Genomic DNA, 56790 nt, shown 5'->3' with positions numbered 1-56790 from the left:
TGCGCAGCGGCGAGGCGGTCCGGACCGGAGCATGTTGCGGTGCGGCGAGAACGTCAGCCATGGTCGATCCGTTGGCCCCCGGCGTCAGCGATGGAAAGGAGGGCGCGTTGCCGGCAAACCGCCGATGCTCCCGAAATCAGGGGCGCGCGCGACACAACGCCACACTATCGGAATGCGGTTCATTGTCCATGAACGCCCGCGCATGGCACCTGCGCGCCGCGGCCGGCGTTTGCGGGCTGGGGTAGAGGAAACACGGCAGGGTGCCGGCTTTGCATGCATCCGCGCTGAGGGAGCCACTCCGCATCGTCAACCTCGGTGTCATCCCCGCACACGGGGATCCATAACCACCGGCGGATGTTTGTTGCGATGCAGGTTCAACGTGCAGCCTGCCTCAAGACAGATCACGCGGTATCGGTCCCGGGTCGGCGTCCACCGACGCTTCGCGTCCGCGGGCTTGCCCGGGACGACAGCGGAGTGTGAGGGCGCCGCCAAGGGCTGCCGAAAGGTGGGAGAGCGTGACCTCCTACGGCACCACCGGCCCGCCGGCCTTTTTCCACGCGTCCAACCCGCCTTCAATATGCGCCGTATTCGCCAGCCCCGCCGCCTGTGCCGTCTGCACCGCCATCGCCGAGCGCTCGCCATAGGCGCAGAAGAACACAATGCGGCGGCCGGTGGCGGCGGCGACCTCGCGCAGCATGCCGCCCGGCTTGAGATTGTCCTCGATCGCAGGATAGGGCGCGTGCAGTGCGCCGGACAGCGTGCCGTGCTTGGCGCGCTCCGCGGCTTCGCGCAAATCGACCAGCAGCACGTCGGGGCGTCCCAGGCACTCGATCGCCTCGCGTGCCGACAGCGACAGGCCCCGCTTCGCCAACTCCTCCTGATGCAGCCCGACGCGCATGTTGGCGGGCACCGCGACATCCATCATCTTCGGGTTCGGCAACTTCAGATTCGCCATCAGCGCGACGTAGTCGTCGACCGACTTGACCTGCAGGCGCGGATTGTAGCGGCGCTCCTCGCCGATCGTGGAGACGGTGTCGCCCTTGTAGTCGTGTGCGGGATAGACCAGCGTGTCGTCGGGCAGCCGCAGCAGCTTGTTGAAGATGGAGTCGTACTGCTGCCGCGCATCGCCGTTCTGGAAATCGGTGCGGCCGGTCCCTCGGATCAGCAGCGTGTCGCCGGTGAAGACGCGGTCGCCCAGCGAGAAACTATAGGAATCGTCGGTGTGCCCGGGCGTGTACATTACTTCCAGGCTGATGCCCTCGATGGCGATCCGGTCGCCCTCGCTGACACGCATCGCCACCACGTCGGCCTTGGTCTGCTCGCCCATGATGGTGACGCAATGGGTTCGGTCGCGCAAAGCGCCGAGGCCGGTGACGTGATCCGCATGCAGGTGGGTGTCGACGGCCTTCACCAGGCGCAAATCGAGCTCGCGCAAAAGCTGGCAGTAGCGCTCGACCTTCTCCAGCACGGGATCGATGATGACGGCCTCGCCGCCGCTGCGGCTGGCGAGGATGTAGCTGTAGGTGCCGGAGACGCTGTCGAACAATTGGCGGAAGATCATCAGCGCCTCCTTCCGATCTGGATCATCGTGGCATTAGCACGACCGGCCCGATGTCACCAATGCGGCGAACGCTCGGTAGGTCGGATTGCATCGCGCAATCCGCTGTCACGACTGCGATGCAAATCCGGGATTGCCGTCGACACCCGAGAGCGTGACCTTGTTCGTTCCGACCAGCACCAGTTGGCCGTTGCGCAGGTGGTTGGCCACCACGTCCCACACCGGCTTGCCGTCCTGCGCGTTCATCGAGGCCCAGCCGGCGACCTTGTAGCTCTTGCGGGCGTCCAGCGGCCGGCCATCGTCGAGCGTGAGATCGGAGATGCGGCGGCCGATCGGCTCGGCGGGCGCGCAGCGGTAGGATAGCCCTCCGGTTCGCACCATGTCGCCGCCCTGCTGCAGATAGGGGTCGGCGTTGAACAGGTTGTCGCAGACGTCCTCGAGCACGTCCTTGATCTCTGCGCCGGACATCCGCTGCACATAGGTCTCGGGATAGGTGATGGCGGTCTGCGCCAGCACGTCCTCGAGCAGGATGGATTGGTTCGCAAGCAAGGTCGGACCCCAGCGGAATCCGGGAGACAGCGCAATCTCGGCATCGAGCTCGCGGCGCAGCGCCGCGCAGATCAGGTCGTCGGTCGCGCCTTCGAAATTGCCGCGCCGGTAAAGCAGCCGGTCGGACGTCGCGAGCTTCTCGCTCCAGGCCGCGACCTGCGGCTGCTGCGTCTGATCGATCAGCGCCTGCATCGCCGGGTCCGGTTTCAGCAGCTCCGAGTAGACGGGCAGCAGCCGGTAGCGCGCATCGGCGACGCGGCCCTTGCCGACGTCGAGATCGAGCACGGCGAGGAATTTGCCGTTGGAGCCGGCATTGGTGACGAGCGTTGCGCCCTTGGAATTGCTGACCGCGACCGGCTGCGGAACCGCGTCATGGGTATGGCCGCCGAGGATGACGTCGATGCCGGTGACGCGGCTCGCCAGCTTGAGGTCGACATCCATGCCGTTGTGCGACAGCAGGATCACGGCATCGACCTTGTCGGCGCCGCGCAGGCCATCGACCAGCTTCTGCAGTTCCTCCTCGCGGATGCCGAACGTCCAGTCCGGCGTGAAGCGGCGCGGATGCGCGATCGGCACGTAGGGAAAGGCCTGGCCGATCACGGCAATACGGGCGCCGCCGATCTCCTTGATGGTGGCCGGCTTGAACACGCGGCCCGATCCGGGATCGTACGCCTTGGCGTCGTTGAACGCCGCCTCCTCCGTCAGGAACACGTTCTGCGCCAGGAATTCGCCCTTGAAGCGGGCGAGGTTGGTGCGCAGCGCCTCCTCGCCATAGGTGAATTCCCAATGCCCGGTCATGGCGTCGATGCCGAGCAGGTTGGCGGCGCTCACCATGTCGGCGCCGCGCATCGCATTGGCGAGCCCGGTGCCCTGCCAGAGGTCGCCGCCATCGAGCAGCACCGAGCGATGGTCGCCGGCATCGGCGCGCAGCTTGTCGACCAGGGTCTTCAGATGCGCGAATCCACCCATCCGGCCGAAGCGGACGGCGTACTTCTCGAACTCGAACGAGGTGAATGCATAGGCCTCGGCGCTGTCGGGCCGGATGCCGTAGCGGTCGAGGAAGGCGCGCTCGACCAGATGCGGCGGCCGTCCCCACATCTCGCCGATGCCGAGATTGACGCTGGGCTCGCGGAACAACAGCGGGCGAAGTTGCGCATGCGTGTCCGTGATGTGCAGGATGCGCGCGTTGCCGAACTTCTCGATGTCGTAGAGGCTGACGGTGTCGGCGGCGCAGGCGCTGCGCAGCAACGCCGGCGCGGCGAGCGTGGCGACAACTGATGCCTTCAGAAAGTCCCGGCGCCGAATCATGGCTCGCGTCCTAGATCATGATGCGATTCCACGGAATCGCATCATGATCCATCCCTTTGTTTGAGCATGATCTCCACAAACGCCTTCGGCGTTCGTCGCGAGGGAAAACCGGTTGCCACTTCTCCGGATCATGCTCTAGCGGATCTCCATGTCCTTCCAGCGCTGCTTCTCGCTGGTGGCCTGGACGACCGAGGCCTTGGCGAGCGCCTCGGCCTCCTGCGCCGACTTCAGCGCAGAATCGAAATTGCCGGAATCCGCTGCCTTCTTCGCAGCGGTGAGTGCGGCCTGGGTCACGGTCCATTGGTTGCGCAGACGTCCGGCTTCCTTGTTGGCGCTCTCGGCCGCCGCGACAGCCGCGAGATAGTCGGCCTCCGACGCGGCCCGCGCGGAGCCGGCGCCGACCGCTGATACCATCATGGCGAACACGATCTTTTTCATGACGCTTGCTGTCGTGACGTTTTTCATGGCCGCGCTCCAGGTCCTGAAACCGGCAGGCCGTTCGACACGTAGGACAGGTAATATTCGAGGTTGCGGTATTCGTCCGATTGCGGCTCCAGCGGCACGGCGCGTGTCTGGCTGTTGCAGGTGACGAAGCGCCGGCTGATCGTGCCCATGCCGCTCCATTCCGAGCGGTAGATCGGCATCGCGTTGAGGATGCCGAGCGCCGGCGCCAGGATCTCGGCGCGGATCCGCTCCCCCGGGCTCTGCACGTGGCAGCTCGCGCAGGAGAAGTTCAACTGGCCGCGGCGGGTGTAGAAATACTCCTTGCCCTTTTCGAAGGCCTCGAGCGCACGCGGGTCGTCGGGGATCTTGATGTCGAAGCGCTTGCCGCGCGACGTGTACGCCATGTAGGCGGTCAGCGATGCCATCTCGTCCTTGACGTAGGAGTAGGGCTGCTCGCCATTGGCCTCGCGGCAGCGGTTCAGCGCCAGCTCGAGGGTGATGACCTTGCCTTCCTTGTCGTCGAAATAGGGATAGGTCTGGCGGATGCCGATGCCGCCGTTCGGGAAGCAGTCGGCATAGGTCTTGCCGTTCTTGAACGGCTTGGCGAACATCTCCTTGCCGGCATCGAGCGCGAACTCGTAGGGCGGAAACTGCTCCTTCTCCTCCCATTGCTTGCGCATGTCGGCGTTCATCGAATACGGCCCGTTGACGAAATCGTCGAACGCCACCTTCGGAAACTTCTTGACGAAGTAATCCTGGAACGCCTTGGCGTCGGCGGCCGGGTTCGGCTTGTCCGCGGCCGCGACGCCGGAGGCGCCGAGAGCGAGCGCGGCCGCCACGGTCAGCGCGAGGCGCGGCGCCCTCATTGGATCGTCGCCGTCAGGCTGTCGGTCGCGCCCTTGCTGTCGACCCAGCTCACCTTGAGCTCGTCGCCCTTGGCCGCGCCCTTGAAGGCGAACTTGACATAGGGGTCCTTCGACACCGCGGTGCCCCAATCGGCCAGGAACACCGTCTTGTCCTTGTGCACGAAGGTGACCTGCTGGATGTAGTGCGCCGGGATCACTTCGCCCTTGGCGTCCTTGACCAGGCCCGTATCCATCGGGTGCTGGATCAGTGTCTGGACCTCGGCGATGTCGCCATTCAGGACGGCGCGGACGCGGATGCTCGATGCCATGATGATCTCCTGACCTTAGCCGCCGCAGCCGCCGACGGTGACCTTGACCTCCTTGGTCGCGCTATAGAGCTTGCCGCCGGATTCGACGAGCGCGATCACGTTGGAGGTCTTGGCCATCTTGAGCCGGTTCGCCACCGCGGGCACGGTGCCCTCGGGGATGTGGTACGACGCCGCCAGCGCGAATGGATTCTCGCTGACGATGAAGGCGATCGAGGTGACGTTCGGCAGCGACGTCGTCACCGCGATCGGCACCACGCCGCCGTTCTCGGCGATCTCCGGCGCGTCCAGCTTGATCTTGTCGGACGCTTCGTGGTCGCGGCCGTACAGCGCCTTGACCGCGTCGCCGGCATTCTTCTGCTTGAAGGCGTCTTCCGGATATTTGTTGTCATTGGTCGCGGCAAACACGGGGGTCGCGTGCAGCACGGCGTTGCCGAGGCCGATCAGCGCGACGAGGCCGGCGCCCTTCAGGAACAGGCGGCGGTGGGCCAACGGGCCGAACGAGGCAGTCATGGCGGTCTCCAAACGGAATCAGAGGGTCTGCAGGAAGTCGACGATGGCGCTGATTTCCTGCTCGGTCAGGATGCGGTTGCGGCCGAACGGCGGCATCACCGTCAGCGGATTGCGCCTGGTCTCGTCGTTGAGAATCGCGATCAGCTCGGCGCGGTCGTATCTCGCCTTGAGGTTCTCCAGCTTCGGGCCGATCGAGCCCGGCAGGTCGCCGCCCTTGATCTCGTGGCAGGTCAGGCAGTTGCCCTTGCCGCGGTCGAAGGCGAGCTTCTGGCCGTCGACGGCACCGGACTGGGCGTGAGCGGCCATGGACATGGCGAGCGAGAGCCCCATCGCCAGGGCGGTACGCAGGACAGGTGTGATCAAGGTGGAGTTCCGACGTCTCGGTGATCTCGGCAATATAAGAGCTGCAAAGCATAAAGACCATCGGCTGACAATGCAGCTATGGTGGCCGCCGCAACGCGGTTAACGAGGGCCGTCCATGGGGCGGCCGGGAGAATGGTCATGGCGGAATATGTCGTGGAGTTCGGCCGGGACGGCCGGCCGGTGGAACCGGACGGACGGCTGGACGCGGCCGCGTTCCACCGCAACCACCAGCCGATCTGGGCGGTGCTGGAACGGCTGCTGGCGGGCAAGACCGGCGACGTGCTGGAGGCCGGCAGCGGCACCGGCCAGCACGTCGTGCATTTCGCCTCGCAGCGCCCGGACCTGACGTGGTGGCCGAGCGATCTCAACGCCAACCACCTCGCCAGCATTGCGGCTTGGCGCAGCCATGCCGGGTTGTCCAACATCCGTGATGCCCAGCGCATCGACCTGTCAGATCCCGGCTGGCCGGCGGCGTTCCGCGCCGCGGGCGGGCCGTCGCAGCTCGCCGCGATCTTCTGCGCCAACGTGATTCACATCGCGCCGTGGTCGGTGGCGGAGGGATTGTTCGCCGGCGCCGGGCAGGCGCTGTCGGCGGACGGCGCACTGGTGCTCTACGGCCCGTTCAAGCGCGACGGCAAGCACACGGCGGTCAGCAACGCCGTGTTCGACACGTCGCTGCGCGAGCGCGATCCGGACTGGGGCGTGCGCGACATCGCCGACCTCGAGGCGCTCGCCGCGCGCCACGGGCTCGCCTTGCGCGAGACGATGGAAATGCCCGCCAACAACATGATCCTGGTGTTCGGTCGGACTTCGTAGGTTTGCGACGGCGCCTCGCCGATCTCCGTCATTGCGAGCGAAGCGAAGCAATCCAGGGTCGCGTTGGGACTCTGGATTGCTTCGTCGCTTCGCTCCTCGCAATGACGGAAGATGGGCCGCTCACTTCGCCTCCAGCCCGACATGCCGCGCCAGAAACCGCGTGCCCAGCGTGATGAAGCTGGCGCGCTCACGGTTGTCGGTGCCGTAGCCATGGCCGCCGGCGGCGGGTTCGTAGAACCAGGCGTCGTAGCCCATGGCCTGCAGCTTGGCGGTCATCTTGCGCGCGTGGCCGGGATGGACGCGATCGTCGCGCCGCGTGGTCGCGATCAGGATCGGCGGATAGGGCTGGCCGGGCGTTGCGGTGTGATAGGCCGAGTAGGTCGACATCCAGCTCCAATCCTGGTCGCTGTCGGGATCGCCATATTCGGCGATCCAGCTCGCGCCGGCGAGCAGCTTGGTGTAGCGGCGCATGTCGATCAGCGGGATGGTGCAGAACAAGGCGCCGAAGCGCTCGGGGTAGCGCACCAGCATGTTGGTGATCAGGATGCCGCCATTGGAGCCGCCTTGCGCCGCGATGCGCTTCGGCACCGTGACGCCGCGGCGGACGAGGTCGGCGGCGACCGCGGCGAAATCATCATGCGCGAGCCGCTTGCCCGCATAGCGGCCGGCATCGTGCCAGGCGGTGCCGAACTCGCCGCCGCCGCGGATGTTGGCCTCCACGAGCGTGCCGCCACGCTCGAGCCACAGCTTGCCCAGCGCCGCATTGTAGGCCGGACGGAGCGTGTGACCGAAGCCGCCATAGGCGCTCATGTGCACCGGCGCGTCGCCTGTCAGCTCGGCCGGCCCGGTCTGGGTGTAGGGAATACGCTCGCCATCCACCGAGATCGCCTCGTGTCGCGTGACGACGTGCCCCTCGGCGCTGAAGGTGCGAGGCGCCTGCTTCAGCACGATCGGCGCGGCCAAGCCCTCGATCAGTAGCAGCGACGGCGGCGTCAGCGGATCCTGGATGTTGGCGAGCAGGTCGCCGTTGCTTTCGGCCTCGTCGGTGTCGAGACGCCAGACGTCCACCGTCGCGATCTCCGGCAGGCCGGGAAGCCGCTCGCAGCTCCACTCCCCCGGTGACGGCGTCCACACCTCGAACCTTGCCCTGAGCTCGTCGAGGATCGACAGCACCAGCCGGTCGCCGGCCCAGGACAGGCCCTGCAGCGCGCGTCGCGGCGCGGGCTCGAACACGCGGGTGAAATCGCGGCGCCCGGCAAGGAATGCTGAGAGCTGGAGACCGAGCACCACATCTGCGGGATGGGTGACCTCGCCGACGGTCCAGGGCTGGCGCAGCTTGATGGCCATCCAGTCGCCATGCGCTGACATCCAGCAGTCGGTCGGCAGGTCGAGCCTGGTCCGCGCCCCGCCGCCGTCACCGAGCCATAGATATTGGTTGAAGAAGTCGATGCCCTCGGCAAACCACACCCGCGCCGGCGCGACGCTGCGATCGACACCGACATGCACCCATGTCGACTGACTGCCTTCGGCGGCGAAGATCACCTCCGCCTGCTCGACCGGCTGGCCGCGCCGCCAGCGCCGCACCGTCCGCGCGTAGCCCGACGGCGTCGCCATGCCCACGCCGAACGCGCTCGCCAGCAGCAGGGTGTCGGCATCGAGCCAGGCGGCGCCGCCCTTGGCCTCCGAGAGCGTGAAGCCGCCCGTCAGGAAGCGCTTCGTCGCGATGTCGAACTCGCGCAGCACCACGGCGTCGCTGCCGCCCCGCGACAGGCTCAGGACGGCGCGCTCATGCGCCGGCGGCAGGCTCGAGACCCCGTTCAGCGCCCAGTCCTCGCCTTCGTCGGCAGCGAGTCGGTCGATGTCGAGCAGGTCCTCCCATTGCGGTTGCGCCTTGCGGAACTCCGCCATCGTCGTGCGCCGCCACAAGCCGCGCGGATGCGCCGCGTCCTTCCATTGATTGTACAGCAGCCCGCCGCGGCGGCTGACGAACGGGACGTTGTCCGGCCGATCCAAGATGGCGGCCAGCGTGTCGCGGTCGCGTTCGAAGGCCGCATCGCCGAACGCGGCGAGCGTGCGCTGGTTCTGCGCCGCGACGAAGGCGAGCGCGCGCTCGCCGTCGATCTCCTCGAGCCACAGATACGGATCGTCATCGGGCGCCGCGATGGTCGGACGATCGTCGATTGACATGGCTCAAGCTCCGCGGGCGCCGTTGACGCGAGAATACAGCCGGCTTGATTAGCCGGGCAGGTCGGGAGTGTCGAATCACGCTCCGTGGCGCGTTCGCTGCCGCATGGCTTGTCTCCGTTCGCGCCCGTTGCCTCGGGCGCGCGCTTCCCGCAATAGTGCGGCTGAACCAGCAAGGCGGGAGCGTGCGCCCCACGCCTCCGGATACCTGAGATGATCGATCTGACCGTGAGCGAAGACACCTCCGATGATGCCCGCGCTCGCCGTAACGTGGCGCGGCTCGCGGCCGCCCAGGCGCTGACCGGCGCCAACTCGGCCGTGATCTTCGCCACCGGCGCGATCGTCGGTGTCACCATTGCCCCGAACATCGGGCTCGCGACGGTACCGATCTCGATGTACGTCGTTGGCCTCGCCGCCGGCACCTTGCCGACCGGCGCGATCTCGCGCCGCTATGGCCGCCGGGCGGCCTTCCTGATCGGTACCGGCTGCGGCGCCGTCACCGGCGTGCTCGGCTGCCTCGCCATCTTGCGCGGCTCGTTCGCACTGTTCTGCCTGGCGACGTTCCTCGGCGGCGTCTATGGCGCCGTCGCGCAATCCTATCGCTTCGCGGCGGCCGATGGCGCCAGCGCGACGTTCCGGCCCAAGGCGGTGTCGTGGGTGATGGCGGGCGGCATCTTCGCCGGTCTGCTCGGTCCACAGCTCGTGCAATGGACCATGGACGTCTGGCAACCCTATCTGTTCGCATTCAGCTATCTGGTCCAGGCGGCGGTCGCGCTGGTCGCGATGGGGATCGTCGCCGGCGTCGATCTGCCGAAGCCTGAAGCTGCCGATCTCCATGGCGGCCGGCCGCTGTCCGAGATCGTGCGCCAGCCGCGCTTCATCGCAGCTGCCCTGTGTGGCACCATCGCCTATCCGGTGATGAACCTGGTGATGACCTCGGCACCTTTGGCGATGCAGATGTGCGGGCTCACCGTGTCGGATTCCAATTTCGGCCTGCAATGGCACATCGTGGCGATGTACGGCCCGAGCTTCTTCACGGGATCGCTGATCGCGCGCTTTGGTGCGCCTGCCATCGTCGCGGTGGGCCTGGGGCTTGAAGCGGTCGCGGCCGTCATCGGCTTGTCGGGCCTGACCGCGATGCACTTCTGGGCCACCCTGGTCATGCTCGGCGTCGGCTGGAATTTCGGCTTCGTCGGCGCCTCCGCGCTGGTGCTGGAGACACATACATCCGCCGAGCGCAACAAGGTGCAGGCGTTCAACGATTTCCTGATCTTCGGCCTGATGGCGCTGGGCTCGTTCTCCTCGGGCCAACTGCTCGCCAATTTCGGCTGGTCGGCGGTGAACCTCGTGGTGTTCCCGCCGGTGCTGCTGGGATTGTGCGTGCTTGCACTGGTGTGGTCGTCGAAGCGGCGCGAGGCAGCGGCGGGCTGACTAAAACGGGCGTAGTAGTAACGAGGTCGCGCCGCACCCACGGTGCGCTCCCCTCCCCCTTGCGGGGAGGGGGCGGGGGTGGGGGTCCACGAACCGTGCTCTCTCAGATTACAAGGATCAAAGTCTCTCGCTCGGCCGAGCGGTGGATGCCCAGCCTTGAGAGCCGATAGCAGTGCAGATTGATAAGGTCGCACCTCACTTCGCGCAGCGCCCGGAGACCCCCACCCCCGACCCCTCCCCGCAAGGGGGAGGGGAGTGCACCGGCATCGTGGCGACAGCGGCGCATCGCAGCTCACGCGCTTCTCACTTCAACTCCGACACCTCGCCCTCCGGCAGGTCGAACTCGAACGCGTTCAGCGTCATCGACACCATCGTGTAGTAGCCGCACAGGCCGATGATCTCGACCAGGCCGCGTTCGCCGAGCAGCGCGATCGCTTCCTTGTAGAGCGCATCCGTCAGTCCATGGCCCTCATGCAGCGACTTGGCGACGTCGTAGATCATCTGTGCCTTGGGATCGGAGAATTCCGGCGTGCGACGGTCGCGGATGTCCTCGATGATCTCCAGGTCGAGCCCGCCGGCCAGCGCCAGACGCTTATGCGCGTACCATTCGTAATGCGCGGTCCAATGCCGCGCCGTCACCAGGATCGCGATCTCCGAGAGTGCTGCCGGAAACACCGTGTCGTAGCGCAGGAAGGCGCCGAGCCGGGTCGCGTGCCGCGCCATCTCCGGGCTGTTCAGCCAGGCCATCATCGGCGGCGGCGGCGAGCCGCGCTTGCTGGCGATCGACTCGTCATAGGTCTGGCGCTGGTCGGCGCTCATTTCGCCAGGCGAAAGAAGTTTCAGGCGCATGTTCGTTTCCTCGTATTTCACGCGGCGGCATCATGACCATAGAACGCCTGATAAGGCGAGGTCGGAGGCGACGCCGTTGCGCCGTGCGGCGACATCGATGTTGAATTCCGGGGATGGCTGAGGTTAGGTCTCCCCAACGACAGCAATCATGGAAACGCGCGAGGACCAGACATGGCCGATCTCGACACATTCCGCCGCGAAACGCGCGCTTGGCTCGAGGCCAATTGTCCGCCGGAGATGCGCCGGCCGATGACCTCCGAGGAGGACACGTTCTGGGGCGGCCGCAACGCGAAATTCTCCTCCGAGCCGCAGCGCATCTGGTTCGAGCGCATGCGCGACAAGGGCTGGACCGTACCGCACTGGCCCAGGGAATATGGCGGCGGCGGTCTCGACGGCGAGGAGGCCAAGATCGTGCGCCAGGAGATGGCGGCGATCGGGGCGCGCGCGCCGATCACCTCGTTCGGCATCTCAATGCTCGGGCCGGCGCTGCTGAAATACGGCACGGACGACCAGAAGCGCGAGCACCTGCCGAAGATCACCGCCGGCCTCATTCGCTGGTGCCAGGGCTATTCCGAGCCGAACGCCGGCTCCGATCTCGCCTCCTTGCAGACGCGGGCCGAAAGCGACGGCGACGACTACATCATCAACGGCCAGAAGATCTGGACCTCCTATGCCAACTACGCCGACTGGATCTTCTGCCTGGTGCGCACCGATCCGGCGGCGAAGAAGCATGACGGCATCAGCTTCATCCTGTTCGACATGACGTCGAAGGGCGTGTCGACCAAGCCGATCCTCCTGATCTCCGGCCGCTCGCCATTCTGCGAGACCTTCTTCGACAATGTCCGCGTGCCCAAGGCGAACGTGCTGGGTACCGTCAACCGTGGTTGGGACGTTGCGAAGTACCTGCTGCAGCACGAGCGCGCGATGATTTCCGGCATGGGCGAGCGCGGCGGCAGCCGGCCGCTCGGCCAGGTCGCGGCTGACACCGTCGGCAGCGATGCGCAGGGGCGGCTCGACGACGCGCTCTTACGTGCCGATATCGCGACCTTCGACGTCGACGAGGCCGCGCTTGCCGCCGCCGCCGAGCGCATGGTCGATCTCGCCAAGGCGGGGCAGGGGCATCCGGCGTTCTCGTCGGCGATGAAGTACTACGGCACCGAGCTCAACAAGCGCCGCCACGAGCTGCTGATGGCGGCCGGCGGCATCGACGCGCTCGAATGGGAGAGCGAGCGCTCCCACGAAGGCGCGCGTCCCCGCGCCTGGCTGCGCACCAAGGCCAACTCGATCGAAGGCGGCACCTCCGAGGTCATGCTCGGCATCGTCGCCAAGCGCATCCTCGATCTGCCGGGGGCGTAGTTCGCACCCACGCCGTCATTCCGGGGCGCCGCGACGCGGCGAGCCCGGAATCCATAACCACGATCGTGAGTATGGATTCCGGGCCTGGCCCTTCGGGCCATCCCGGAATGACAAGACCAAAATTGATTGCCATCGTTGCAACGGGATCTCCCATGCCTCTCCTCCTCACCGAAGAACAATCCATGCTGCGCGACAGCGCGCGCGGCCTCATCAGCGATCACGCACCGATCGCGCACCTGCGCAAGCTGCGCGATGATCGCGACGCGACCGGCTTCTCGCGCCAGCTCTGGGCCACCTTCGCCGAGATGGGCTTTGCCGGACTGCTCGTGCCGGAGGAGCACGGCGGCTCCGGCCTCGGCGCGGTCGAAGCCGGCGTCGTGATGGAGGAAATCGGCCGCACCTTGATGCCGTCGCCGTTTCTGGCGACGTCGGTGCTGTCAGCCTCGGCGCTCGCCCGCGCCGGCTCGGCGGCGCAGAAGTCCGAGTATCTGCCGAAGATCGCCAGCGGCGCGCTGCTCGCCGCGCTGGCGCTCGACGAAGGCGCCAAGCATCGTCCTTTGCACACCGCCCTGCAGGCCGTGCGCTCCGGCAACGGCTTCAAACTGAACGGCGCCAAGGCGATGGTGGTCGACGGCCACGTCGCTGATCTCCTGCTCGTCGTCGCGCGCAGTGCGGGCTCGCCTGGCGATCGCGATGGCCTCACGCTGTTGCTGGTCGATCCCAAGGCCAAGGGCGTGGCGATCGAACGCACCATCATGGTCGACGCGCACAACGCCGCGCGGGTGACGCTCGACAACGTCGAGGTCACCGCGGATCACGTGCTCGGCGATGTCGATGGTGGCGCTGCCACGCTCAGCGCCGTACTCGATCTCGGCCGGGGCGCGGTGGCCTCCGAGATGGTGGGACTGAGCGAGGAGGTGTTCGGCCGCACCGTTGCCTATCTCAAGGAGCGCAAGCAGTTCGGCAAGGCCATCGGCGAATTCCAGGCGCTGCAGCACCGTGCCGCGCAGCTCTATATCGAGATCGAGATCACCCGCGCCGCGGTGCTGAAGGCGCTGCAGACGCTCGACGCCGATTCCGCCGGCGCGACGGCCGCCGTGGCCGTCGCCAAGGCCCGCGCGGGGGCGACCGCGACCCGCGCGGTGCAGGAGGGCGTGCAGATGCATGGCGGCATGGGCATGACCGACCAGTTCGACATCGGCTTCTTCATGAAGCGCGCCCGCGTCTGTGAGGAGCTGCTCGGCGATGCGAACTATCACGCAGCGCAGCTGGCTCAGCTCAGGGGGTACTAAGCAAGGCCGCTTGTCGGCACCCGCCGACTCCACACGCTCAGCTGTCATCGTCCGCGAAGGCGGACGATCCAGTACGCCGAGCGAGTTGTGATTGACCGACAAGCCCGCAGGGTACTGGGTACCCCGCCTTCGCGGCGTACCCAGTAACTATCGACGACAACAGCAGAGTTCGCAAAAAAAGAGCGCGCCATCACCGATGGCGCGCTCTCGTTCGATCAATGATGCATCGCGGTCTTGGCCGGTGGCAGCAGCACCTTGTCGATGACGTGGATGACGCCGTTCGAGGCCATGACGTCGGCCTGCACCACATGCGCGTCGTTGACCTGCACGCCGAAGAAGGTGCCGTCGACGGCCACCGGCTGGCCTTGCGCCGTCTTCACGCTCAGCTTCTTGCCGGCGACCTCGCCGGCCTTCACCGCGCCGGGGATCACGTGATACTTCAGGATCGCGGCGAGCTTGCCCTTGTTCTTCGGCTTGAGCAGATCCTCGACGGTGCCCGGCGGCAGCGCGGCGAACGCCGCGTCGGTCGGTGCGAATACGGTGAAGGGACCCTTGCTCTTCAGCACCGGCACGACACCTGCGGCCTTGGCGGCGGCGACGAGCGTCTTGAACTGACCGGCGCCGACGGCGGTGTCGACGATATCGGCGGCACGTGCCGCGACTGCTGACATGGAGAGCGCGCCCAGCATCAACGCGCCGGCCACGAACGAACGGAATCCCAGCGTCATTCGAGTTTTTCCCTGTGAACTGAACTGATGAGTTGGCTGATGCGCAAAGGGATTTCGGTCCCCCTTGTTCTCCCTGTTGTGCAGGGGCGCATCACCCGACCGGATTGGTCAGGCTCGTTACGATCGCTGCGATTGGCTGGATTTGAGAATGAGTTCACGAACTCGTGAGCGGCTCCCCGAGCCTCCCGGGCAGATCGCGCGAGAGCCATGAATCCCGGGACTAATTGCTTTGCGGGAGCATCCGCAGTGCCCGTCGGGCCATTTTGTCGCAACCCGACGGGCGTTGTCTCGTCGGGCAAATCAGCCGCACATTCCCCGCCGTCACGGCCCGCAAGAGGGACGCTTCGCGATCGTTACGAAACGTGGGCCAGTGACGCGATGGACGCATCGGATCGCAGCGCGAGTGATCGCGCCGACGAACGATAGCGATGCGGACGTGAAAGCGCGTGGTCCTGGCGCCCCGATGCTGGCGTCAAGTCGACGGGGGATGATCCCGGGCGGCGACGGTGGCTAACAAGCCGGACACCGAGGAGAGCGCGCCATAAGCGTTAACACCATCGCGCAGGGAAGGCCGGGTTGTCCCGGCTGAGCCTGTGGTTCTGCCGCCTGCATTTTTTTAAGCAGGCGGACCGCAGGTGCCAGTCGGCACCTGGCCTTCCCTGCGCCCTCGATTTTCGGAGGGTGGAGAATTTGGCAAAGCTCGGGCGCGGAAGACGTCGCGGGGATGATGATGTTTGTTCTGCTCTAAGCACCGGAAAATCAGCCCTCGCGGTGCATATGAATGCGCCTCTCCCCTTGTGGGAGAGGGCTACACAGAAGCCAACTCCAAGCTTGCTTGGGTAAGGGCCTGGTGCGGCAAATGCAGGTCTGAGTTCGTGGCAACCCCTCACCCGGTTTCGATGCTGCGCATCGAAACCACCCTCTCCCACAAGGAGAGAGGGTGCACCGTTCGTGTCGCGAGAGGTGTGAGACCCGTCGAAGCGAAGCCGACAATTCCGACCGGCGTCCTACCTGATCGGCGGCGCGTACTGGACGCCGCCGGCGTTCCACAGCTGGTTCATGCCGCGCGGGATCTTCAGCTTCGACTCGCTGCCGACGTTGCGCTCATAGACCTCGCCGTAATTGCCGACGTGGCGGATGATTCGCGCCGCCCAGTCCTTCGTCAGCCCGAGATCCTCGCCGTAGCTGCCCTCGTTGCCGACCAGCCGCATCACGTCCGGCTTCTTCGACTTCAGCGCCTCGTCGATGTTCTTGGAGGTGACGCCGAGTTCCTCGGCATTGATCATCGCGTACAGCGTCCACTTCACGATCATCATCCAGTCGTCGTCGCGCTGGCGCACCACGGGCGCGAGCGGCTCCTTGGAGATCAGGTCGGGCAGGATGTCGTGATCGCCGGGCTTCGACAGCGTCAGGCGCAGCGCGTAGAGCTGCGAGACGTCGGCGGTGAAGGTGTCGCACTTGGCACTGTCATACGCCTTGATGACGTCGTCGAGCTTGGGAAACTTCACCTCCTCGTACTTCATGTTGTTGGTGCGGAAATAGTCGCCGAGGTTAAGCGCGTTGGTGGTGGAATCCTGCACGCAGACCCTGCTGCCGTTGAGGTCGAGCGCCGTCTCCAGCTTGCGCGACCGCGGCACCATGAAGCCCTGGCCGTCGTAATAGGCGACCGCCGGGAAATACAGGTCGTAGTTCTGCTCGCGCGCCATCGACCAGGTGGTGTTGCGCGACAGGATATCGACCTTGCGGCTCTGCAGCTCCTTGAAGCGCTCATTGGCGTCGAGCGGCACGAACTTCGCCTTCTTCGGATCATCGAAGATCGCGGCCGCCACGGCGCGGCAGAAGTCGACGTCGAAGCCGCTCCAATTGCCCTTGTCATCGGGAATCGAGAAGCCGGGCAGGCCGGCATTGACGCCGCACAACACCTCGCCGCGGCGGATGGTCCGCTTCAAGGTGCGGGTGTCGTACATCTCATAGGTGACGGCGAGCGCCGCGACGAGGACGGCGACGGCGAGCCCGATCAGCAGGCCGCCTCGGAAAGTGCGCATGGTCAATCTCTTTCGAAAAATCTCAGGACAAAGCGATGGCTGAATGTCCGGCGGCGGGCGCCGGCGTCACAGTTCCGGCTTCTGCCGCACGACCACCTTGGTGCCGACCGGGACGCGGTCGAACAGGTCGGCGACATCGGCATTCACCAGCCGGAAGCAGCCGGAGGAAATCTTGCTGCCGATCGTCCAGGGCTGGTTGGTGCCGTGGATGCGGTACACGGTGGTGCCCAGATACATCGCGCGCGCGCCCAAGGGATTGCCGGGGCCGCCGGCCATGAAGCGCGGCAGATAGGGCTGGCGCTGGATCATCTCCGGCGGCGGCGTCCAATCCGGCCACTCGGCCTTCTTGGTGATCGACAGCAGCCCCTGCCACTGGAAGCCGTCACGGCCGACGCCGATGCCGTAGCGGATGGCACGTCCGCCCGGCTGCACCAGATAGAGGTGGCGTTCGGCGGTGGACACGATGATGGTGCCCGGCGGCTCGGTGGTGCGGAAATAGACCACCTGCTTGCGCCATTCGGGATCGAGCTCGTAGCCGTCATCGGCGACGAGACCGGGCTGATCGCCGGGGTCCTCGGACTGGGCAAAACTATGCGATGTGGACAGCGCCAGCGCGATGATGGCGCTGGCCGCACAAAGCAGGCGACGGAAACTCGGCATTCAAAGCTCTCCTCAACGGACCCCTGCGAAGCTTGCCCGATCAAATCCACCCGTCAAATTTCAGGAGCATATTCGCAGCAAAGTCAAGGTGAGCGCAGGGCGCACCCGTTGTCATCCGAGCTTCATCCAGAGCCGCAGCAGGAAGGCCACCGCGCCGACGGTCGCCACGCCGGCGAGCCAGAGCGCAACGAACCAGGCGAGGCGCTTCGCGAGGGACGCGGGCTCGGGAGCGGGCATCAATGATAGCCGCTGTCGTGCCCGACCTTGCCGCGAAACACCCAATAGGCCCAGCCGGTGTAGCCGAGGATCAGCGGCACCAGCACCAGCACGCCGGGCAGCATGATCAGTTGGCTGCGTTCGGGTGCTGCCGCCTGCCAGATCGTGATGCTCTGCGGCACGACGTAGGGATACATGCTGATGCCGAGGCCCGCGTAGGAGAGGAAGAACAGCGCGAGTGCGAGAAAGAACGGCCAGCTATCGTGCCTCTGGGCGAGGTTCTTCATCATCAGCACGGTGACGCCGACGACGGCGAGCGGCACCGGCGCGGTGAGAATGATCGCCGGCCACCTGAACCAGCGGTCCGAATATTGGATCGTGAGCAGCGGCGTCCACAGACTGACGGCGGCAATGGCGAGCAGCATCGCGAACAGCAGGACCCAGCTGATGCGATAGGCCTTGTCGCGCAGGTCGCCCTCTGTCTTCAGGATCAGCCAGGTTGCGCCGAGCAGCGCGTAGCCGACCACGAGCGAGACGCCGGTGAGGAGGCTGAACGGCGTCAGCCAGTCCCACCAGCCGCCGGCATAGTGCCGGCCCTCGACATGCACGCCCTGCAGGATGGCGCCGAGCGCGATGCCCTGCGCGAGCGCCGCGACCCATGACCCGCCGGCAAAGGCGATGTCCCACAGATTGCGTGTGGCGCGGGTGCGCCAGCGGAATTCGAAGGCGACGCCGCGGAAGATCAGGCCGACCAGCATCGCGATCAGCGGCGCATACAGCGCCGGCATCAGGATGGAATAAGCGAGCGGGAACGCGGCCATCAGGCCACCGCCGCCGAGCACCAGCCAGGTCTCGTTGCCGTCCCACACCGGCGCGACGGTGTTGGTGATGACGTCGCGGTCCTGCTTGCCTGGAAACAGCGGGAAGAGGATGCCGAGGCCGAGATCGAAGCCGTCCATCACGACGTAGATGAACACGGCGAGCGCGATGATGAAGGCCCAGAGGGTGGCGAGATCGATGGCGACGCTCATGATCCGACCACTCCCTGCACGACGCCGGCGGCCGGCGTGATGCCGGCAGTGCGGACCGGCTGCTCGCTGCTCGGGCCCGGCTCGCCGGGATGCGGCGGCTCGGCCATCAGGCGCAGGATGTACAGCACGCCGGCAGCGAAGATGATGAAATACACGATGATGAAGGCGAGCAGCGAGGCACCCACGGCCGGGGCCGCGAGCGGCGAAACGGAATCGGTGGTGCGCAGCAGCCCGTATACGGTGAACGGCTGCCGGCCGGTCTCGGTGGTGATCCAGCCGGCCATGACGGCCATGAATCCCGCAGGTCCCATCGCAATCGCGAAGCGGTGCAGGCCGCGATTGATGTACAGCCGCCCGCGCCAGCGCTCCCACAGGCTGAACAGGCCGAGCGCCAGCATCAGCAGGCCCAGGCCGACCATGATGCGGAACGACCAGAAGGCGATCGGCACTGGCGGCCAGTCCTGCCGCGGCACGGTGTCGAGGCCGGCCATCGGTGCGTCGATCTGGTGCTTGAGGATCAGCGAGCCAAACTTAGGAATGCCGAGCGCCCATTTCAGTTCGCCCTTGGCCTGGTCCGGCCAGCCGAACAGGTATAGCGGCGCGCCGTCCTTGTGGCTCTCGAAATGGCCTTCCATGGCCATGATCTTCACCGGCTGGTGTTCGAGCGTGTTGAGGCCGTGCTGATCGCCGACCAGGATCTGCAGCGGCGCCACCAGCGCCGCCATCCACATCGCCATCGAGAACATCACGCGCGGGCCCGGCAGATGCGGATTGCGCAGCAGATGCCAGGCGCCGACCGCGCCGACCACGAGCGAGGTGGTGAGATAGGCCGCCAGCACCATGTGCACGAGGCGGTAGGGGAAGGACGGATTGAAGATGACTGCGAGCCAGTCGACCGAGACGAACTGGCCGTCGGCGTTGACGGCATAGCCCGCCGGCGTCTGCATCCAGGAATTGGCCGAGAGAATCCAGAATGCCGAGATCAGCGTGCCCACGGCGACCATCAAGGTGGCCAGGAAATGCAGCTTCGGGCCGACGCGCTTCAGGCCGAACAGCATGACGCCGAGAAAGCCGGCCTCGAGGAAGAACGCCGTCAGCACCTCATAGGCCATCAGTGGTCCGATCACCGGTCCGACCTTGTCGGAATAGACCGACCAGTTGGTGCCGAACTGGTAGGACATCACGATGCCGGAGACGACACCCATGGCAAACGCGATGGCGAAGATCTTGAGCCAGTAATTGAAGACGTTGAGATAGACGTCGCGGCCGGTCCACAGCCACAGCGCCTCGAGCACGGCGAGGTAGGACGCGAGCCCGATCGAGAAGGCGGGGAAGATGATGTGGAAGGTGACCGTGAAGGCGAACTGCACGCGCGCCAGCTCAACCGCATCCAAACCGAACATCAGCACCGCCCGTCATTGCCGTGGGGCTTGTAGCACCGCCCCATGACGGAAGATTGCACCGGCAACGCGCGATATCAAATGGTCAAATCGCCCTATTGGCGGCGTGAGCGGTCCCAAACGATGAAGACCCGGCGGGGGCATCCGCCGGGTCTTCGGAGCAACCTTGGAAGGTGGAGGTAACCTTGAATTTGCTCGCTCCAAACCGAGATCAGCTGGGGGACTGAGGCTCGGCTGATGGATAACGTTCTAGCGGCCGAAATTTTCCAGGTGATTTCGCCGATTGTTTCAATTGTTTCGTTCGGCGATTTTGATGCGTCGTCGTCTTTGGAACCCGCCGGGACCGCAGCCCCGACGAGAATGAAGCTTGGTCAGGCGGCGAGGCTGTGGACGCCGGCACAGCGCAGGAGCTCGGCCAGGTGCTTGCGGGCATAGAACATGCGCGTCTTCACCGTGCTCTGCGGAATGCCGATGATCTGCCCGACCTCCTCCACCGACTTCTCATGGTAGTAGATCAGGGTGATGATCTCGCGATGCGCCGGCGACAGCTTGGCGACGCAGGCGCGCAGGATGGCGCTGGTGGTGGAGCGCTCGAGCGAGGTCTCCGGGGTGTCGGAGTCGTCGGCGATCTCGCGCACCTCGTCCTGGTCGATGTCCTCGAAGCGGCGCTGGCGCAGTGCGGTCAGCGCCTTGAAGCGGGCGATCGACAGCAGCCAGGTCGAGACCTGCGAGCGGCCCTCGAACTGCTTGGCGGTGCGCCAGACGTCCAGGAACACCTGGCTGACGAGGTCCTCGGCGATCGTGGTGTCGCGGACGATGCGCAGGATGAAGCGATAGACCCGCACATTGTGACGCGCATAAAGCGTGTGCATCGCGGTGCGATCGCCATCGGCAATGCTCTCCAGGAGCATGTCGTCCGTGGTCGCCTGGGCGGCGATGATGCCCTGGCTGGCTGCGGAATTGATGGCAACGACGTTCTGCATGGCACTCTCCCGTTCCGCCGCCCCCTTGCGGCGTTTCGACGGGATGGATTGTTAAGGAGTGCCCGTTTCGGGACGTCTGCACGAAAACAGGAAAATGGTTTCGTGCGCCCGCGGAAATGTTTCGTCGCGCCGCACATCGCGAAACAGTCGTGGCGGAATTGTGCCCAATTCCAAGAAGCGGAACCGAATGCGGGTACAGAGGCTGCTTTCGCCGCCGCCGGCCGGCTGTCCTCAGGCCTTCTCGCCGGCCGGGGAGAACAGGTAGCCGCCGCCGCGAATGGTCCGGATCACGGCCGGTTTGGTCGGATCGGGCTCGATTTTGCGACGGATGCGCATGATTCTAAGATCCACGGCGCGATCGAACGCCTCCGCATCGCGGGCATTGGCGAGCTCCAGCAGCCGCTCGCGCGACAGCACCCGCTTCGGGTTGGCGGCGAACACTTTGAGCAGGCCGAACTCGGACGCCGTCAGCGGGTGCTCGTTGCCTTCGTCATCGCGCAACGCCTGGGCATCGAGATCCAGCCATTTGGTGCCGAACCGCACCAATTGCGGGTCCTTGGCCTGGGCCGGAGCGGTCTCCGTGACGGCCGCCGCAGCCTTGGCCGGTCCGCTGCGGCGCAGCACGGAGCGGATCCGGGCCATCAATTCGCGCAATTCGCACGGCTTGGCGACGTAATCGTCGGCGCCAAGCTCAAGCCCGACCACGCGGTCGATCGGGCTGGCGGTGGCCGTCAGCATGATCACCGGGATGTTGGTGCGGCCCTTGAGATCGCGAATGATCGACAGGCCGTCTTCTTCGGGCATGTTGAGGTCGAGCACGACGAGATCTGCGGGGCCGGTCTCGATGGCGCTGCGCAGGCTCTTGCCGCCGTCGCACAGCGTCACGCTGAAGCCGTGCATCTTGAGGTAATCACCCACCATTTCGCGGGCAGGGGCCTCGTCGTCGACGATGATGATGTGCTGGCTCTGACTCATGACAATTCGGCCGCCGGCAGTGTGATGGTGAAGGTCGATCCGGATCCCGGCCCTTCGCTCCTGGCCGTCACCTCGCCACCATGCATGTCGACGATGCGTTTGACAATCGACAGGCCGAGCCCGGTCGAGCTCTCGCCCGCGGTCGGTTTGGCCGACAGCCGCTGGAACCGCCCGAACAGGCGGCCGAGATCCTCCGGCGACAGCCCGGCGCCCTGGTCGGTGACGGCGATGATGGTGTTGTCGCCGTCATCGGCGGCGTTCACGGTGATCCTGCCGCCGATCGGGCTGTACTTGATCGCGTTGCTCAAGAGATTGTCGATCGCCTCGCGGATCCGGTCGATGTCGCACATGGTCGACAGCAGCGTCGGCGCCGAGACCTCGATGACCTGCTGCTTGTTGAGGGCGAGCGGCTGGTTGGCCTCGACCACCTCGTGGATCAGGGCCGTGATGTCGACCGGCTCGCGGCGGATGGTGATGTCGAAGGCGTCGGCCATCGCATCCGAGATCAGATGGTCGACCATCGAGGTCAGCCGCTTGGCGGCATCGCGGATATGTCCGACCTGGCTGGTGATCCCCTCTGCGGAGGCGCCGGTCGCGATCAACTCGGTCAGCATTTCCGTGCGGCCGAGGATGACGCCCAGCGGATTCTTCAGGTCATGGGCAACGGTGCCGAGAATCTCGTTCTTGAAGCCGTTGGCGCGCTGCAGCCGCAGCCATTGCGCCGACAGCCGCCGGTTGGCCTGCATCAGCGCGCGGGTGCGCTGGGCGACGCGGTCCTCGAGCTGGGTGTTGGCCTCATGCAGCTGCTGATACAGGATCACGTTGTCGAAGGCGATCGACAGCCGGCTGGAGAAGATCTCGACCAGCGAACGGTCGGTCTCGGACAGCGGCCGCTCCGCCTGCAGCAGCACCACGACTTCGCGCCCCGAGCCGGTGCGGACATAGAGCACGGTGCGGTGGTCTGCGAATTCGTTGCTGCGCTGCCTGAAGGCGGCCTCGACCATGTCGCGCAGATCCGGATCGAGCGAGCGCGAGGTGACGGCGCCGGAGAAGCGGCTGTAGCAGCCGGAGCCGGCCAGCACCGAAAAATCGTCGGTCTGGCTGCCGTCGTCGCGCAGCACCAGGATCCCCGCGCAATCCACGTTCAGCAGCGACGCGATCTGGGTCAGCACGCCCTCGGCCAGCCGCTGCATCGACTTGAAATCATACAGCGTCGAGGCGGCGTCGATGATGATCTCGAGGCCGCGCCGGGTCTGCACCATGCGCTCGAGCTGCTGGTAGCTGCGCAGCGCCGCCGTCAGCGAGGTGAACAGCTTGTCGGCGGTGAGCTCGGTCTTGGCCTTGTAGTCGTTGATGTCGTACTGGACGATGACGCGCCGCTCCGGCGCCTGGCCCGGCTGCCCGGTCCGCAGGATGATGCGGACGGTCTCGTTCTTGATCTCGTTGCGGATGTATTCGACGAGCTCGAGCCCGGCGACGTCGGTCTCCATGATGACGTCGAGCAGCACGGCCGCGATGTCGGTGTGCTCCCGCATCAGCGCGCGGCCTTCGGCCGCCGAATAGGCGGACAGGATTTCGAGCCCCTGGCCGTTCAGGCTGTAATCCGACAGCGCAAAGCGGGTGCCCTCGTGCACGGCATGGTCGTCGTCGATGACGGCGATCTTCCATTTCCGGGCCGAACCGTCGTCCTCGTCGAAACCGGTATCCTCGATCAGTTGGAGGACATCGTCCTGTTCGGCCATTGCGTCGTTCCGTCACCCATTGCTGTCTCGGCGCCGCCCTTGGCGACCCGCGGCATGATAATCCGAAAGGTGGTGCCTTGTCCCTCGCGGGATTCCAGCATCATGCGGCCACCGAGCTGCTGCGTCACCAGATTGTAGACGATATGCAGCCCGAGCCCCGTTCCCCCTTCGTTGCGGCGTGTCGTGAAGAACGGATCGAAGGCCTGGCGCTGCACGTCGGGGGGCATGCCTGCCCCGTTATCGGCGAAAATGATCTCGATGTCATCCGTGCCGCGCGGCCGCGCCGTGATCGAGATGGTGCCCGCGCGGCCGTCGGCAAAGGCGTGGTTGACGGCGTTGAGGAACAGGTTGGTGAGAATCTGACCGTAGAACCCGGGATAGCCGTCGATGAAAAGCCCCTCGGGGACATCGACCGCCAGCGTGATCGGCGCGCGCTTGAGCACCGGCTTGAGGCTGGTGATGATCTGATCGGTCGCCTCGCTCAGGACGAAGGTCCGTCGCTCCGCATGGGAGCGGTCGACCGCGACCTGCTTGAACGACTGGATCAACTCGCCGGCGCGCTGCAGGTTGGCGACCAGTTGCTCGGACGCATCGCGCGACGAACGCACGAACTCCTCCAGTTGCGACCGGCGCAGGCCGCCTTCGGGCGACCGCAGCGCCGCCTCGAACATCTCGACGCGGCGCGCGAAGCTGGAGGCCACCGTCAGGCTGATGCCGATCGGATTGTTCACCTCATGGGCGACGCCGGCGACCAGCCCGCCCAGGGCCGCCAGCCGCTCGGCGTCGATCAGGTTGCGCTGCGCGGCGTTGAGCTCGAGCAGCGCGCTCTCGGCCTTTTCCTTCGCGGTGCGCAACTCGTCCTCGGTCTTGCGCTTGGCGATCGCGTTCTCGCGGAAGGTCTCGACGGCGCGGGCCATCGCGCCGACCTCGTCGCGCGCCTCGGTGCCCTGGACCTCGCGGTCGTAGTCGCCCAGCATGATTGCGCGCATCGAGGCCATGATCTGCTGCAGCGGCAGCCGGATCGACAAGGCGATCAGCACGCCCGCGGACAGGATGACTCCCAGGAAGATCACCGCGATCGAAAGGACGCGGCGGGAGATGTCCTTCAATGTCCGATCGAACGTCGCCTGCGCCTTCTGCTCGTGCTGGCGCATCTTCACCGACAGGCCGTCGATGGCGCCGATGGTTTCGGCCTGGCTGGCATCGATGGTGTTGCGCAGCAGTTCGGTGCGGTTGGTGAGCTGATCGGTGAGCTTGGAGAATCCCGCGCGCAGCGCCGCGGTCCGGGCCGACAGCCGCTGCAGCGCCAGCCGCTGCAGATCATTGTCCGCAAGGCTCGACATCACCGGAATGGTCTTCTCGATCGTCTCCGTGTTGCGGCGCGCGTCCTCGGCGGAGGCGGGCGCGAGCGACAGGTAGTAGGAATTGGCCGCGACCAGCATGGCGGTGAAGGCCTCGCGCGACTTGCCGAGCGAGGGCCAGATCTGCGCGTCGCGATGGCCGGTCGCGCCTTCGATCACCGAATAGAGCCCGGCGATGTCGCGGGCGGGGCCGAGAACCTCTTCCTCATAGGTCTTGGAGATCGTCGCCTGCAGACTTCGCAGCTCGCCGAAGCCGTCCAGGAAACGCACGGTGACGCGCTCCAGCTCCTCGACCGACCCCGACAGCATCGGGTCGGTCGAGGCGCGCGTCGTCAGCGTCCCGAGCACGGCCTCGCGCAGCAGCAGGATCTCGGCGAACAGCTCCGGGCTCGGCTGATTGATGTAGCGATGAATGAGGTTCTGCAGCCGGCTCGTCTCGCTTTCGAGCAGGGCCAGCACCTTGTCGGATTCCCGGACCTGGCGAACGTCGTCCCAGGCCGTGCCCAGCACCGTCGCGCCGTTCCAGATCAGCGCCGCCAGCACGATCACGACAGCCGAGTTGAGCGCGGCGATCGAGAGGATGCGCCAGCGGATCGGAACCGCCCGCAGCGCGCGAACGATCCGTGCCCGCCCCAGGACCGCCAGACCGAGCGGCCGCGCGACGGATTTCCGCTGCTCGGATCGCGCCACGATCGCTACCTCGGGCCGGGCGTGCGGAGCCTGCCTGCGTCCGCTCTGCCGCGCGCAGCCGGGCCTGTATGCTGCGGCGCAGCCAGTCGCGCCGCCGAGCATGATGGGCGTGAAAGGGACGAGCGGTACCGCGCGCCCGCCTCAGCGCGCATCAGCACCGGCGTGACGTCCACTCTCGAGATCGACGAAAGATGGGCGCGGTACACAGGCAACACTTTTCCCCCTGATGATGAGGTCGGCCCGGACATGAAAAGGTTCAATGCACTCCCGAACAGGTGCTATAAGGCCATTCTGACGTCAAAGCGATACACGTCAATGGTTTGCTGATAGTTTGTTGCAGCCTTGGGTTGCTGGACCTGATTTTTCGGTCCGATTGCGATCTCAGCCCGAGCCTATTCATTCATCGAATTGGAGTTGCCTCCTGGTGACGGTCCTTCTGCGTTCTGTTTCGTTTGCAATCCTGCTCTGGACGGTTGTTGGCGCAAGCACGGCCAAGGCCGCGACCGAGATCGTGTGGTGGCATGCGATGTCGGGCGAGCTCGGCAGGCAGGTCGACAGGCTGGCGGCCGACTTCAACGCGTCGCAGTCCGACTACCGCATCGTGCCGAGCTACAAGGGCAGCTATACGGAGACCGTGACGGCGGCCATCTTCGCGTTCCGCTCGCGCAGCCAGCCGGCGATCGTGCAGGTCAATGAGATCGCGACCGCGACGATGACGGCGGCCAAGGGCGCGATCTATCCCGTTTACGAATTGATGCGCGACGAGCAGGAGAGCTTTTCGCCGTCGGCCTATCTGCCCGCGATCGCCGGCACCTATGCCGACGCCGACGGCAACATGCTGTCGTTTCCGTTCAACGCCTCCACGCCCATCCTCTACTACAACAAGGATCAGTTTCGCGCGGCCGGGCTCGATCCGGGCATGGCGCCGAAGACCTGGTCCGAGCTCGGCAAGGCTGCCCGGCGGCTGCGCGACAACGGTGTCGCCTGCGGCTTCACGACGTCGTGGCCGGCCTGGATCAACGTGGAGAATTTCTCGGCCTTCCACAATCTGCCGATCGCCACGCGGGCCAACGGCTTTGCCGGACTGGACGCCGTGCTGACGTTCAACAATCCGCAGGTCACGCGGCACATCGCCCAGCTCGCGGAATGGCAGAAGAGCAAGGTCTTCGACTATGGCGGCCGCGGTCAGGCTGCCGAGCCGCGTTTCCAGAAGGGCGAGTGCGGCATCTTCATCGGCTCCTCGGCAACGCGCGCCGACATCAAGGCGAATTCGAAGTTCGAGGTCGGCTACGGCATGATGCCGTACTGGCCTGACGTTGCGGCCGCGCCGCAGAATTCGATCATCGGCGGCGCGACGTTGTGGGTGCTCCGCGACCGTCCCGCGGCCGAGTACAAGGGCGTGGCCAAGTTCTTCGCCTATCTGTCGCGGCCCGATGTTCAGGCCGCTTGGCACCAGAATACGGGCTATTTGCCGATCACCCAGGCGGCCTTCGATCTGACGCGCGCGCAGGGCTTCTACGACCGCAATCCAGGAGCCGCGATCTCGATCGAGCAGGTGACGCTCAACCCACCCACGGAGAATTCGCGCGGACTGCGGCTCGGCTCGTTCGTGCTGATCCGTGATGCCATCGAGGACGAGATGGAGCAGGCCTTCAGCGGCCGCAAACCGGCGCAGGCGGCGCTCGATGCCGCCGTCGACCGCGGCAATCGTCTGCTGCGCCAGTTCGAGCGCGCGAGCCCGGATCGCTGAAAATGACGTTGCCACCGGTCGCCGATGGCGCGCAGCTCCGGCGCCTCCGTGCCGACGTGACGCGCTGGCTGCCGGCTGCACGCGATATTGCGCGCGGCCATGGCTACGACGACGCGCGGCTGGTTCCGTTCGCGGCGGGCACCAATCTGGTCCTCGCGCTGAACGACGGACTGATCCTGAAGGTCTTCCCGCCGTTTCATCGCGGCAAGTTTCAGTCCGAGCGGGCGGCCTTGCGCGTGCTCGCCGGTGGCGTCGGCGACGTCCGTACCCCCGACCTGCGACACGAAGGGGAGCGCGACGGCTGGTGCTATCTGATCATGACCAGGCTCGGCGGCATGCCTGCTTCGGATGTGTGGCGGCAACTCCCGGAGCGGGACAAGCAGCTCTTGCTCAGGCAGGTCGGTCGTCTGATCGCCGCCGTGCAGCGGGTCCCGCCTGGCGAGCTGCTGGCGCTCGGTCCGCGCTGGTCGGATTTTTTGCGGATGCAGATGGCCGGATGTCATGCACGCCATCAGCGGCTCGGCTTGCCGCCGACGCTTCTCGCCGGGCTGGACGATCTCCTGCGCGAGGCCGCAGCACTGCTGCCGCAGGATCCGCCGCCGGTCATCCTGACCGGTGAATACATTCCGGAGAACTTACTCGTCACGCGCAGCGGTGATGGCTGGCAGCTGAGCGGGCTGTTCGACTTCGGCGACGTCATGACCGGTTTTGGCGAGTATGATCTGCTCGGGCCGAGCGCCTTCATGGCAGCGGGTCATCCCGGGCGCGTGCGTGCCTTGTTCGACGGCTACGGATTTGCGCTGGAGGACATCGACCGGCAGCTGAAGCGACGGCTGCTGGTCCTGCTGTTGCTGCACCAGTACAGCGATCCGCTCCGCCACATCTGCATTCCGGATTGGCCGGCCAAGGTCCGCGACTTCGACGAGCTGCAGGCGCTGATCTGGCCGGAGTGATCCCAACCGGGGCGGCGGTCCAACAGGTGTTGCGTAAATCTGTCGCAGGCTAGCTGAGGTGATTATAAACTCAGCAAATATGCAGCTTTGTATGCAATTGGGGGCGCTGAGCTGTGCCGCTCGGTGAAGACCCCTCGATATTTCAATAGCTTAGTTTTCAGCCGGGCTTGGCACAAAGCTTGCGACCACTGTTCCCGACAGTCGTTATCCTCGGGAGCATTTGATGAAGCGTCGCGATTTTCTGAAATCCGTGTCCGGTCTGGCTGCGGGGGCCGCGCTGCCAATGGCGCCGGCCATCATGTCTTCCGCCAAGGCCGACGCGCGGTCCGAGACGCTGCTGATCGTGTCCGAAGGCGGTCCCAACAACCTCGACATCCACGGCGTCGGCACCAACGTGCCGGGCTACGAGGTGTCCTGGAACTGCTATGACCGCCTGATCAGCCACGAGATGAAGAGCGGCCCGGGCGGGGTGCCGTACTACGACCGCGACAAGTTCAAGCCCGAACTCGCCGAGGACATGACCATCGGCGACATGTCCGCCACCTTCAAGCTGCGCAAGAACGCCAAATTCCACGACGGCACGCCGGTCACGGCCAAGGACGTGAAGTGGTCGCTCGATCGCGCCGTCAGCGTCGGGGGCTTCCCGACCTTCCAGATGAGCGCCGGCTCGCTGACCAAGACCGAGCAGTTCGTCATCGTCGATGACCACACCGTGCGCGTCGACTTTCTGAAGAAGGACCGGCTGACGATCCCCGATCTCGCCGTCATCGTCCCCTGCGTGGTCAACTCGGAGCTCGTGAAGAAGAACGCGACCGACAAAGACCCATGGGGGCTCGAATATACCAAGCAGCAGACCGCTGGTTCCGGCGCCTACAAGGTGACGAAGTGGACCGCCGGTACCGAAGTGATCATGGAGCGCAACGACGACTGGGCGTGCGGTCCGCTGCCGAAGATCAAGCGTGTGATCTGGCGCATGGTGCCGCAGGCCGGCAACCGGCGCGCGCTGCTCGAGCGCGGGGATGCCGACATCTCCTATGAGCTGCCGAACAAGGACTTCCAGGAGATGAAGTCGAACGGCAAGCATACCGTGATCTCGCTGCCGATCTCGAACGGCATCCAGTATATCGGCATGAACGTCACCAAGCCGCCGTTCGACAATCCCAAGGTCCGGCAGGCGCTCGCCTATGCAATGCCCTATCAGAAGATCATCGATGCCGTGATGTTCGGCCTTGCCAATCCGATGTTCGGCGCGCCGGCGGATAAGGCGACCGAGGTGGCGTGGCCGCAGCCGACCAAGTACTTCACCGACATGGAGAAGGCAAAAGCGCTGCTGGCGGAAGCCGGCTACCCCAACGGCTTCGAAACCACGATCTCCTTCGACCTCAATTTCGCACAGGTCAACGAGCCCTTGTGCGTGTTGGTGCAGGAGAGCCTCGCCCAGCTCGGCATCAAGACCACGATCAACAAGGTGCCCGGCGCCAACTGGCGCACCGAGCTGAACAAGAAGGAGATGCCGCTCTTCACCAACATCTTCTCGGGTTGGCTCGATTACCCCGAATACTTCTTCTACTGGTGCTATCACGGCAACAATTCCGTATTCAACACGATGAGCTACAAGTCGCCCGAGATGGACAAGCTCATCAACGGCGCGCGCGAGGCCGCCGCGACCGGGGACAAGGCGACGTATGATGCCGACGTGAAGGGCTTCGTCGATCTCGCCTTCGCCGAGGTGCCACGCATTCCGCTGTATCAGCCGTTCGTCAACGTCGCGATGCAGAAGAACATCTCCGGCTATCAGTACTGGTTCCACCGTAGGCTCGACTATCGGGCTCTGGTGAAGGGGTGAGACGGTGATGGGGGGATGTAATATGGGCCGAGCTCTCTCATTCCCTCCCCCCTTGTGGGGGAGGGGCAGGGAGGGGGGTAGCCACACCCACTGCCGTCTGGGTCCACCCCCCTCCCCAGCCCTCCCCCACAAAGGGGGAGGGAGCCGAGTGCGCAGCGCGGACAGATCTGGGCCAACTCGGGCAGGGGGCTGCTCATGCTGAGCCTCATCGCCAAGCGCCTCGCTTTCGCGATCCCGTCGCTGATCGGCGTCGTGATCGTCACCTTCCTGCTCACGCGCGCCTTGCCCGGCGATCCCGCGGCGTATTTTGCCGGCCCCGCCGCCACCAAGGAGGCGGTGGAGCAGATCCGCAAGAAGCTCGGCTTCGACAAGCCGCTGGTCGAGCAGTTCTTCCGCTACACCGTCGATCTCGCCCATGGCGATCTCGGCAGTTCGCTGACCACGGGCCAGCCGGTCGCCAGCGAGATTCGCAACCGACTGCCGGCCTCGGCCGAGCTGACCTTGCTCGGTCTGTTGGTATCCGTCGCGATCGCGCTGCCATTCGGCGTGCTCGCGGCGACGCGGCCGGGGTCGTGGATCGACCATACCTGCCGTATCGTCACGACCGCGGGCGTCTCGCTGCCGGTGTTCTTCACCGGGCTGGTGCTGGTGTATGTGTTCTACTTCCGGCTCGGCTGGTCACCGGCGCCGCTCGGCCGGCTCGACGTGTTTTATAGCGCGCCGGACCCCGTGACCGGCTTCTACCTCATCGATACGCTGATCGCGCGTGACGGCGAGGCGTTCCGCTCGGCGCTGAGCCAGTTGATCCTGCCCGCCGCGACGCTGGCGATCTTCTCGCTGGCTCCGATCGCGCGCATGACGCGGGCCTCGATGCTGTCGGTGCTGTCGTCGGAATTCGTCCGCACGGCGCGCGCCTCGGGCCTGTCGCCCGCGACGGTCACCGTGACCTATGCGTTCCGCAACGCCATGCTCCCGGTCATCACCACGCTATCGATGGTGTTCTCCTTCCTGCTCGGCGCCAACGTGCTGGTGGAGAAGGTGTTCGCCTGGCCCGGCATCGGCTCCTATGCGGTCGAGGCGCTGATCGCCTCCGACTTCGCGCCGGTGCAGGGCTTCGTGCTGACGATGGCCGTGATGTACGTCGTCCTGAACCTCGTCATCGACATTCTCTATGGCGTCATCGATCCCCGCGTGAGGCTGGAAGGATGAGCACTGTCGCGCCGACCATCGAGCCTGCCGCCGTTCCCTCGCGGACGTCGGGACTGACAGCCCTGATCGGCCACACGCGCTATGTCCTGGCCGAGAACAAGGTGACGGGCTTCGCCTTCGGCCTCCTGGTCGTGATCCTGTTTGCAGCCATCTTCGGCCCGTGGATCGTGCCCTATGATCCGCTGGCCAGCGACACCGCGTCCGCGCTGAAGCCGCCGTCGGCGGCGCATTGGTTCGGCACCGATCAGCTCGGCCGCGACATCTTCAGCCGCGTTGTGGTCGCGACCCGGCTCGACACCTTCATCGCGATCGCCTCGGTCGCGCTCGTGTTCTTCCTGGGCGGTCTCGCCGGCGTCGCCGCCGGCTTCTTCGGCGGCTGGATCGACCGCATCGTCGGCCGCATTGCCGACACGATCATGGCGTTCCCGCTGTTCGTGCTGGCGATGGGCATCGTCGCCGCGCTCGGCAACACCGTGCAGAACATCATCATCGCCACCGCGATCGTGAATTTCCCGCTCTATGCGCGCGTGGCACGCGCCGAGGCCAATGTCCGCCGCAACGCCGGCTTCGTGCAGGCGGCACGGCTGTCGGGCAACAGCGAGCTGCGCATCCTGCTCGGCCACATCCTGCCGAACATCATGCCGATCATGATCGTGCAGATGTCGCTGACCATGGGCTACGCCATCCTCAATGCCGCAGGCCTGTCGTTCATCGGCCTCGGCGTGCGGCCGCCGACGGCGGAATGGGGCATCATGGTTGCCGAGGGCGCCTCGTTCATGGTGTCGGGCGAATGGTGGATCGCGCTGTTCCCGGGTCTCGCGCTGATGATCGCGGTGTTCTGCTTCAACCTGCTCGGCGATGGCCTGCGCGACATCGTCGACCCGCAGCGCAGGACGTAAGGCGATGAGCGCACCACAAAACGACTCCGTCATTGCCGGGCTTGACCCGGCAATCCATCCCTTCAAGAACACCTTCGTCAGTGTGATGGATGCGCGGGCCTTCGCCGCGCCGAAGGGGCTTCGGCCCCGCAGGCGGGTCAAGCCCGCGCATGACGGTCGTAACAAGCGGAGCCACGGATGACCGCCCAGCCGCTGCTCGACGTTCGCGATCTCACGGTCGAATTCTCCACCCGCCGCGGTATCGTCAAGGCGGTGCAGCATGTCGACATCTCCGTCGCCAAGGGCGAGACGCTCGCGATCGTCGGCGAATCCGGCTCGGGCAAGTCGGTGACGTCCTATGCGGTGATGCGCATCCTCGACCGCGCCGGCCGCATCGCCGAGGGATCGGTGATGTTCTCCGGCGTGGACGTCAGGGCGGCCGAGGAAAGCGCGATGCGCGATCTGCGCGGCCGCGAGATCTCGATGATCTTCCAGAACCCGCGCGCGGCGCTCAATCCGATCCGGAAAGTGGGCCAGCAGATCGAGGATGTGCTGAAGCAGCACGTCCAGGCGGCCGCGACCGATCGCGCCGAGAAGGCGATCGCCGCGCTCGAGCAGGTCAAGATCGCGCGTCCGCGCGAGCGCTACCACGCCTATCCGTTCGAATTGTCCGGCGGCATGTGCCAGCGCGTCGTCATCGCGCTGGCGCTGGCCTGCAACCCGCAGCTCCTGATCGCCGACGAGCCGACCACCGGTCTCGACGTCACCACGCAGAAGGCGGTGATGGACCTCGTCGTCGAGCTGACGAAGAGCCGGGGCATGTCGACCATCCTGATCACGCATGATCTGGGTCTCGCCGCTGCCTATTGCGATCGCGTCGTGGTGATGGAGAAGGGCCGGGTGGTCGAGACCGCCAGGGCCGCCGACATCTTCGCCAACCCGCAGCATCCCTATACACGCAAGCTGATGCGCGCGACGCCGCGCCTCGGCGTGTCCTTGCGCGATCTGCTGCCGGAGGAGGATGTGGCAGCCCCACCACACACAGCCTCCGTCATGGCCGGGCTTGACCCGGCCATCCATCCATCTTCGCAAGAGTCGCTCCAGGTGATGGACCCCCGGGTCAAGCCCGGGGGTGACGAGCGGAGTGCGGAGGGCGAGCGGAGTGCGAGCAGCGCCAAGCCGCTTCTCCTCGTCGACAAGCTGGTCAAGGAATATCCGCGCCAGGGCGCCTCGGCGACATTGTCGAAACTGTTCGGACGGAGGCCGGCGGTCGAGCCGGAGATGTTCCGCGCCGTCGACGGCATCAGCTTCACGGTCGGTCATGGCGAGAGCGTTGGCCTGGTCGGCGAATCCGGCTGCGGCAAGTCGACGACGTCGATGATGGTGATGCGGCTGCTCGACCAGACTTCGGGGCGCATCAGCTTCGATGGCGAGGAGATCGGCAACATCCTGCCGCAGGCCTTTGCCCGGCTGCCGCTGCGCAGCCGCATCCAGATGGTGTTCCAGGATCCGACCGACAGCCTCAATCCGCGCTTCACCGCGGCGCGTGCCATCGCCGATCCGATCCTGCAGCTCGGCGACATCAAGGGCCGCGACGCGCTTCGTGCCCGCTGCGAGGAGCTCGCCACCATGGTCGGCCTGTCGCTCAATCTGCTCGATCGCTTTCCGCACCAATTGTCGGGCGGCCAGAAGGCGCGCGTCGGCATCGCGCGCGCCATCGCACTGCACCCGAAGCTGGTCATCCTCGACGAGCCCACGGCGGCGCTCGACGTCTCCGTGCAGGCGGTCGTGCTCAATCTCCTGCAGGACCTCAAGCGGCAGTTAGGTATGAGCTATCTGTTCGTCTCCCATGATTTGAATGTCGTGCGGCTGTTGTGCGATCGTGTGATCGTGATGCGGTCGGGTCGAATCGTCGAGGAAGGCACCTCCGAACGTGTGCTAGGTCATCCGCAGGATGACTATACGCGGGAGTTGCTGACGGCGATTCCGCACCCGCCATTGCCGGCGCATTGAGCGTGAAAGCTTGAGGAGAAAAGCTGATGGCGGAGCCATTGGACGATTACATCGACGCCGTCGGGCGTGCATTGGCTCTGCCGATCGAGGACGCTTGGCGCCCGGCTATCCGCGCCAATCTCGAGGTCTCGCTGAAGATGGCGAAGCTGGTCGACGAATTCTCCCTGCCTGATGAAGCCGAGCCTGCCAGTGTCTTCACCGCTTAGTTCTCCCGAGATGACCGCGAGCGCCGTCGCCGCCGCGGTCGCCACCGGCAAGCTCTCGGCCGTCGAGGCTACCGACGCCGCGCTGGCGCGGATTGTGGCCCGCGATGGCGTGCTCAACTCGTTCACGGATGTGACCGCCGAGCGGGCGCGTGCGAAGGCGCGTGCGGTGGATGCCGACATCGCGGCGGGCAAGCCCATCGGCCCGCTCGCCGGCGTGCCGTTCGCGGTGAAGAACCTGTTCGACGTCGCGGGGCTGCCGACCCGCGCCGGCTCCAAGATCAACCGTGATCGAGCGCCCGCGACGCGCGACGCGACGCTGATCGAGCGCATGGAGGCGGCCGGCGCCGTCCTCGTCGGTGCGCTCAACATGGGCGAATACGCCTACGACTTCACCGGCGAAAACGTGCACGACGGCCCGTCGCGCAATCCGCATGATCCGACGCGGATGAGCGGCGGCTCGTCGGGCGGCTCGGGCAGCGCCGTCGGCGGCGGCCTGGTGCCGATCGCGCTGGGCTCCGACACCAACGGCTCGATCCGTGTGCCGTCGTCGTTCTGCGGCATCTTCGGCCTCAAGCCGACCTATGGCCGGCTGTCGCGGGCGCGCTCGTTTCCGTTCGTCATGAGCCTGGATCATCTCGGTCCGTTCGCACGCTCGGTCGAGGATCTCGCGCTTGCCTACGACGTGATGCAGGGGCCCGATGCCGACGATGCCGCGTGCACCACGCGTGCGCCGGAGCCGGTCTCAGCTTCGCTGTCGCAAGGGCTCGATGGCCTGCGCATCGCCATTGCCGGCGGCCACTTTCAGAAGAACCTGTTTCCGGAGGCCGCCGAGGCGGTCAGCCGCGTGGCGACCGAGCTCAAGGCGACCGACGTCGTCGAGGTGCCCGAAGCCGCGCGTGCTCGCGCCGCGGCCTATGTCATCAGCACGACCGAAGGCGCCTCGCTGCATCTCGACCGCTTGCGCAAGCGGCCGCAGGATTTCGATCCGGCGGTGCGCGACCGGCTGATTGCGGGTGCGATGATTCCGGCACCGATGGTCGACCGCGCGCAGAAGTTTCGCCGCTGGTACCGCGCCCGGGTGCTGGAGCTGTTCAAGTCCGTCGACGTGCTGATCGCGCCCGCAACGCCCTGCGTTGCACCCAAGCTCGGGCAGGCGACCTTCATGCTCGACGGCGTCGAGCTGCCAGTGCGCGCCAATATCGGCATTCATACCCAGCCGATCTCGTTCATCGGGCTTCCCGTCGTCGCCGTCCCGATTCCGCTCGCGCCGATGCCCATCGGCGTGCAGATCATCGCGGCGCCCTGGTGCGAACATGTCGCATTGCGTGTGGCCCACGCCTTGCAACAGCTTGGCGTCGCCGCTGCGTCGGCCCCGCGAGGAGTTCTGGAGAATGGAAGTCGATCTGCCTGACGTCGTCGCGGAAGTCACCGCGCAGTTCCAGCGCTACGAACAGGCGCTGGTCGGCAACGACGTTGCCGTGCTCGACGAGCTGTTCAAGCAGGACTCCCGTACGCTGCGCTACGGCATCGGCGAGAACCTCTATGGCTACGGCGAGATCGCTGCATTTCGCGCCGCGCGCTCGCCGGCTGGACTGATGCGGCGGACCGCGCGCACCGTGATCACCACTTACGGCCGTGACGCCGCGGTCGCCTCGACGCTGTTCTATCGCGACACCGCGCCCGGCAAGGTCGGACGCCAGATGCAGACCTGGGTCCGGTTTCCTGAAGGCTGGAGAATCGTTGCTGCCCATGTCAGCATCATCGATGAAGCAAAGGGCGGCTAAGGATGAGCCTGGACGATCTACCGCCGCGAACGCGCCAGCGGTCCGCCCGCGACTTGGAGATCAAGCGCATCGACCGCGCGCCGCCTGCCGTCGCGAAAATCACGCGCGCCGAGGAGCTGCGCCTGCAGCTGGCCGATGAGATCGTGCGCGGCGCGCTGGCGCCGGGCGCGCCGCTGGACGAGACCGAGATCGCCAAGCGCTTCAACGTCTCGCGCACGCCGGTGCGCGAAGCGCTGCGTCAATTGGCGACTTCCGGGCTGATCGAGGCGCGTGCACATCGCGGCGCCGTGGTGGCGCGACCGTCTGCAGACCGCCTCACCGGCATGTTCGAGGCGATGGCCGAGCTCGAGGGCCTGTGCGCCGGTCTCGCGGCGCAGCGCATGACGCCGGTCGAGCGGCAGCGGCTGGAAGCCATCCACGAGGAGCTGCGCAATCTCAGCCACGCCGGCAACCCCGAGCGCTTCCACGAGGTGAACGAGCGCTTCCACAACGCGATCTATGCCGGCGCGCACAATGCCTACATCGCCGAGATCACCTTGGCGACGCGGGTGCGCGTGCAGCCGTTCCGCCGCGCCCAGTTCCGCAATCTCGGCCGCCTCGCCAAGTCGCATGCCGAGCACGACCGCGTCGTCGTGGCCATCCTGCGCGGCGACAAGGCCGGCGCGGCGAGTGCCATGAAGGCGCACATCGAGCTGGTGCGCGGCGAATACGAGATCTACGCGGTGTCGGTATAGCTAAGCTCGCCGTCTGCCGGGTTGCCGTCATTGCCCGCGCAGCAATCCAGAGGCCTGACCGCAGCTCTGGGATTGCTTCGCTGCGTTCGCAAATGACGAAGTCGCGACGCGATCAGCTCTTCTGCGCCATATACGCGCGCCAGCCGCCGAACTCCGAGATGTCGCGCGCGCCCTCGAGGGCGGCGGGCTCGACGAGGAAGCCCTTGGCGCTGCGGCCGTTGGCGAGCCGGATGGTGCCGATCGACAATGGCGGCGGGATGAGGTTGACGAATTTGCCGAAGCTCGCGGCCGACAGCGCCCAGAGCTCGACGGCCATTGCCGTACCCTGGCCGTCGTCGATCCGCAGCATGCCGGGCTTGGGCGGCGTGGTCGACAGCGCGTAGAGCTTGTAGTCAGGCGCGGTGGTCGTCGCCTCGAGCAGACGTCCGCCGAGGCTCGTCAGCTCGTGGTTCAATGCCATCCCTGAGAGATGCGCGCCGACGACGACGACGGCGATCTCGTCGCCATGCAGTGCCGGAGACACGGGAGCGAGCGGCGGCAGCGGGACCGGCTTGGCGCCGACCGGCAGCGCCGTGTCGGCATGGAAGGCGCGCCCGAGACTGGCGAGCGTCGCATCGCGGCCGGCTGGCGCCAGTAGGGTGATGCCGAACGGGACGCCGTCGCTGCGCATCGCAGCCGGCACCGCAAGCCCGCAGAGATCGAGCAGGTTGACGAAGTTGGTGTAGGTGCCGAGCCGGCTGTTGAGCTCGATCGGATTGGCGAGCACATCCGCGGTGGTGTAGGCGGTCGGCGCCGTCGGCAGCACCAGCGCGTCGATATCGGCGAAGGTACGCTCGGCCACCTTGCGCAGCGCCTGCAGACGATAAAGCGCGGCAAAGGTGTCGGCCGCGCTGCCGCGCGCGCCGCCGATGGTGATCTCGCGCGTCACGGGGTGGATCGCATCGGGATCGGAGGCGAGCAGGTCGCGGATCACGAGATAGCGCTCGGCGACCCAGGGGCCTTCATAGAGCAGCCGCGCGGTCTCGTAGAACGGCTCGAGGTCGAACGCGACGAGCTCGGCGCCGAGCTTGACGAAGCGCGCGGCGGCAGCGCTATAGGCGGCGTCCGCCGCCTTGTCGCCGAAGAAGATCAACTGCCCGGGGCGGGGAATGCCGAGCTTCACGCCCTCGGGAAATGCCGTCACGGCCCCAAGCGGCCGGTCGCGCGAGAACGGATCGAGCGGATCCGGCGCCGCCAGCACCGAGAGCGCCGCGACGGCGTCGTCGACCGTCAGCGAGAACACCGAAATGCAGTCGAGCGTGCGGCAGGCCGGCACCAGGCCGGAGGTCGAGATCATGCCGAGGCTCGGCTTCAGGCCGACGATGTTGTTGAGCATCGCCGGCACGCGGCCGGAGCCCGCAGTATCCGTCCCGAGTGCGAGCGGCACGAGACCCGCGGAGACGGCGACCGCCGAGCCCGAGCTCGATCCGCCCGGAACGAGATCGGCGCGCACCGGATTTTTCGGAATGCCATAGGGCGAGCGCACGCCGACGAGGCCGGTGGCGAACTGGTCGAGATTGGTCTTGCCGATGATGATCGCGCCGGCCGCACGCAGCCGCGCCACCGCGGTGGAATCGCGAGATGGCGTGTAGGCGAAGGCCGGGCAGGCAGCGGTGGTCGGCAGGCCCGCCACGTCGATATTGTCCTTCACCGCGACGGGCACGCCGTAGAGCGGCAGCGATCTGTCCCCGTCGGCGAGGGTTTCGGCCTCCGCGAGCGCGTCCTTCTCGCCGCGCAGGCTGATGAAGATGGCCGGGTCGTTGTGCGCGCGGATCCGGGCGTAGCAGCGCGCGATCGTGTTGCTTGGCGTTGTCAGGCCGGCGCGATGGGCGGCGACGATCTCGGCAATGGTCTCGGTCACGCGGCGCTCCGCGTCTCGTCCGAGCCCAAACTCTGGCCTGCCATTTCCTTGCGCCCCGCTTCGCCAATCCGGCTGCGAACGTAGCAAGCCATGTGCCATTGTGTACACGGCGAGGATGGGAGCCTGACAAGGAAAAATCTTGAGAGTCAGTGGGTTGCTGTGCCGTCCGACAGGCCGTCGGGCGTTCGGACGGGGTTGCCGAAGGCAATTTGCCTAATTGGTGAGCAGGTCGGGCGCCGCAGCCGCCTAGTACCCGCGCCGCTCGGCATCCCCGCCCGTGATGCGCGCAAGTCGTGCCTCGGTCGCCGAGCCGGCGCCACGGGCTGTCCGGAACGATGCATACGTCGGGCGGCTCACCGTGGCTCCCGACGACGGCGCGTCGTCAGCCCCGCTGGGGAAGAACAGCAGCGCAACGCTGAGGCCGAGATTGACCAGGGCGCCCACCCACGTGCCATGGTGCGATGATGTCGCCGCGTATTCGGGAAATCGGCCGGCGATCACGTAGTCCAGCACCATGACGGCGATCCAGGCCGGGATCACACAGACCGGGTCCCAGCCGATGTCGCGAAAGCGCATCGCCTGCAGCATCAGGTTCGCCACCAGGCACAGACCGATCAGCACCACGATCGGCAGGCTCACCGTCAGCTCCGACGTCTGCGGGGCGAGGGCGGCAAGACCGACGGCCACAACCACGATCAGGACCACCGAAACCAGCGCAAGACCGAGCGAGGCGAGAAAATATTGCAGACGGCCGAGACGCGCATTGAAACCGAAAATGAACCCCAACATCCGCCTCTCCCCGCAGGCCGCGCCGCAATCGGGAGCGCAGCCGACACGGCATATCAGGGCGAAATTGCCGCGCGCCTTCGCCGATAGTTAGAATTTGAAGGATCGAGTGCGACGGCGCTTTCGCGCTGCGGGATCTCATGCGGTCGAAAATATATCGTTGCTAAAGCAACTAATCTGTGGAACGATCGACCCGATCAGCAATGGAGGCGCGGGATGATCCGCGTCTCGAAGAAGGGACGGGAACGTCATGCGCAGCCTGCTCGCCGCAGGCGCGGCCGCTTGCGCGCGCGCCAACAGATTGCCGCAGCGGACGGGTCAGCCGTTCGGCGGCTCCTGCCGGAGTGGCTCAGCTCGCGCCCGTGACGGCGTCGAGATTGTCGTGGATTCGGCGCAGCAGGGTGATCAGGACTTCCCGCTCATCCTTGTCGAGACAGGCGAGCAGACGCCGCTCGCGCTCCAGCGCGGCGATGATGACCTTGTCGTGCGTCGCGCGGCCCTTGGCCGTCAGCGAAATCGAATGGCTGCGGCCGTCCTCCGGGTCGTCGCGGATCGCGATCAGGCCGCGGCTCTTCATCAGCGCCAGGGTGCGGCTGACCGGCCCCTTGTCGAAGCCGATCACGCTGCAGATGCGCGAGGCCGGGATGCCCGGCTCGATCGCCAGCAGCGACATGATCCGCCATTCGGTGACGTTGACGCCGAAATTGCGCTGATAGAACGCGGTGGCGCTGTTCGACAGCTTGTTGGCGATGAAGGTGATGAAGGCCGGCACATAGCGGTCGAGATCGAGCGTGAGGCCGTGCCCCTCAGCTTCGCGCGGCTGCGCCTTGCGCGGCGTCCCGGATTTCTCGCTCATGATCCCCAGCGTCCATGCATCGCCACTCATACGGATACGAAAAGCCGCATGACAAGGCCAAACTTCGGGAGCTCCGCATGAACCCAACAGGTCTTTCCCCCGCTGCCGGTATGGCGCCGCTCATCCCGCACCTCGCCATCGACCCGTTCTCATATGAATTCTTCGACGATCCCTATCCAGCGCATCAGGAGATGCGCGAGGCCGGCCCCGTCATCCATCTGGACGCGTGGAACGTCTACGGCGTCGCCCGCTACGCCGAGGTCTATGCCGTCCTCAACGATCCCCAGACGTTCTGCTCCAGCCGCGGCGTGGGCTTGAGCGACTTCGCCAAGGAGAAGCCGTGGCGGCCGCCGAGCCTGATCCTCGAGGCGGATCCGCCGGCGCATACGCGCACCCGCGCCGTGCTGAGCAAGGTGCTGTCGCCGGCCGTCATGAAGCGGCTGCGCGACGGCTTCATGGCGGCGGCCGAGGCCAAGATCGACGAGCTTGTAGGCCGGGGCTCGTTCGATGCCATCCCCGATCTCGCCGAGGCCTATCCGCTGTCGGTGTTTCCCGATGCGCTCGGGCTGAAGCCGGAGGGGCGCGAGCATCTCATTCCCTATGCGAGCCTGGTGTTCAACGCGTTCGGTCCGCCGAATGAGCTGCGCCAGCAGGCGATCGAGCGCTCGGCGCCACACCAGGCCTATGTCACGGAGCAGTGCCAGCGCGACAATCTCACGCCCGGCGGCTTCGGTTCCTGCATCCACGCCTTCAGCGACAGCGGCGAGATCACGCCGGCCGAGGCGCCGTTGCTGGTGCGCTCGCTGCTGTCGGCCGGCCTCGACACCACCGTCTACGGCATCGGCGCCGCGGTGTATTGCCTGGCGCGCTTCCCCGATCAATGGGCGCGGCTGCGCGCCGATCCGTCGCTGGCGCGCAACGCGTTCGAGGAGGCCGTGCGGTTCGAAAGCCCGGTGCAGACCTTCTTCCGAACCACCACGCGTGACGTCGAACTCGGCGGCGTCACGATTCCCGAGGGCGAGAAGGTGCTGATGTTCTTAGGTAGCGCCAATCGCGACCCGCGCCGCTGGGAGCAGCCGGACAGCTACGACATCACCCGAAAAGTATCCGGCCATGTCGGCTTCGGCTCGGGCATCCACATGTGCGTCGGCCAGCTCGTCGCGCGGCTCGAAGGCGAGGCGGTGCTGACGGCGCTCGCCCGCAAGGTCGGGAGCGTCACGATGAGCGGCGAGCCGAAGCGCCGCTACAACAACACGCTGCGCGGGCTGGAGAGCCTGCCGGTCACCTTTACTCCAGCCTGAGCTGTACCATGACCACGATCACCTTCATCCATCCCGACAACCGCAGCGAAAGCGTGGAGGCCGAGGACGGCGCCAGCGTCATGCTGGCGGCGCTGACCCACGGCATCGACGGTATCGTCGCCGAATGCGGCGGCAACGCCGTCTGCGCCACCTGCCACGTCTATGTCGACGACGCCTGGACCGGGAAGCTCGATCCCGTGTCCGACGATGAGGATGCGCTGCTGGACGGCACCGCAGCCGAACGGCGGCCGAACAGCCGGCTGTCCTGCCAGATCAAGGTGCAGCCGGCGCTGGCCGGACTGGTGGTGCGCATTCCGGATCGGCAGAGCTGATTTCGCAACTGGAGACGACCTCCAGCCGCAACGACAACAATCAAACAAGCAACACACGGGGAAGGACATCATGAAGCAGCTGAATTCGTGCGCGCTGGCGCTGGTCGCAATAGTCTGCCTTGCAGGCGCGGCGCGGGCCGGCGAGATCTCGGACAATGTCGTACGCGTCGGCGTGCTCAACGACATCTCCGGCATCTTCCAGGACACCAACGGCATGGGCTCGGTCGAGGCCGCGCGCATGGCGGCGGAGGATTTCAACGGCGGCGGTAAAGGCATCAAGGTCGAGATCGTCTATGCCGATCACCAGAACAAGGCCGATGTCGGCTCGGCGATCACGCGCAAATGGCTCGATGTCGACAAGGTCGATGCCGTCGTCGACGTGCCCAACTCGGCCGTGGGCCTCACCGTCAACGAGCTCTTGCGCAACAGCCGGATGACGTTCCTGGCGTCGTCGACCGCGAGCTCCGATCTCACCGGCAAGGCCTGCTCGCCGAACACCATCCAGTGGGTCAACGACGCCTGGGCGACCGGCAACACCACGGCGGCTGCGATGATGGGCCGCGGCGGCAAGGACTGGTACTTCATCACGGTCAACTATGCGCTCGGCCAGGGCATCGAGGCGGAGGCCACCAACTACATCGAGAAGCACGGCGGCAAGGTGCTGGGCTCGGCGAAGCATCCGCTCGGCACGACGGACTTCGCCTCGTTCCTGCTTCAGGCGCAGGGCTCGAAGGCCAAGGTGATCGGCCTGGCGAATGCCGGCGGCGACACCATCAATGCGGTCAAGCAGGCGTCCGAGTTCGGCATCCAGCAGGGCGGCCAGTCGCTGGTCGCGTTCCTGCTGTTCATCAACGACATCCATGGCATGGGCCTGAAGGCGGCGCAGGGCCTGCAACTGCTCGAGGCCTTCTACTGGGACATGGACGACGACACCCGCGCCTTCGCCAAGCGCTTCGCAGCGCGCCCCGGCATGAACGGCAAGATGCCGAGCGGCAACCAGGCGGGCGTCTATGCCTCGACGCTTGCCTATCTCAACGCGGTCGCTGCCACCGGCAGCGATGATGCCAAGGACGTCGTGCCGCAGATGAAGACGGTGAAGGGCAAGGACAAGCTATTCGGCGATGTGACGATCCGGGCCGACGGCCGCGTCGTGCACCCGATGTATCTGTTCGAGGTGAAGAAGCCGGAGGAGTCGAAATATCCGTACGACTACTATCGTCTGGTCTCGACGATTCCGGCCGAGCAGGCGTTCCGCCCGATCGCCGATGGCGGGTGTGCGCTGGTGAAGTGATGCGTTCGTGGGGTAGCGAGCAAGTGATATCCACGAGTGACATCTAGAAGTAGATGCCGCGAGAGCCGCTGCTCTTCAGTTGCTCCGTCATGCCCGGGCTTGTCCCGGGCATCCACGTCGAGCGGCGACTATCGAGCCGCGTGGATGGCCGGGACAGGCCGGCCATGACGGCGCGGGGAAGGCGACTTCCTCTCATGACCTTCTTCCCGACCCTGCCGTCTGCTGTGCTGCAGTATCCTTAACACGCACTATAGTTCTTGCCTTTGCCCGTTTCCGGGAATTATGGTGCATGGATCGATGGCGCGTAGGATCAGCACCGCGCGACGAATGCTGCGGCGAAACGCCGCCGCTGGTCGTGCTGCTGCGTGGCGGCGACAAAACAACGATAAGAACGATTTGTTTGAGGGGAGGGAAGACCATGAAGAGCTTCTGGCTGGCGAGCGCCGCAGCGCTGCTGTTTTCGAGCACCGCCTTTGCCGGCGACACCATCAAGATCGGCTTCGTCTCGACGTTCAGCGGTCCGACCGCCGTGATCGGCAACGACATGCGCAACTCGTTCGAGCTCGCGCTCGACCATCTCGGCCGCAAGATCGACGGCAAGCCGGTCGAGGTGATCTACGAGGACGACCAGCAGAAGCCTGACGTCGGCAAGCAGAAGACCGAGAAGCTGGTGCAGTCCGACAAGGTCGATTTCATCGTCGGCTACATCTGGTCGAACGTGCTGCTGGCCTCGCTCAAGACCGCGGTGGATTCCCAGACCTTTCTGATCTCGGCCAATGCCGGCCCGTCGCAGCTCGCCGGCGAATTGTGCTCTCCCTACGTGTTCTCGACATCCTGGCAGAACGACCAGACGCCCGCAGCGATGGGCCTCTACATGAACCAGAAGGGCGTCAAGTCGGTGTTCCTGATCGGGCCGAACTATGCGGCCGGCAAGGACATGCTGGCCGGCGTCAAGAGCACCTTCAGGGGCCAGGTCGTCGGCGAGGAATACACGGTGTGGCCGAGCCAGCTCGACTTCTCCGCCGAGCTCTCCAAGGCGCGCGCCTCGGGCGCCGAATCCATCTTCGTGTTCTATCCCGGCGCGGCCGGCGTGCAATTCCTCAATCAATATTCGCAGGCCGGCCTCAAGGAGAAGATGCCGCTCTACACCGCCTTCACCGTCGACGAATTGTCGCTGCCGCTGCAGAAGGACAATGCGATCGGCGTGCCCGGCGCCCAGGAATGGGTCAACGACCTGCCCAACGAGCAGAACAAGAAGTTCGTCGCCGACTACCGCAAGAAATACACCGGCCTGCGTCCGACCTATTACGGCGCCCAGGCCTACGATGCGGCCCAGCTGATCAACAGCGCCGTGGTTGCGGTCAAGGGCGACACGTCCAAGAAGGACGCGATGAAGGCCGAGATGGAGAAGGCCAACTTCAAGTCGCTGCGCGGCTCCTTCAAGTTCGGCAACAATCACATCCCGATCCAGAACTTCTACCTGCAGGACGTGGTCAAGGACACCGAGGGCCAGCTCTCGCTGAAGACGGTCGCCACCATCGTCGAGAACGACCAGGACCGCTTCCACGACAAGTGCCCGATGAAGTGAGCGAAAAGAATTCCGAGCCAGAGGACGAAACAGGCCTGGAATTTGCTTGAAGCTTAAAACATCTCCGGCCTAAGATCGGGACGGACATGGCGGCAGCGCCTGGAACGGGTTCTGCCGCCGTCTTTTTGAGCGTGAAGTGAGGGGCATGCTTCTCGTCGTCGAACAATTCCTGAACGGGCTGCAGTTTGGACTGCTGCTGTTCCTGCTGGCCGCCGGCCTGACGCTGGTGTTCGGCATCATGGACTTCGTGAACCTGGCCCACGGCTCGCTCTACATGATGGGCGCCTATTTCGCGGCGACCTTCGTGGCCTGGACCGGCAACTTCGTGCTCGGCGCCGTCATGGCACTGGGAGCCACGCTTCTGCTCGGTATCGTGCTCGAATTCACGGCACTGCGCCATCTCTATGGGCGCGATCACCTTGATCACGTGCTCGCGACGTTCGGCCTGATCCTGTTCTTCAACGAGGCCGTCCGGCTGATCTGGGGCCCGGCGGGACTGGCGCTGCCGCTGCCGTCCTGGCTCGCCTTCCCGGTCACGATCCTGCCCGGCATCCAATATCCCGCCTATCGGCTCGCGATCATCGTCGTGGCGCTGCTGGTGGCGCTGCTGCTCTATCTCGGCGTGATGCGGACGCGGATCGGCATGCTGATCCGGGCCGGCGCCTCCAACCGCGAGATGATCGGTGCGCTCGGCATCAACATCAAGCTGCTCTATACGCTGGTGTTCGGCCTCGGCGCCGCGCTCGCCGGCCTGGCCGGGCTGATGCAGGCGCCGATCCTCACGGTGCAGATCGGCATGGGCGAGAACATCCTGATCCTCGCCTTCGTCGTCATCGTGATCGGCGGCATTGGTTCGATCCGCGGCGCCTTTATCGCGGCGATCATGATCGGCCTGATCGATACCATGGGCCGCGCCTTCCTGCCCAATCTGCTGCGCCAGGTGCTGAACTCGGCAGCAGCTTCCACTGCGGCGCCGGCGATGTCGTCGATGCTGATCTACCTCCTGATGGCGATCGTGCTGGTGGCGCGGCCTGAAGGTCTGTTTCCGGCCAACCGCAGATGAAATCCTCGCTCAACGTTTCGACCATCGTGGCCATCATCGTCGTGGCCGGCCTGGTGCTGCTGCCGGTCTATTCGAACCTCTCCGGCAACATCTTCATCCTCACGCTGTTCACCCGCATCGTGATCCTGGCGCTGGCGGCCGTCAGCCTCAACCTGATCATGGGCTACGGCGGCATGATGAGCTTCGGCCATGCCGCCTATCTCGGCATCGGCGGCTACGCCGTCGGCATCCTGGCGCAGGAGGGCATCGGCTCCGGCTATGCCCAGTTCGCGGTCGCCATCGCGATTTCGGCGCTCTATGCGCTGGTCATAGGCGCGCTCTCCTTGCGTACCCGCGGCGTCTATTTCATCATGATCACGCTGGCCTTTGCGCAAATGGCCTACTACGTCGCGTCCGGCCTCGCCCGTTACGGCGGGGATGACGGGCTCACCGTCTACAAGCGCAGCGATTTCGGCGGCCTGATCAATCTCGGCAACCGCGTGCAGTTCTATTATCTCTGCCTGTTCTGCCTGCTTGCCGTCGTGGTCCTGATCTGGCGGATCGTCAATTCGCGCTTCGGCCTCGTGCTGCAGGGCCTGCGCTCCAACGAGCAGCGCATGCAGGCGATCGGCTTCCCGTCGAAGCGCTACAAGCTGGCGTGCTTCGTCATCGCCGGCATGCTCTGTGGCCTGTCCGGCGCGCTGCTTGCCAACAACACCGATTTCGTCAGCCCTGCCGTGATGTACTGGACCCGCTCCGGCGACCTCATGGTGATGGTCATCCTCGGCGGCATGGGCACCCTGATGGGGCCGGTCGTCGGCTCGGTCGTGTTCCTGGTGCTGGAAGAGGTGCTGTCGCAGATCACCGAATATTGGGCGCTGATCATGGGGCCGCTGCTGCTCCTGATCGTGCTGTTCGGCCGCGGCGGCATCATGGGCATGCTCGGGAGGTTGAACCGTGGCTGAACCTCTGCTTCGCGTCGACAATCTCGTGCGCCGGTTCGGCGGCATCGTCGCGACTGATCACGTCTGTCTCGACGTTGCCAAGGGCGAGATCCACGCCATCATCGGGCCGAACGGCGCCGGCAAGACCACGCTGATCAGCCAGCTCACCGGCCACCTGGCGCCGCATGCGGGGCGCATTTTCCTAGGGGGCCGCGACATCTCGCATTTCCCCGCCTATAAGCGCAGCGCGCTGGGGCTGGCGCGTTCGTTCCAGATCACCTCGCTGCTGACCGACTTCACCGCGGCCGACAATGTCGCGCTTGCGGCGCAAGCCCATGACGGCAGGCACTCGTTCCGTTTCTTCGCCGCCGCGCGCAAGGACAAGCCGCTGCGTGCCGCCGCGCAGGCCGCGCTGGAGCGCGTCGGTCTCGGCCATCGCGCCGACGTGCTGGTGTCGAAGCTCAGCCATGGCGAGCAGCGCGAGCTGGAGCTCGCCGTCGCGCTCGCGACCAAGCCGCAGCTCCTGCTGCTCGACGAGCCGATGGCCGGCCTGGGGGTGACCGAGTCGCAGCGCATGGTGAAGCTGCTGAACGAGCTGCGCAAGGAAGTGTCGATCGTGCTGGTCGAGCATGACATGGAGGCGGTGTTCGCGCTCGCCGACCGCATCTCGGTCCTCGTCTATGGCCGCATCATCGCCTCGGGCAGACCGGACGAGATCCGGCAGAACGAGGAGGTCAAGCGCGCCTATCTCGGCGATCAGCATGTGGTGGTCGGCCATGGTTGATCTGGGGACAAGCGCCATGCTGCTCGAGGTCGACGGCATCGAGACCTGTTACGGCCTGAGCCAGGTCTTGTTCGGCCTGTCGTTGGCGATCCGCCCCGGCGAGATGGTCTCGCTGATGGGCCGCAACGGCATGGGCAAGACCACCACGATCCGCTCGATCATGGGTCTGACCCAGGCGCGCGCCGGCCTGATCCGCTTCAGCGGTCAGGAGACACGAAAGCTGCCGTCCTACAGGATCGCTCAGCTCGGCATCGGCCTCGTGCCGGAGGGACGGCAGATCTTTCCGAATCTGACCGTCACCGAGAATCTCGTGGCGGCCTCGGCCAACCGGCTCGGCGCGTCCGATCCCTGGACGCTCGACAAGATCCACGCCTTGTTTCCGCGGCTCGCCGAACGCGGCAGCAACATGGGCAACCAGCTCTCCGGCGGCGAGCAGCAGATGCTGGCGATCGGCCGGGCGCTGATGACCAACCCGAAACTCCTCATTCTCGACGAGGCGACCGAGGGTCTGGCGCCGTTGATCCGAGAGGAGATCTGGAACTGCCTGTCGCTGCTGAAATCGCGCGGGCAGTCGATCCTGGTGATCGACAAGAATGTCGAGCATCTGACCCGCATCTGCGATCGCCACTACATCATCGAGCGTGGCCGCACCGTGTGGCATGGCACGTCGGAGCAACTGATGGCCGAGCCGGAGCTGCAGCACCGCTATCTGGGTATTTGAGGGCGGCGCGCTGCCGGCTATTCCGACGTGGAAGCGGATTGACTCAAATCAAGATCGCGTCGGGCGTCGGGCGTAGATTTTGCTAGCTGCCCCGACATGCGCTGATTTTTCGCATTGAGGCGCGGCTTGGACGGGACTATTTTTCCAGGGTAGTAGTTTGTTTTTCCTTTTATCAGAGGTTGAACAAATGCGTGCACCTCGTATCCGAATCGAATCACCGCAGAAAGCCGTGGCCGGCCTGCGCGGCTTCTGGTCTGTTCATTCCGACCTTGAGACGGGGCTGTGTCTCGCCTTCATGCTGATCGTCGGAGTCATCGTGAAAATGACACCGCCACTCTAGACCTCAGCGACGGAACGGGATGTACTTCTGGTACTCCTTCGGCACCCGGCTGCGATAGCGCGACGGCACCGTGCCGCTGCGCAGGGAGTCCTCGACTTCCTTGCGCGTGCTGGTCCTCGTCCGCTTCTTCTTCGGCGCGGCCGCCTCGCTGGCCGGCTTGGCGTCGCTAGGTTTCTCGGCCGAGGCGGCTGGTGCCGGAGTGGCTGTCGGGATGGGGCTCGCGGCGGGAGCAGGTTGCGCCGGCGTATCGGGAGCGGGCGCGCTCTGCGCGAAGGCTGCCTCGGCGGCGAGGCTGAGAGCCAGAATGGTTGCTAATGTGATCCCGGAAGACCTGATCATATCAACGAGACTCCAAGCCACTGCGACTGACGGGCCTGCCTGATGATGTCGCCCCCCGTGCACCGGACGGTTCATGCTGTCGTTGCATGGCCGGCGTCGGCTGACGCGCCACCTCGCCCAAGAAGAATTCTGAGTGCCGAATTTTTGAGCACAGCGTGCCGCTGGTTCCGTTGAATCGCAAGCATTTTTCCCTGGCACGCGGATTGCTCCCCTCGTTGCTCAGAGTTGGCAGCTAGGGTTCCGGTTCTCCATCGAGAATGCTGGTCCGAGAGCAGCCGCCAGGGGAGAGCCCTGGTGCACGGCGGGATAAAAACCCGGGAGACCTCAGTGGCCGCGCTTGGCAGGCACGAGGTTCTTCATGCCAGTCCGCGGTCAGAAAACCGATGAGGGACTGGACATGGGAAAAGCGCGAAATCTGTTTGTTGCACTGCTCGCTGCATCGACGCTGGCGACCGCATCGCTGTCATCCGCGTCAGCTGAGAAGAAGAAGGAATTCAACATCGCCTGGACGATCTATGTCGGCTGGATGCCGTGGCCCTATGCGGCCGAGTCCGGCATCGTCAAGAAGTGGGCGGACAAATACGGCATCTCGATCAAGATCACGCAGATCAACGACTACGTCGAGTCGATCAACCAGTACACCGCCGGCAAGTTCGACGGCGTCACCGTCACCAACATGGATGCGCTGACCATCCCCGCTGCCGGCGGCGTCGACACGTCGGCCATCATCATGGGCGACTACTCCAACGGCAATGACGGTGTCGTGCTGAAGAAGGGCAAGACCATGGCCGACATCAAGGGCCAGAAGGTCAACCTCGTCGAGCTCTCGGTGTCGCACTATCTGCTGGCGCGCGGCCTCGAGACCGCGAAACTGTCCGAGAAGAACATCAAGACCGTCAACACCTCCGACGCCGACATCGTCGCCGCCGCGAAGTCGCCGGACACGACGGCCGTGGTGACCTGGAATCCGCAACTACTGGAGGTGAAGGCCGAGCCGGGGGCAACGCTGGTGTTCGATTCCAGCAAGATCCCCGGCGAGATCGAGGATCTCCTGGTCGTCAACAGCGCGACGCTCAAGGACAATCCGGAGCTCGGCAAGGCGCTGGTCGGCATCTGGTACGAGACCATCGCGCTGATGAAGGACCAGAGCGAGAAGGGCAAGGCCGCGCGCGAGGCGATGGCCAAGCTGTCGGGCACCGATCTCGCCGGCTTCGAGACCCAGCTCAAGACGACGTTCATGTACTACGAGCCGAAGGACGCGCTCGCCTTCGTGACCGGACCGGAATTGCCCAAGATCATGGATCTCGTGCGCACCTTCTGCTTCGATCACAACCTGCTTGGCGAGAACGTGAAGTCGAAGGACGCGGTCGGCATCTCCACGCCGACGAAGGCGCTGGGCGCGGCCAGCAATGTCAAGCTGCGCTTCGATCCGACCTTCATGAAGATGGCGGCCGAAGGGAAGCTCTGATCCGCTTCCTGGACCGCCGCCGGTGCCACCCCTCATCCTGAAGAGCTTGCGCGAGCGCAAGCATCTCGAAGGATGAGGCCCACATCGGGGCCTCATGGTTCGAGACGGCGCTGACGCGCCCCTCACCATGAGGATTGAGGGAGCCTGTTGATGCCGCGTGCCATGAACGTCGTTCCGAACCGGGGCAGCCGGCTGTTGCTGGCCCTGTTGCCGTTCCTGCTGATCGCGCTGATCTACGTGGTCGGATCGGCGCAGCGGCGCGCGGACAATCCCGACGACAAGCTGCTGCCGCCGGTCTCCGAGATGGTCGCGACCTCCAAGCGGCTCGCGACCGAGCCGGATCGCCGCTCCGGCGACTACGTGCTGTGGTCCGACACGGCGGCGAGCCTGCAGCGCCTCGCGCTCGGCCTCGGCATTTCCGCCGCCATCGGTCTCGTGCTCGGACTCGCCATCGGATTGCTGCCAGTGGCCGGCGCCGGCTTCGGCACGCTGATTGCGGTTCTGTCGATGATCCCGCCGATGGCGATGCTGCCGGTTCTGTTCATCGTGTTCGGCCTCGGTGAGCTGTCCAAGGTGGTGCTGATCATCATCGGCGTCACGCCGACCCTGGTGCGCGACCTCTCGCTCGAGGTGCAGAACATGCCGCGCGAGCAGCTGATCAAGGCGCAGACCCTGGGCGCCTCGACCTGGCAGGTCGCGATCCGCGTGGTGCTGCCGCAGATCATGCCACGCCTGATCCAGGGGCTGCGGCTCATGATCGGGCCCGCCTTCCTGTTCCTGATCTCGGCCGAGGCGATCGCCTCCGATGTCGGACTCGGCTACCGCATCTTCCTGGTCCGCCGCTATCTCTCGATGGATGTGATCCTGCCCTACGTCGTCTGGATCACGTTGCTTGCCTACATCCTCGACTACGCGCTGGTCTGGTTCGGACGGCACGCCTTTCCCTGGGCATATGCGCGAGGCAGCCGCCAATGAGCACGCTCTCCTTCCGCAACGTCTGGGTCGAATACGGCAACCAGGTCGTGCTCGAGCGCATCAATCTCGAGATCGCCTCCGGCACGTTCCTGTCGATCGTCGGCCCGTCCGGCGCGGGCAAGAGTACCTTCCTGCGCCTGATCCTCGGCCAGGAGAGGCCGAGCCAGGGCGCGGTGCTGCTCGACGGCCGGCCGTTTCCGGCCGAGCCCGGACCGGACCGCGGCATCGTGTTCCAGCGCTACTCGGTGTTCCCGCATCTGACCGTGCTCGGCAACGTGCTGCTCGGCTACGAGCTTGCCGGCAGCCCGTTCACGGCGCGGCTGTTCGGATCGGCGCGCAAGGCGGCGATGGAGAAGAGCCTCGCGCTGATCGAGGCCGTCGGCCTGGCCGAGCATCGCGACAAATATCCAAGCGCGTTGTCCGGCGGCATGCAGCAGCGCCTGGCGATCGCGCAGGCCCTGGCGAAGCAGCCGCGCGTGCTGCTGCTCGATGAGCCCTTCGGCGCGCTCGATCCCGGCACCCGCGCCCAGATGCATGCGCTGATCAAGCCGCTGTGGCGCCAGCACAACATGACCATCGTGATGGTCACCCACGACATCAAGGAGGCGTTCGGCCTCGCCACGCGGCTGATCGCGCTCGACCGTCCCCGCAAGGATCCGCAGGCGCCGGAGCGGTTCGGCGCGCGCATCACCTACGATCTCGATCTCACCCGCGACAGCGCCGTGCCCGTGCTCGGATTCATCCGCGCCAGCCTGCAGGCGACGCAATAGTCAGTTCAAGAAACGTCGAAAGAAACGAAGGAGAGTCTCCATGTCATTCCCATTCATGCGCCGGTCGCGCCGCGCCGGATTGCACTCGCAGCGCCGGAGCATGCGCCGTCACCATCCGGACTTCGACAAGATGGCCACGCAAGGCTGGCAGGCGCTGGAGGCCGAGGGCAAGCTGCCGACCAACGGCTGGCGCAAGGAGCGGCAATGGGCGCTCGACATGGGCCTGCCCGGCGCCGACACGCTGACGGATCGCGACATCCCGACCTTCGCCCGCGGCGAGCTGCCGCATTTCGCCGGCATCAACACCTTCATGAAGGCGCCGTATGTCGAGAACGTCCGCGACGTCGGCAAATACGACGCCGCAGTGATCGGCATCCCCTTCGATTCCGGCACCACCTATCGGCCCGGCACCCGCTTCGGGCCGCAGGGCATCCGCCGCATCTCCGCGCTCTACACGCCCTACAACTATGAGCTGGGCGTCGACCTGCGCGAGCAGATGACCTTGTGCGATGCCGGCGACGTCTTCACGATTCCCGCCAATCTGGAAAAGAGCTTTGACCAGATCAGCCGCGGCGTCGCGCATGTGTTCTCGTCCGGCGCGCTGCCGATCATGCTCGGCGGCGACCACTCGATCGGCTTTCCGTGCGTGCGCGGCATCGCGCAGTGCACCGACAAGAAGATCGGCATCATCCATTTCGACCGCCACATCGACATCCAGGAGAAGGATCTCGACGAGCGCATGCACACCACGCCCTGGTACTGGGCGACCAACCTGCCCAATGTGTCGCCGACCAATCTGGTGCAGCTCGGTATCGGCGGCTGGCAGGTGCCGCGCGAGGGCGTCGAGGTCGCGCGCAAGCGCAACACCAACGTGCTGACCATCGCCGACATCGAGAAGATCGGCCTGGAGAAGACCGCCGAGATCGCGCTCGAGCTGGCCTGGAAGGATGCCGACGCGGTCTACATCTCGTTCGACGTCGACTCCATCGATTGCGGCTTCGTGCCCGGCACCGGCTGGCCAGAGCCCGGCGGCTTCCTGCCGCGCGAGGCGCTGAAGCTGCTGGGTCTCGTCGCCGCCGAAGGCCTGTGCGGACTCGAAGTGGTCGAGGTCTCGCCGCCCTACGACACCTCGGACATCACCGCGCTGATCGGCGTCCGCGTCGTCGTCGAGGTGCTCGGCTCGATGGTCGCGCACGGCAAGCTCGGCAGCCACAAGTCCATCATCAACAAGCCGGTCAGCTACTGAGGCCCGCGATGCGTCATCATCACCACCATCACGGCCATCATCATGATCATCACCACGATCATGGCCACGACCATCATCACGACCATCCGACGCATGGCCCCGGCCACAACCATCCGCACGGCCACCGTTCGCCGGTGCAATGGCAGACGCCGCATCAGCCTGAGGGCGCCAAGCCTGCCGCGGTGGTCGAGCCGGATCTCGACAAGGTCGAAGCCGCCTTCGTCGACGGCTTCATCGCCGCGCCGGATCCGACCAGCTTCCTGCGGCTGGCGCGGGTCCCGTTCGAGATCCTGCGCGACGGCACGAGCCTCAAGCTGCTGCGCGTCGAGATCGACGCGCTGACGGACGTCGGCAGCCTGACGCCGCATCTCGGTGGCGTCACCTTCCGCTACGATCCGCTGCCGTCGAACTTCATCTCCCGCCGCCGCCGCCTGCGCTTCGTCTATTTCGATGGCGCCAGCCTCAAGCCGCTGACCTATGCGGAGCTGCGGGAGATCGAGTGACCAGCTCAGAACTCAAGGCAGCGGCGTTCGCTTGAGCGCCGCTGCAAGCGCCTCGAAGCGACCGGTGACTTCCGGCAGCACGAATGCGCGCACGGTCGAGGCCGCCGCGACGCCGATCACCAGCACGATGACATATTGGGCGGCGAGCAGCAGCGTGACGCGCCGGAGCCAGTGCGATCGCGGGCGCTCGGCGGCGCGCGCCGCGACCGGCGGCGGCGCATCGGAGGCGATCAGCCAGTCGTCGTGCTCTTGCGAGGATTCGGACATTGCTCAGTGCCCCGAGAGCAATTGCTCGAGGCGCGATTTGAGCTGCCTGTTGGCGCGCTCCTGCAGGCGCAAGGCGCGCGCCGTTTCGAGATCGATCACCTCGCCATCGTCGTGAAGGAAGGCGAGGCCGGCGCCCGCGCCGTCGCGCCACACCATCTGCGCCGGTCGTGACCATCCGCGCCGTTCGATGCTGATCTCGACGCGGTCCGGCAGCAGCACGCTGCCCTCGAGCTCGACCTTGACGCCGCGGTGGTTGAAATTGCGCACGACGCAGGCCAGCGTCGAGCAGCCTGAATTGAAGGTCAGCACGCCGCCATAGTAGACGCGCTGGCGAGCCTCGCGACGACGATTTTGCATCCCACGTCCTCCAGTGACTTAACGATTGATTAATCAATCGGAGGGTGTGTGGCGAGTCTCGCCGGTATTGAAATGTGGGTGGTGGTTAATGCGTACCGGACGCTTGCGGCGCGATCGAAGTCGCACGACGTCTCACGCCCGCGCGAACATCCGGGCGTCGCCAGTCAGCACCGGCTTCACGGCTTCGCCCAGCCGTGCGGCCGCCGCTTCGACCGACAGTCCCGCCGTATCGACCACCGCATTGGCCCTCGCGTACAGCGGCTCGCGGCTCGCCAGGATGTTGCGCAGCTCGGCCATCGCCGAGCGGTCGTCGGCCATCGGGCGGAGGTCGCCCTGCTTACGCACGCGCCCCATGTGCTCCTCCGGCTCCGCCTTGAGCCAGATCGTGTAGAACGAGGTCAGGATCAGGTCGAAGGTGACCGGCTCGGAGACGATGCCGCCGCCGGTCGCCAGCACCATCGGCTCCTTGCGCGCGAGCAGTTGCACCAGGGCGGCCTGCTCCATGCGGCGAAAGCCTTCCTGGCCGTAGAGCGCGATGATCTCGGCAACCGAAAGCCCGTTCTGCCGCTCGATCTCCTTGTTCAGCTCGACGAAGCTCCAGCCGATCCGCTCCGCCAGCATCTTGCCGAGCGTCGACTTGCCGGCACCGCGCAGGCCGATCAGCGCAATGCCTGAGAACGAACGCCGCAGCGGCGCCGACGCGCCCCCGGCAAGCAGCTCCTTGACCTCGGCGATCTGGCTCGGGCTCGCCTTCTTCAGGAGATCGCGAATGACCGGCCAGTCCGGCGATGGCTCGCCGCCGGGGATGATGTCGTCGAGCGGCGCGTTGATCGCGTTGGCGATGCGGCGCAGCAGCACGATCGAGACATTGCCCTTGCCGCTCTCGAGCTGGGCGATGTAGCGCTCGGAAATCCCGGAGACATCGGCCAGCACCTTGCGCGACATGCCGGCGAGGCCGCGCATCCGCCGCACCCGCTGGCCCAGCTGGTCGAGGAAATCGCTCTCGGCCGCGGACTGGCCGTCGTCGCGCGGGGCATCGCTGTGTGGCGTCATATCCCTGAGGCACTCTTTTGAGTAGGAAACATAATGCCGGGGAGGATTGACAGCAAGCGATGTTGGTGGCCTTGTATGAATTATAATTCAAAAATCCGGGGAGAATGCCGTGAAGTCGTACAATGCGGTATCGTGGCTGCTTGACCGCAATGTCGAGGCGGGGCGCGGCGACAAGCTCGCCTACACGGACACGGTCTCGGAGCTGACCTATCGCGGTCTGCAACAGCAGACCTGCCGCGTCGCCAACATGCTGCGTCGCCTTGGCGTCCGCCGCGAGGAGCGCGTGGCGATGATCATGCTCGATACGGTGGATTTCCCCGCGGTGTTTCTTGGCGCCATGCGCGCGGGCGTCGTCCCGGTGCCGCTCAACACGCTGCTGACCTCTGACCAATACGCGTATGTGCTCGCCGACTGCCGCGCCCGCGTGCTGTTCGTGTCCGAGGCGCTGTATCCGGTGGTGAAGGACATTGTCGGCCGGATGCCGGATCTCGATTGCGTCGTCGTGTCCGGCGCCAATGCCTTCGGCCACAAGCTGCTCACCGAGGAGCTCGCGCGTGAGAGCGATCAGTTCGACACGGTCGCGACCCACGAGGATGAGCCGGCGTTCTGGCTGTATTCATCCGGTTCGACCGGCATGCCCAAGGGCGTGCGCCATCTGCACGGCAATCTCGCCGCGACGGCCGAGACCTATGCCAGCCAAGTGCTCGGCATCCGCGAGAGCGATGTCTGTCTGTCAGCCGCAAAGCTGTTCTTCGCCTATGGCCTCGGCAATGCGCTGACCTTCCCGCTGTCGGTCGGCGCAACCACGATCCTCAACTCCGAGCGCCCGACGCCGGCGCTGATGTTCAAGCTCCTCAACCGCTACAATCCGACCATCTTCTACGGCGTG

At 65.7% G+C, this 56790-nt stretch carries 56 protein-coding genes and 1 riboswitch (2 of these 57 only partly in view); of the genes, 29 read left to right on the top strand and 27 right to left on the bottom strand.

The window, feature by feature from the left end; genetic code table 11:
* The 8 genes from QW861_RS21670 to soxX form a co-directional block, all read right to left on the bottom strand.
* Positions 1-61: the start of an MFS transporter gene (locus QW861_RS21670; protein ID WP_315751164.1), read on the bottom strand. The gene continues 1157 nt to the left of window position 1, outside the view; 61 of the gene's 1218 nt are visible here — the first part of the coding sequence; the start codon lies at positions 59-61; the stop codon falls past the left edge of the window.
* A gap of 462 nt (positions 62-523) precedes the next feature.
* Complete coding sequence (locus tag QW861_RS21665; protein WP_315751165.1) at positions 524-1561, bottom strand: MBL fold metallo-hydrolase; 1038 nt, start codon at positions 1559-1561, stop codon at positions 524-526.
* Between the two features lie 105 nt (positions 1562-1666).
* Positions 1667-3415: a thiosulfohydrolase SoxB gene (soxB, locus tag QW861_RS21660; RefSeq protein WP_315717081.1), complete on the bottom strand. Its 1749-nt coding sequence runs from the start codon at positions 3413-3415 to the stop codon at positions 1667-1669.
* Positions 3416-3550: 135 nt separating this feature from the next.
* On the bottom strand, positions 3551-3853 hold the full coding sequence (locus tag QW861_RS21655; RefSeq protein WP_409977916.1) for a hypothetical protein: 303 nt from the start codon (positions 3851-3853) through the stop codon (positions 3551-3553).
* A gap of 23 nt (positions 3854-3876) precedes the next feature.
* Positions 3877-4725, bottom strand: a complete 849-nt coding sequence (gene soxA, locus QW861_RS21650; protein ID WP_316193467.1) for a sulfur oxidation c-type cytochrome SoxA — start codon at positions 4723-4725, stop codon at positions 3877-3879.
* Positions 4722-5033: a thiosulfate oxidation carrier complex protein SoxZ gene (soxZ, locus tag QW861_RS21645; RefSeq protein WP_315717084.1), complete on the bottom strand. Its 312-nt coding sequence runs from the start codon at positions 5031-5033 to the stop codon at positions 4722-4724. Before soxZ ends, soxA begins: the two co-directional genes overlap by 4 nt.
* Before the next feature lie 15 nt (positions 5034-5048).
* The gene (gene soxY, locus QW861_RS21640; protein WP_315717085.1) at positions 5049-5543 is read right to left on the bottom strand and encodes a thiosulfate oxidation carrier protein SoxY; all 495 of its coding nucleotides are present in this window, start codon (positions 5541-5543) and stop codon (positions 5049-5051) included.
* Between the two features lie 18 nt (positions 5544-5561).
* Positions 5562-5855 carry a sulfur oxidation c-type cytochrome SoxX gene (soxX, locus tag QW861_RS21635; protein ID WP_315717170.1) on the bottom strand — a complete coding sequence of 98 codons (294 nt, stop codon included), beginning with the start codon at positions 5853-5855 and terminating at the stop codon, positions 5562-5564.
* 189 nt (positions 5856-6044) lie between these two features.
* On the opposite strand from soxX, the gene QW861_RS21630 reads away from it, so the two are divergent.
* Entirely contained in the window at positions 6045-6722 is a 678-nt protein-coding gene (locus QW861_RS21630; protein ID WP_315827934.1) for a DUF938 domain-containing protein, read from the top strand.
* A gap of 120 nt (positions 6723-6842) precedes the next feature.
* Here the strand turns inward: QW861_RS21630 and QW861_RS21625 are convergent, their stop codons facing one another.
* Positions 6843-8909: a prolyl oligopeptidase family serine peptidase gene (locus QW861_RS21625; RefSeq protein WP_316193466.1), complete on the bottom strand. Its 2067-nt coding sequence runs from the start codon at positions 8907-8909 to the stop codon at positions 6843-6845.
* A 210-nt stretch (positions 8910-9119) separates the two neighbouring features.
* On the opposite strand from QW861_RS21625, the gene QW861_RS21620 reads away from it, so the two are divergent.
* A complete protein-coding gene (locus QW861_RS21620; protein ID WP_315751172.1) occupies positions 9120-10337 on the top strand; it encodes an MFS transporter in 1218 nt (405 codons plus the stop codon).
* Positions 10338-10640: 303 nt separating this feature from the next.
* Here QW861_RS21620 and QW861_RS21615 read toward each other — a convergent pair whose 3' ends face one another.
* Positions 10641-11186: a carboxymuconolactone decarboxylase family protein gene (locus QW861_RS21615; protein ID WP_315751173.1), complete on the bottom strand. Its 546-nt coding sequence runs from the start codon at positions 11184-11186 to the stop codon at positions 10641-10643.
* Between the two features lie 171 nt (positions 11187-11357).
* Between QW861_RS21615 and QW861_RS21610 the strand changes: the two genes are divergently transcribed.
* Together QW861_RS21610 and QW861_RS21605 are read left to right on the top strand one after the other, a co-directional pair.
* Positions 11358-12542: an acyl-CoA dehydrogenase family protein gene (locus tag QW861_RS21610; protein ID WP_316193465.1), complete on the top strand. Its 1185-nt coding sequence runs from the start codon at positions 11358-11360 to the stop codon at positions 12540-12542.
* Between the two features lie 152 nt (positions 12543-12694).
* Positions 12695-13834 carry an acyl-CoA dehydrogenase family protein gene (locus QW861_RS21605; protein ID WP_316193464.1) on the top strand — a complete coding sequence of 380 codons (1140 nt, stop codon included), beginning with the start codon at positions 12695-12697 and terminating at the stop codon, positions 13832-13834.
* A 215-nt stretch (positions 13835-14049) separates the two neighbouring features.
* Here the strand turns inward: QW861_RS21605 and QW861_RS21600 are convergent, their stop codons facing one another.
* The 10 genes from QW861_RS21600 to QW861_RS21555 form a co-directional block, all read right to left on the bottom strand.
* Positions 14050-14505 (bottom strand): fasciclin domain-containing protein, encoded by a 456-nt coding sequence (locus QW861_RS21600; RefSeq protein WP_315828017.1) that lies wholly within the window; start codon positions 14503-14505, stop codon positions 14050-14052.
* A gap of 1064 nt (positions 14506-15569) precedes the next feature.
* Complete coding sequence (locus tag QW861_RS21595) at positions 15570-16607, bottom strand: amino acid ABC transporter substrate-binding protein (protein ID WP_316193463.1); 1038 nt, start codon at positions 16605-16607, stop codon at positions 15570-15572.
* A 66-nt stretch (positions 16608-16673) separates the two neighbouring features.
* The gene (locus QW861_RS21590; protein WP_315717095.1) at positions 16674-17267 is read right to left on the bottom strand and encodes a L,D-transpeptidase; all 594 of its coding nucleotides are present in this window, start codon (positions 17265-17267) and stop codon (positions 16674-16676) included.
* A 111-nt stretch (positions 17268-17378) separates the two neighbouring features.
* Positions 17379-17504, bottom strand: coding sequence for a DUF2474 family protein (locus QW861_RS21585; RefSeq protein ID WP_315827939.1), 126 nt, complete (start codon positions 17502-17504; stop codon positions 17379-17381).
* Entirely contained in the window at positions 17504-18514 is a 1011-nt protein-coding gene (cydB, locus tag QW861_RS21580; RefSeq protein WP_315751177.1) for a cytochrome d ubiquinol oxidase subunit II, read from the bottom strand. Before cydB ends, QW861_RS21585 begins: the two co-directional genes overlap by 1 nt.
* On the bottom strand, positions 18511-19917 hold the full coding sequence (locus QW861_RS21575; protein ID WP_316193462.1) for a cytochrome ubiquinol oxidase subunit I: 1407 nt from the start codon (positions 19915-19917) through the stop codon (positions 18511-18513). Before QW861_RS21575 ends, cydB begins: the two co-directional genes overlap by 4 nt.
* A 368-nt stretch (positions 19918-20285) precedes the next feature.
* Positions 20286-20897, bottom strand: a complete 612-nt coding sequence (locus tag QW861_RS21570; RefSeq protein ID WP_315751179.1) for a sigma-70 family RNA polymerase sigma factor — start codon at positions 20895-20897, stop codon at positions 20286-20288.
* A 231-nt stretch (positions 20898-21128) separates the two neighbouring features.
* Positions 21129-21872 (bottom strand): response regulator, encoded by a 744-nt coding sequence (locus QW861_RS21565; protein WP_315717100.1) that lies wholly within the window; start codon positions 21870-21872, stop codon positions 21129-21131.
* Positions 21869-23614 carry a DUF3369 domain-containing protein gene (locus QW861_RS21560; protein ID WP_315751180.1) on the bottom strand — a complete coding sequence of 582 codons (1746 nt, stop codon included), beginning with the start codon at positions 23612-23614 and terminating at the stop codon, positions 21869-21871. The genes QW861_RS21565 and QW861_RS21560 overlap by 4 nt, the downstream gene beginning before the upstream one ends.
* Positions 23584-25569: an ATP-binding protein gene (locus QW861_RS21555; protein WP_409998644.1), complete on the bottom strand. Its 1986-nt coding sequence runs from the start codon at positions 25567-25569 to the stop codon at positions 23584-23586. The genes QW861_RS21560 and QW861_RS21555 overlap by 31 nt, the downstream gene beginning before the upstream one ends.
* 520 nt (positions 25570-26089) lie before the next feature.
* Here QW861_RS21555 and ugpB point away from each other — a divergent pair.
* The 11 genes from ugpB to QW861_RS21500 all read left to right on the top strand — a co-directional run bounded on the left by ugpB (position 26090) and on the right by QW861_RS21500 (position 37038).
* Positions 26090-27415: a sn-glycerol-3-phosphate ABC transporter substrate-binding protein UgpB gene (ugpB, locus tag QW861_RS21550; protein WP_315751181.1), complete on the top strand. Its 1326-nt coding sequence runs from the start codon at positions 26090-26092 to the stop codon at positions 27413-27415.
* A gap of 2 nt (positions 27416-27417) precedes the next feature.
* Positions 27418-28368, top strand: coding sequence for an aminoglycoside 3'-phosphotransferase/choline kinase family protein (locus QW861_RS21545; RefSeq protein WP_315751182.1), 951 nt, complete (start codon positions 27418-27420; stop codon positions 28366-28368).
* Between the two features lie 223 nt (positions 28369-28591).
* Complete coding sequence (locus QW861_RS21540) at positions 28592-30214, top strand: ABC transporter substrate-binding protein (RefSeq protein ID WP_315751183.1); 1623 nt, start codon at positions 28592-28594, stop codon at positions 30212-30214.
* Between the two features lie 195 nt (positions 30215-30409).
* Complete coding sequence (locus QW861_RS21535) at positions 30410-31423, top strand: ABC transporter permease (protein ID WP_315751185.1); 1014 nt, start codon at positions 30410-30412, stop codon at positions 31421-31423.
* Positions 31420-32322, top strand: a complete 903-nt coding sequence (locus tag QW861_RS21530; protein WP_315751187.1) for an ABC transporter permease — start codon at positions 31420-31422, stop codon at positions 32320-32322. Before QW861_RS21535 ends, QW861_RS21530 begins: the two co-directional genes overlap by 4 nt.
* Positions 32323-32326: 4 nt before the next feature.
* Entirely contained in the window at positions 32327-32503 is a 177-nt protein-coding gene (locus QW861_RS21525) for a hypothetical protein (protein ID WP_315751188.1), read from the top strand.
* Positions 32500-34314 (top strand): ABC transporter ATP-binding protein, encoded by a 1815-nt coding sequence (locus QW861_RS21520; protein WP_315751189.1) that lies wholly within the window; start codon positions 32500-32502, stop codon positions 34312-34314. The genes QW861_RS21525 and QW861_RS21520 overlap by 4 nt, the downstream gene beginning before the upstream one ends.
* 26 nt (positions 34315-34340) lie before the next feature.
* Positions 34341-34520, top strand: a complete 180-nt coding sequence (locus QW861_RS21515; protein ID WP_315717108.1) for a DUF4089 domain-containing protein — start codon at positions 34341-34343, stop codon at positions 34518-34520.
* 10 nt (positions 34521-34530) lie between these two features.
* Positions 34531-35931 carry an AtzE family amidohydrolase gene (locus tag QW861_RS21510; RefSeq protein WP_315751190.1) on the top strand — a complete coding sequence of 467 codons (1401 nt, stop codon included), beginning with the start codon at positions 34531-34533 and terminating at the stop codon, positions 35929-35931.
* On the top strand, positions 35912-36304 hold the full coding sequence (gene hpxZ, locus QW861_RS21505; protein WP_315717110.1) for an oxalurate catabolism protein HpxZ: 393 nt from the start codon (positions 35912-35914) through the stop codon (positions 36302-36304). The genes QW861_RS21510 and hpxZ overlap by 20 nt, the downstream gene beginning before the upstream one ends.
* A gap of 2 nt (positions 36305-36306) precedes the next feature.
* A complete protein-coding gene (locus QW861_RS21500) occupies positions 36307-37038 on the top strand; it encodes a GntR family transcriptional regulator (protein ID WP_315751192.1) in 732 nt (243 codons plus the stop codon).
* 112 nt (positions 37039-37150) lie between these two features.
* Here the strand turns inward: QW861_RS21500 and atzF are convergent, their stop codons facing one another.
* The 3 genes from atzF to QW861_RS21485 all read right to left on the bottom strand — a co-directional run bounded on the left by atzF (position 37151) and on the right by QW861_RS21485 (position 40580).
* Positions 37151-38938, bottom strand: a complete 1788-nt coding sequence (gene atzF / locus QW861_RS21495; protein ID WP_315751193.1) for an allophanate hydrolase — start codon at positions 38936-38938, stop codon at positions 37151-37153.
* A gap of 246 nt (positions 38939-39184) precedes the next feature.
* Positions 39185-39724: a DUF805 domain-containing protein gene (locus QW861_RS21490; protein ID WP_409998645.1), complete on the bottom strand. Its 540-nt coding sequence runs from the start codon at positions 39722-39724 to the stop codon at positions 39185-39187.
* Positions 39725-40073: 349 nt separating this feature from the next.
* On the bottom strand, positions 40074-40580 hold the full coding sequence (locus QW861_RS21485) for a MarR family winged helix-turn-helix transcriptional regulator (protein WP_315751195.1): 507 nt from the start codon (positions 40578-40580) through the stop codon (positions 40074-40076).
* Positions 40581-40657: 77 nt separating this feature from the next.
* On the opposite strand from QW861_RS21485, the gene QW861_RS21480 reads away from it, so the two are divergent.
* The 8 genes from QW861_RS21480 to QW861_RS21445 all read left to right on the top strand — a co-directional run bounded on the left by QW861_RS21480 (position 40658) and on the right by QW861_RS21445 (position 48583).
* The gene (locus QW861_RS21480; RefSeq protein WP_315751196.1) at positions 40658-41881 is read left to right on the top strand and encodes a cytochrome P450; all 1224 of its coding nucleotides are present in this window, start codon (positions 40658-40660) and stop codon (positions 41879-41881) included.
* Between the two features lie 8 nt (positions 41882-41889).
* Entirely contained in the window at positions 41890-42213 is a 324-nt protein-coding gene (locus QW861_RS21475) for a 2Fe-2S iron-sulfur cluster-binding protein (protein ID WP_315717118.1), read from the top strand.
* A 70-nt stretch (positions 42214-42283) separates the two neighbouring features.
* Complete coding sequence (locus tag QW861_RS21470) at positions 42284-43504, top strand: ABC transporter substrate-binding protein (RefSeq protein ID WP_315717119.1); 1221 nt, start codon at positions 42284-42286, stop codon at positions 43502-43504.
* Positions 43505-43922: 418 nt separating this feature from the next.
* A complete protein-coding gene (locus tag QW861_RS21465; RefSeq protein ID WP_315751197.1) occupies positions 43923-45092 on the top strand; it encodes an ABC transporter substrate-binding protein in 1170 nt (389 codons plus the stop codon).
* Positions 45093-45237: 145 nt separating this feature from the next.
* Positions 45238-46155 (top strand): branched-chain amino acid ABC transporter permease, encoded by a 918-nt coding sequence (locus QW861_RS21460; RefSeq protein WP_315751198.1) that lies wholly within the window; start codon positions 45238-45240, stop codon positions 46153-46155.
* Positions 46152-47099, top strand: coding sequence for a branched-chain amino acid ABC transporter permease (locus QW861_RS21455; protein ID WP_315751199.1), 948 nt, complete (start codon positions 46152-46154; stop codon positions 47097-47099). Before QW861_RS21460 ends, QW861_RS21455 begins: the two co-directional genes overlap by 4 nt.
* Positions 47092-47862, top strand: a complete 771-nt coding sequence (locus tag QW861_RS21450; protein WP_315751200.1) for an ABC transporter ATP-binding protein — start codon at positions 47092-47094, stop codon at positions 47860-47862. Before QW861_RS21455 ends, QW861_RS21450 begins: the two co-directional genes overlap by 8 nt.
* A gap of 16 nt (positions 47863-47878) precedes the next feature.
* Entirely contained in the window at positions 47879-48583 is a 705-nt protein-coding gene (locus tag QW861_RS21445) for an ABC transporter ATP-binding protein (protein ID WP_315751202.1), read from the top strand.
* Between the two features lie 343 nt (positions 48584-48926).
* Here QW861_RS21445 and QW861_RS21440 read toward each other — a convergent pair whose 3' ends face one another.
* Entirely contained in the window at positions 48927-49262 is a 336-nt protein-coding gene (locus QW861_RS21440) for a hypothetical protein (protein WP_315751204.1), read from the bottom strand.
* Positions 49263-49483: 221 nt separating this feature from the next.
* Positions 49484-49585, top strand: a riboswitch (guanidine-I (ykkC/yxkD leader).
* 74 nt (positions 49586-49659) lie between these two features.
* On the opposite strand from QW861_RS21440, the gene QW861_RS21435 reads away from it, so the two are divergent.
* The 5 genes from QW861_RS21435 to QW861_RS21415 all read left to right on the top strand — a co-directional run bounded on the left by QW861_RS21435 (position 49660) and on the right by QW861_RS21415 (position 54224).
* Positions 49660-50730, top strand: a complete 1071-nt coding sequence (locus QW861_RS21435) for a putative urea ABC transporter substrate-binding protein (RefSeq protein ID WP_315717125.1) — start codon at positions 49660-49662, stop codon at positions 50728-50730.
* Between the two features lie 150 nt (positions 50731-50880).
* The gene (locus QW861_RS21430; protein WP_316193461.1) at positions 50881-51705 is read left to right on the top strand and encodes an ABC transporter permease; all 825 of its coding nucleotides are present in this window, start codon (positions 50881-50883) and stop codon (positions 51703-51705) included.
* Positions 51702-52475, top strand: a complete 774-nt coding sequence (locus QW861_RS21425; protein ID WP_316193460.1) for an ABC transporter ATP-binding protein — start codon at positions 51702-51704, stop codon at positions 52473-52475. The genes QW861_RS21430 and QW861_RS21425 overlap by 4 nt, the downstream gene beginning before the upstream one ends.
* A 40-nt stretch (positions 52476-52515) precedes the next feature.
* Positions 52516-53721, top strand: coding sequence for an agmatinase family protein (locus QW861_RS21420; protein WP_316193459.1), 1206 nt, complete (start codon positions 52516-52518; stop codon positions 53719-53721).
* A 134-nt stretch (positions 53722-53855) separates the two neighbouring features.
* Positions 53856-54224, top strand: a complete 369-nt coding sequence (locus tag QW861_RS21415; protein ID WP_315717174.1) for a hypothetical protein — start codon at positions 53856-53858, stop codon at positions 54222-54224.
* A 12-nt stretch (positions 54225-54236) separates the two neighbouring features.
* On the opposite strand, the gene QW861_RS21410 is transcribed toward QW861_RS21415, so the two are convergent.
* The 3 genes from QW861_RS21410 to QW861_RS21400 all read right to left on the bottom strand — a co-directional run bounded on the left by QW861_RS21410 (position 54237) and on the right by QW861_RS21400 (position 55901).
* Entirely contained in the window at positions 54237-54491 is a 255-nt protein-coding gene (locus tag QW861_RS21410) for a hypothetical protein (RefSeq protein WP_316173223.1), read from the bottom strand.
* A 3-nt stretch (positions 54492-54494) separates the two neighbouring features.
* Positions 54495-54848 (bottom strand): PilZ domain-containing protein, encoded by a 354-nt coding sequence (locus QW861_RS21405; protein WP_315717130.1) that lies wholly within the window; start codon positions 54846-54848, stop codon positions 54495-54497.
* Between the two features lie 132 nt (positions 54849-54980).
* The gene (locus QW861_RS21400; RefSeq protein ID WP_316193458.1) at positions 54981-55901 is read right to left on the bottom strand and encodes a helix-turn-helix transcriptional regulator; all 921 of its coding nucleotides are present in this window, start codon (positions 55899-55901) and stop codon (positions 54981-54983) included.
* A 109-nt stretch (positions 55902-56010) separates the two neighbouring features.
* Between QW861_RS21400 and QW861_RS21395 the strand changes: the two genes are divergently transcribed.
* Positions 56011-56790: the 5' portion of a benzoate-CoA ligase family protein gene (locus QW861_RS21395; protein WP_316193457.1), read on the top strand. The gene runs 759 nt beyond the window's last position; 780 of the gene's 1539 nt are visible here — the first part of the coding sequence; the start codon lies at positions 56011-56013; its stop codon lies off the right edge, out of view.

This window comes from Bradyrhizobium sp. SZCCHNRI1029 (genome assembly GCF_032487555.1).
Lineage (GTDB): Bacteria > Pseudomonadota > Alphaproteobacteria > Rhizobiales > Xanthobacteraceae > Bradyrhizobium.
Note: the sequence above shows the minus strand (reverse complement) of the source record. Positions and strands in the feature narration are given on the sequence as shown.

Coding starts and splice junctions, on each gene's coding strand:
- QW861_RS21545 (WP_315751182.1), top strand. CDS start 27,418: ATGACGTTGCCACCGGTCGCCGATGGCGCGCAGCTCCGGCGCCTCCGT.
- QW861_RS21480 (WP_315751196.1), top strand. CDS start 40,658: ATGAACCCAACAGGTCTTTCCCCCGCTGCCGGTATGGCGCCGCTCATC.
- QW861_RS21430 (WP_316193461.1), top strand. CDS start 50,881: ATGCCGCGTGCCATGAACGTCGTTCCGAACCGGGGCAGCCGGCTGTTG.
- QW861_RS21440 (WP_315751204.1), bottom strand. CDS start 49,262: ATGATCAGGTCTTCCGGGATCACATTAGCAACCATTCTGGCTCTCAGC.
- QW861_RS21435 (WP_315717125.1), top strand. CDS start 49,660: ATGGGAAAAGCGCGAAATCTGTTTGTTGCACTGCTCGCTGCATCGACG.
- QW861_RS21590 (WP_315717095.1), bottom strand. CDS start 17,267: ATGCCGAGTTTCCGTCGCCTGCTTTGTGCGGCCAGCGCCATCATCGCG.
- QW861_RS21485 (WP_315751195.1), bottom strand. CDS start 40,580: ATGAGCGAGAAATCCGGGACGCCGCGCAAGGCGCAGCCGCGCGAAGCT.
- QW861_RS21530 (WP_315751187.1), top strand. CDS start 31,420: ATGAGCACTGTCGCGCCGACCATCGAGCCTGCCGCCGTTCCCTCGCGG.
- QW861_RS21595 (WP_316193463.1), bottom strand. CDS start 16,607: ATGCGCACTTTCCGAGGCGGCCTGCTGATCGGGCTCGCCGTCGCCGTC.
- QW861_RS21605 (WP_316193464.1), top strand. CDS start 12,695: ATGCCTCTCCTCCTCACCGAAGAACAATCCATGCTGCGCGACAGCGCG.
- QW861_RS21575 (WP_316193462.1), bottom strand. CDS start 19,917: ATGTTCGGTTTGGATGCGGTTGAGCTGGCGCGCGTGCAGTTCGCCTTC.
- QW861_RS21615 (WP_315751173.1), bottom strand. CDS start 11,186: ATGCGCCTGAAACTTCTTTCGCCTGGCGAAATGAGCGCCGACCAGCGC.
- QW861_RS21410 (WP_316173223.1), bottom strand. CDS start 54,491: ATGTCCGAATCCTCGCAAGAGCACGACGACTGGCTGATCGCCTCCGAT.
- QW861_RS21600 (WP_315828017.1), bottom strand. CDS start 14,505: ATGTCAGCAGTCGCGGCACGTGCCGCCGATATCGTCGACACCGCCGTC.
- hpxZ (WP_315717110.1), top strand. CDS start 35,912: ATGGAAGTCGATCTGCCTGACGTCGTCGCGGAAGTCACCGCGCAGTTC.
- QW861_RS21460 (WP_315751198.1), top strand. CDS start 45,238: ATGCTTCTCGTCGTCGAACAATTCCTGAACGGGCTGCAGTTTGGACTG.
- QW861_RS21510 (WP_315751190.1), top strand. CDS start 34,531: ATGACCGCGAGCGCCGTCGCCGCCGCGGTCGCCACCGGCAAGCTCTCG.
- soxY (WP_315717085.1), bottom strand. CDS start 5,543: ATGACTGCCTCGTTCGGCCCGTTGGCCCACCGCCGCCTGTTCCTGAAG.
- QW861_RS21535 (WP_315751185.1), top strand. CDS start 30,410: ATGCTGAGCCTCATCGCCAAGCGCCTCGCTTTCGCGATCCCGTCGCTG.
- QW861_RS21655 (WP_409977916.1), bottom strand. CDS start 3,853: ATGAAAAAGATCGTGTTCGCCATGATGGTATCAGCGGTCGGCGCCGGC.
- QW861_RS21500 (WP_315751192.1), top strand. CDS start 36,307: ATGAGCCTGGACGATCTACCGCCGCGAACGCGCCAGCGGTCCGCCCGC.
- QW861_RS21405 (WP_315717130.1), bottom strand. CDS start 54,848: ATGCAAAATCGTCGTCGCGAGGCTCGCCAGCGCGTCTACTATGGCGGC.
- QW861_RS21625 (WP_316193466.1), bottom strand. CDS start 8,909: ATGTCAATCGACGATCGTCCGACCATCGCGGCGCCCGATGACGATCCG.
- QW861_RS21525 (WP_315751188.1), top strand. CDS start 32,327: ATGAGCGCACCACAAAACGACTCCGTCATTGCCGGGCTTGACCCGGCA.
- QW861_RS21520 (WP_315751189.1), top strand. CDS start 32,500: ATGACCGCCCAGCCGCTGCTCGACGTTCGCGATCTCACGGTCGAATTC.
- QW861_RS21425 (WP_316193460.1), top strand. CDS start 51,702: ATGAGCACGCTCTCCTTCCGCAACGTCTGGGTCGAATACGGCAACCAG.
- QW861_RS21610 (WP_316193465.1), top strand. CDS start 11,358: ATGGCCGATCTCGACACATTCCGCCGCGAAACGCGCGCTTGGCTCGAG.
- QW861_RS21620 (WP_315751172.1), top strand. CDS start 9,120: ATGATCGATCTGACCGTGAGCGAAGACACCTCCGATGATGCCCGCGCT.
- QW861_RS21445 (WP_315751202.1), top strand. CDS start 47,879: ATGCTGCTCGAGGTCGACGGCATCGAGACCTGTTACGGCCTGAGCCAG.
- cydB (WP_315751177.1), bottom strand. CDS start 18,514: ATGAGCGTCGCCATCGATCTCGCCACCCTCTGGGCCTTCATCATCGCG.
- QW861_RS21570 (WP_315751179.1), bottom strand. CDS start 20,897: ATGCAGAACGTCGTTGCCATCAATTCCGCAGCCAGCCAGGGCATCATC.
- QW861_RS21565 (WP_315717100.1), bottom strand. CDS start 21,872: ATGAGTCAGAGCCAGCACATCATCATCGTCGACGACGAGGCCCCTGCC.
- QW861_RS21560 (WP_315751180.1), bottom strand. CDS start 23,614: ATGGCCGAACAGGACGATGTCCTCCAACTGATCGAGGATACCGGTTTC.
- QW861_RS21540 (WP_315751183.1), top strand. CDS start 28,592: ATGAAGCGTCGCGATTTTCTGAAATCCGTGTCCGGTCTGGCTGCGGGG.
- QW861_RS21420 (WP_316193459.1), top strand. CDS start 52,516: ATGTCATTCCCATTCATGCGCCGGTCGCGCCGCGCCGGATTGCACTCG.
- QW861_RS21630 (WP_315827934.1), top strand. CDS start 6,045: ATGGCGGAATATGTCGTGGAGTTCGGCCGGGACGGCCGGCCGGTGGAA.
- QW861_RS21585 (WP_315827939.1), bottom strand. CDS start 17,504: ATGCCCGCTCCCGAGCCCGCGTCCCTCGCGAAGCGCCTCGCCTGGTTC.
- QW861_RS21465 (WP_315751197.1), top strand. CDS start 43,923: ATGAAGAGCTTCTGGCTGGCGAGCGCCGCAGCGCTGCTGTTTTCGAGC.
- QW861_RS21475 (WP_315717118.1), top strand. CDS start 41,890: ATGACCACGATCACCTTCATCCATCCCGACAACCGCAGCGAAAGCGTG.
- soxB (WP_315717081.1), bottom strand. CDS start 3,415: ATGATTCGGCGCCGGGACTTTCTGAAGGCATCAGTTGTCGCCACGCTC.
- soxA (WP_316193467.1), bottom strand. CDS start 4,725: ATGAGGGCGCCGCGCCTCGCGCTGACCGTGGCGGCCGCGCTCGCTCTC.
- QW861_RS21400 (WP_316193458.1), bottom strand. CDS start 55,901: ATGACGCCACACAGCGATGCCCCGCGCGACGACGGCCAGTCCGCGGCC.
- QW861_RS21470 (WP_315717119.1), top strand. CDS start 42,284: ATGAAGCAGCTGAATTCGTGCGCGCTGGCGCTGGTCGCAATAGTCTGC.
- soxZ (WP_315717084.1), bottom strand. CDS start 5,033: ATGGCATCGAGCATCCGCGTCCGCGCCGTCCTGAATGGCGACATCGCC.
- QW861_RS21455 (WP_315751199.1), top strand. CDS start 46,152: ATGAAATCCTCGCTCAACGTTTCGACCATCGTGGCCATCATCGTCGTG.
- QW861_RS21515 (WP_315717108.1), top strand. CDS start 34,341: ATGGCGGAGCCATTGGACGATTACATCGACGCCGTCGGGCGTGCATTG.
- QW861_RS21665 (WP_315751165.1), bottom strand. CDS start 1,561: ATGATCTTCCGCCAATTGTTCGACAGCGTCTCCGGCACCTACAGCTAC.
- soxX (WP_315717170.1), bottom strand. CDS start 5,855: ATGTCCATGGCCGCTCACGCCCAGTCCGGTGCCGTCGACGGCCAGAAG.